The sequence below is a fragment of the Salinivibrio costicola subsp. alcaliphilus genome, from assembly GCF_001996185.1.
GTDB classification, from domain to species: domain Bacteria; phylum Pseudomonadota; class Gammaproteobacteria; order Enterobacterales; family Vibrionaceae; genus Salinivibrio; species Salinivibrio costicola.
In genome coordinates this window covers 1-43,356 of sequence record NZ_MUFR01000030.1, presented here as the reverse complement: position 1 = coordinate 43,356, position 43,356 = coordinate 1, and the positions used below count along the sequence as shown (strand labels likewise).

The 43,356-nt window shown below is 50.0% G+C and carries 40 protein-coding genes; 17 read left to right on the top strand and 23 right to left on the bottom strand.

The features are described from left to right. Positions 1-198: 198 nt before the first annotated feature. Positions 199-510, bottom strand: coding sequence for an addiction module antidote protein (locus BZJ21_RS11055; RefSeq protein ID WP_077669796.1), 312 nt, complete (start codon positions 508-510; stop codon positions 199-201). A gap of 59 nt (positions 511-569) precedes the next feature. After that, complete coding sequence (locus BZJ21_RS11050; protein ID WP_077669795.1) at positions 570-968, bottom strand: hypothetical protein; 399 nt, start codon at positions 966-968, stop codon at positions 570-572. 250 nt (positions 969-1,218) lie between these two features. Here BZJ21_RS11050 and BZJ21_RS11045 point away from each other — a divergent pair, with 250 nt between their 5' ends. The 4 genes from BZJ21_RS11045 to BZJ21_RS11030 all read left to right on the top strand — a co-directional run bounded on the left by BZJ21_RS11045 (position 1,219) and on the right by BZJ21_RS11030 (position 5,328). Continuing rightward, entirely contained in the window at positions 1,219-2,130 is a 912-nt protein-coding gene (locus tag BZJ21_RS11045) for a BKACE family enzyme (protein ID WP_077669794.1), read from the top strand. Further along, complete coding sequence (locus BZJ21_RS11040) at positions 2,127-3,083, top strand: L-carnitine dehydrogenase (protein WP_077669793.1); 957 nt, start codon at positions 2,127-2,129, stop codon at positions 3,081-3,083. Before BZJ21_RS11045 ends, BZJ21_RS11040 begins: the two co-directional genes overlap by 4 nt. After that, on the top strand, positions 3,083-3,544 hold the full coding sequence (locus BZJ21_RS11035) for a thioesterase family protein (RefSeq protein ID WP_077669792.1): 462 nt from the start codon (positions 3,083-3,085) through the stop codon (positions 3,542-3,544). The genes BZJ21_RS11040 and BZJ21_RS11035 overlap by 1 nt, the downstream gene beginning before the upstream one ends. Before the next feature lie 227 nt (positions 3,545-3,771). After that, on the top strand, positions 3,772-5,328 hold the full coding sequence (locus tag BZJ21_RS11030) for a BCCT family transporter (RefSeq protein ID WP_199877203.1): 1,557 nt from the start codon (positions 3,772-3,774) through the stop codon (positions 5,326-5,328). An 80-nt stretch (positions 5,329-5,408) separates the two neighbouring features. Here the strand turns inward: BZJ21_RS11030 and BZJ21_RS11025 are convergent, their stop codons facing one another. After that, complete coding sequence (locus BZJ21_RS11025; protein ID WP_201788218.1) at positions 5,409-6,356, bottom strand: GlxA family transcriptional regulator; 948 nt, start codon at positions 6,354-6,356, stop codon at positions 5,409-5,411. Positions 6,357-6,566: 210 nt separating this feature from the next. Between BZJ21_RS11025 and BZJ21_RS11020 the strand changes: the two genes are divergently transcribed. Both BZJ21_RS11020 and BZJ21_RS11015 read left to right on the top strand, forming a co-directional pair. Beyond that, entirely contained in the window at positions 6,567-7,343 is a 777-nt protein-coding gene (locus tag BZJ21_RS11020; protein WP_077669790.1) for an MBL fold metallo-hydrolase, read from the top strand. A gap of 94 nt (positions 7,344-7,437) precedes the next feature. Continuing rightward, positions 7,438-8,421: a GlxA family transcriptional regulator gene (locus BZJ21_RS11015; protein WP_021023979.1), complete on the top strand. Its 984-nt coding sequence runs from the start codon at positions 7,438-7,440 to the stop codon at positions 8,419-8,421. Between the two features lie 84 nt (positions 8,422-8,505). On the opposite strand, the gene metQ is transcribed toward BZJ21_RS11015, so the two are convergent. Genes metQ through metN form a run of 3 tightly spaced genes read right to left on the bottom strand, consistent with a single transcriptional unit; the run spans position 8,506 to position 11,086 of the window. Continuing rightward, positions 8,506-9,321, bottom strand: coding sequence for a methionine ABC transporter substrate-binding lipoprotein MetQ (metQ, locus tag BZJ21_RS11010; RefSeq protein WP_077669789.1), 816 nt, complete (start codon positions 9,319-9,321; stop codon positions 8,506-8,508). Between the two features lie 54 nt (positions 9,322-9,375). Next, positions 9,376-10,062, bottom strand: coding sequence for a methionine ABC transporter permease (locus tag BZJ21_RS11005; protein ID WP_021023981.1), 687 nt, complete (start codon positions 10,060-10,062; stop codon positions 9,376-9,378). Continuing rightward, entirely contained in the window at positions 10,052-11,086 is a 1,035-nt protein-coding gene (gene metN / locus BZJ21_RS11000; RefSeq protein WP_077575901.1) for a methionine ABC transporter ATP-binding protein MetN, read from the bottom strand. Before metN ends, BZJ21_RS11005 begins: the two co-directional genes overlap by 11 nt. 263 nt (positions 11,087-11,349) lie before the next feature. On the opposite strand from metN, the gene BZJ21_RS10995 reads away from it, so the two are divergent. Continuing rightward, complete coding sequence (locus BZJ21_RS10995) at positions 11,350-11,988, top strand: LysE family translocator (RefSeq protein WP_077575900.1); 639 nt, start codon at positions 11,350-11,352, stop codon at positions 11,986-11,988. Here the strand turns inward: BZJ21_RS10995 and BZJ21_RS10990 are convergent, their stop codons facing one another. The 3 genes from BZJ21_RS10990 to BZJ21_RS10980 form a co-directional block, all read right to left on the bottom strand. After that, positions 11,989-13,122: an amidohydrolase gene (locus tag BZJ21_RS10990; RefSeq protein WP_077669788.1), complete on the bottom strand. Its 1,134-nt coding sequence runs from the start codon at positions 13,120-13,122 to the stop codon at positions 11,989-11,991. Positions 13,123-13,245: 123 nt separating this feature from the next. After that, a complete protein-coding gene (pta, locus tag BZJ21_RS10985) occupies positions 13,246-15,393 on the bottom strand; it encodes a phosphate acetyltransferase (protein WP_077575898.1) in 2,148 nt (715 codons plus the stop codon). A gap of 105 nt (positions 15,394-15,498) precedes the next feature. Beyond that, positions 15,499-16,695: an acetate kinase gene (locus BZJ21_RS10980; protein WP_077669787.1), complete on the bottom strand. Its 1,197-nt coding sequence runs from the start codon at positions 16,693-16,695 to the stop codon at positions 15,499-15,501. A 357-nt stretch (positions 16,696-17,052) separates the two neighbouring features. Here BZJ21_RS10980 and yfbV point away from each other — a divergent pair, with 357 nt between their 5' ends. Beyond that, positions 17,053-17,502, top strand: a complete 450-nt coding sequence (yfbV, locus tag BZJ21_RS10975; protein ID WP_077460099.1) for a terminus macrodomain insulation protein YfbV — start codon at positions 17,053-17,055, stop codon at positions 17,500-17,502. Positions 17,503-17,586: 84 nt separating this feature from the next. Here yfbV and BZJ21_RS10970 read toward each other — a convergent pair whose 3' ends face one another. From BZJ21_RS10970 to BZJ21_RS10960, 3 genes are all read right to left on the bottom strand, one after another. Then, positions 17,587-18,600 carry a ChaN family lipoprotein gene (locus BZJ21_RS10970; RefSeq protein ID WP_236719553.1) on the bottom strand — a complete coding sequence of 338 codons (1,014 nt, stop codon included), beginning with the start codon at positions 18,598-18,600 and terminating at the stop codon, positions 17,587-17,589. Then, positions 18,600-19,442 (bottom strand): 23S rRNA (guanine(745)-N(1))-methyltransferase, encoded by an 843-nt coding sequence (gene rlmA, locus BZJ21_RS10965; protein ID WP_077669786.1) that lies wholly within the window; start codon positions 19,440-19,442, stop codon positions 18,600-18,602. Before rlmA ends, BZJ21_RS10970 begins: the two co-directional genes overlap by 1 nt. A 128-nt stretch (positions 19,443-19,570) precedes the next feature. Continuing rightward, complete coding sequence (locus BZJ21_RS10960) at positions 19,571-20,071, bottom strand: YfbU family protein (protein WP_021023992.1); 501 nt, start codon at positions 20,069-20,071, stop codon at positions 19,571-19,573. A 171-nt stretch (positions 20,072-20,242) separates the two neighbouring features. Here BZJ21_RS10960 and BZJ21_RS10955 point away from each other — a divergent pair, with 171 nt between their 5' ends. Further along, positions 20,243-20,908, top strand: a complete 666-nt coding sequence (locus tag BZJ21_RS10955; protein WP_021023993.1) for an energy-coupling factor ABC transporter permease — start codon at positions 20,243-20,245, stop codon at positions 20,906-20,908. A 149-nt stretch (positions 20,909-21,057) separates the two neighbouring features. Further along, complete coding sequence (locus BZJ21_RS10950) at positions 21,058-22,248, top strand: MFS transporter (RefSeq protein ID WP_236719552.1); 1,191 nt, start codon at positions 21,058-21,060, stop codon at positions 22,246-22,248. An 81-nt stretch (positions 22,249-22,329) separates the two neighbouring features. On the opposite strand, the gene focA is transcribed toward BZJ21_RS10950, so the two are convergent. Then, a complete protein-coding gene (focA, locus tag BZJ21_RS10945) occupies positions 22,330-23,784 on the bottom strand; it encodes a formate transporter FocA (RefSeq protein WP_077669785.1) in 1,455 nt (484 codons plus the stop codon). A gap of 197 nt (positions 23,785-23,981) precedes the next feature. On the opposite strand from focA, the gene BZJ21_RS10940 reads away from it, so the two are divergent. Then, entirely contained in the window at positions 23,982-24,887 is a 906-nt protein-coding gene (locus BZJ21_RS10940) for a LysR substrate-binding domain-containing protein (RefSeq protein ID WP_077460102.1), read from the top strand. A gap of 103 nt (positions 24,888-24,990) precedes the next feature. Here the strand turns inward: BZJ21_RS10940 and pflA are convergent, their stop codons facing one another. Then, a complete protein-coding gene (pflA, locus tag BZJ21_RS10935; RefSeq protein ID WP_021023997.1) occupies positions 24,991-25,731 on the bottom strand; it encodes a pyruvate formate lyase 1-activating protein in 741 nt (246 codons plus the stop codon). A 331-nt stretch (positions 25,732-26,062) separates the two neighbouring features. On the opposite strand from pflA, the gene BZJ21_RS10930 reads away from it, so the two are divergent. Next, on the top strand, positions 26,063-27,682 hold the full coding sequence (locus BZJ21_RS10930; RefSeq protein WP_077669784.1) for a methyl-accepting chemotaxis protein: 1,620 nt from the start codon (positions 26,063-26,065) through the stop codon (positions 27,680-27,682). Positions 27,683-27,753: 71 nt separating this feature from the next. Here the strand turns inward: BZJ21_RS10930 and pflB are convergent, their stop codons facing one another. Continuing rightward, positions 27,754-30,030: a formate C-acetyltransferase gene (gene pflB / locus BZJ21_RS10925; protein WP_077460104.1), complete on the bottom strand. Its 2,277-nt coding sequence runs from the start codon at positions 30,028-30,030 to the stop codon at positions 27,754-27,756. A 133-nt stretch (positions 30,031-30,163) separates the two neighbouring features. Next, on the bottom strand, positions 30,164-31,675 hold the full coding sequence (locus BZJ21_RS10920) for a DUF3360 family protein (RefSeq protein WP_077460105.1): 1,512 nt from the start codon (positions 31,673-31,675) through the stop codon (positions 30,164-30,166). A gap of 496 nt (positions 31,676-32,171) precedes the next feature. On the opposite strand from BZJ21_RS10920, the gene BZJ21_RS10915 reads away from it, so the two are divergent. From BZJ21_RS10915 to BZJ21_RS10895, 5 genes are all read left to right on the top strand, one after another. Further along, positions 32,172-33,332 (top strand): tetratricopeptide repeat protein, encoded by a 1,161-nt coding sequence (locus BZJ21_RS10915; RefSeq protein ID WP_131826344.1) that lies wholly within the window; start codon positions 32,172-32,174, stop codon positions 33,330-33,332. A gap of 413 nt (positions 33,333-33,745) precedes the next feature. Beyond that, positions 33,746-34,516 (top strand): ABC transporter ATP-binding protein, encoded by a 771-nt coding sequence (locus BZJ21_RS10910; protein ID WP_077460107.1) that lies wholly within the window; start codon positions 33,746-33,748, stop codon positions 34,514-34,516. 84 nt (positions 34,517-34,600) lie between these two features. Next, positions 34,601-35,377 (top strand): ABC transporter substrate-binding protein, encoded by a 777-nt coding sequence (locus tag BZJ21_RS10905; RefSeq protein WP_021024003.1) that lies wholly within the window; start codon positions 34,601-34,603, stop codon positions 35,375-35,377. 38 nt (positions 35,378-35,415) lie between these two features. Further along, positions 35,416-36,156 carry an ABC transporter permease gene (locus tag BZJ21_RS10900; protein ID WP_077460108.1) on the top strand — a complete coding sequence of 247 codons (741 nt, stop codon included), beginning with the start codon at positions 35,416-35,418 and terminating at the stop codon, positions 36,154-36,156. A 6-nt stretch (positions 36,157-36,162) separates the two neighbouring features. Beyond that, on the top strand, positions 36,163-36,840 hold the full coding sequence (locus tag BZJ21_RS10895; protein WP_021024004.1) for an ABC transporter permease: 678 nt from the start codon (positions 36,163-36,165) through the stop codon (positions 36,838-36,840). 119 nt (positions 36,841-36,959) lie between these two features. Here the strand turns inward: BZJ21_RS10895 and xthA are convergent, their stop codons facing one another. The 7 genes from xthA to BZJ21_RS10860 form a co-directional block, all read right to left on the bottom strand. After that, positions 36,960-37,763: an exodeoxyribonuclease III gene (xthA, locus tag BZJ21_RS10890; protein ID WP_021024005.1), complete on the bottom strand. Its 804-nt coding sequence runs from the start codon at positions 37,761-37,763 to the stop codon at positions 36,960-36,962. A gap of 131 nt (positions 37,764-37,894) precedes the next feature. Beyond that, entirely contained in the window at positions 37,895-38,095 is a 201-nt protein-coding gene (locus BZJ21_RS16120; RefSeq protein ID WP_077460110.1) for a hypothetical protein, read from the bottom strand. A 511-nt stretch (positions 38,096-38,606) separates the two neighbouring features. After that, entirely contained in the window at positions 38,607-39,971 is a 1,365-nt protein-coding gene (locus BZJ21_RS10880) for a TrkH family potassium uptake protein (protein ID WP_077660911.1), read from the bottom strand. A 1-nt stretch (position 39,972) separates the two neighbouring features. Continuing rightward, positions 39,973-40,626, bottom strand: coding sequence for a potassium channel family protein (locus tag BZJ21_RS10875; RefSeq protein ID WP_021024009.1), 654 nt, complete (start codon positions 40,624-40,626; stop codon positions 39,973-39,975). Positions 40,627-40,641: 15 nt separating this feature from the next. Further along, the gene (locus BZJ21_RS10870; RefSeq protein WP_077669782.1) at positions 40,642-42,102 is read right to left on the bottom strand and encodes a TrkH family potassium uptake protein; all 1,461 of its coding nucleotides are present in this window, start codon (positions 42,100-42,102) and stop codon (positions 40,642-40,644) included. Continuing rightward, positions 42,095-42,799 carry a response regulator transcription factor gene (locus BZJ21_RS10865; RefSeq protein ID WP_077669797.1) on the bottom strand — a complete coding sequence of 235 codons (705 nt, stop codon included), beginning with the start codon at positions 42,797-42,799 and terminating at the stop codon, positions 42,095-42,097. Before BZJ21_RS10865 ends, BZJ21_RS10870 begins: the two co-directional genes overlap by 8 nt. Before the next feature lie 2 nt (positions 42,800-42,801). After that, positions 42,802-43,254 (bottom strand): sensor histidine kinase, encoded by a 453-nt coding sequence (locus BZJ21_RS10860; protein WP_158075526.1) that lies wholly within the window; start codon positions 43,252-43,254, stop codon positions 42,802-42,804. Positions 43,255-43,356 lie beyond the last annotated feature (102 nt).

Genomic DNA, 43,356 nt, shown 5'->3' with positions numbered 1-43,356 from the left:
TTCATAACCGGTGTACGAGAGCATCAACGACGATTACTGAAATTGTTGGGCCAGTTATACGAAGCGGTTTATTCCTAAATTAGGTGCGGAAACTCGGTTACTCCACTCAAAGCCCGCATTGTTTAGTGCGGGCTTGAGCATTTCAGTGTGGTGAGCGGACTGGCTTACCAGCCTTTTACGACTGCGCCTCTATCGCTACTATGACTCCACTGACTCAGAATCACCAAGCCTCAACTCCACCCCTAACGCATCCACAATCGCTATCAGTGTCTTGAGGTTAGGATTGCCTTTTTGGCTGAGTGTGCGGTAGAGCGTTTCTCGTGAAAGACCGGTTTGCTTGGCGATATCTGCCATTCCTTTGGCGCGTGCGATCACACCCAGAGCATCGGCGATAAATGCGGGATCGCCCGTTTGCACCGCTTCGTCTAAGTAAGCTTGAAGTGCTTCTTGGTTGTCCAAGAACGCCGCTGGATCAAAAGTATGAAATGGAGGTTTGGGCGTTGTCGTCATAACGGGCTATCTCCATGCGAATGGATCAATTGGGTCACTGATGACAGTGTAGCTTGGCCCTAGATAATCTTCTGCTCGGAAATGCTTTGGCTACGTTCACGCCTTGCTTCTTTAAAAAGCAGAGTGAAAACTATCACGTTTATTACGAGGTCATAAGAAAATGTTGACATTAAGTCGCTTGGATTTTGCTCTGAGTATTTAAAATATGGGTATAAATAAGACACTAGGGTGATCAATACTGAGAAAACGGCGAGAAAAAGCAATTGCTTTCGAGTGAATAACGAAACCCCTTTGTAAATAGAAAACAAAGCAATTAACACAAAATAGCTAATGAACATACCCGCGGAGTTTATCCCCTTTTCAATGAAGTCACCAATATACTGATAGCCACTTGCAATTGATAGCGCAAAGATAACCACGTAAAAAGTGATGACTGAAAGGTACTTATCTGACTTCACAGTGTGTCCTCATTAACTTGATTGCCGCCAGAATACACGCTTAATGCCTGCCTATTAATAATGGTTTGACTTTTTTTTGAATGAGCTTCACGCAATGGTTAAGTAGTGAGCCCGCTATTCACGTCCACCAAACCCCTCGATACTCCCTACAATGTCTCTTTATGCGTCTTTTATGTCGCTTAGCGTCAAGTTGTGACGCTGTATTCCCGACACACTGTGGCCAGTTTAATCAAGCGACAAGAGGCCGAACATGAATCGCAGCGTCATTCTTACCTGCGCCGTCACCGGTGCGGGCGATACCACGGGCAAAAACCCCAATGTGCCAATCACGCCAAAACAGATTGCCGATAACTGTATTGAGGCGGCGCGTGCTGGTGCCAGTGTTGCTCATATTCACGTGCGTGATCCTGAAACGGGCGGCATTAGCCACAACATTGATCACTTCCGTGAGGTGATGGAGCGCGTTCGCGAATCAGACGTCGATATTGTCATGAACATCACCGGCGGTGGCGGCGGCGATTGGGTGCCAGATGCTCAAGACCCAAGCCGTGGTGGCCCGGGCTCCGATATGCAAACCCCAGCCGAGCGTCATGCGCCAGTGGGCGAGCTATTGCCTGAGCTGTGTACTTTAGATTGCGGCAGCCTAAATTTTGGCGACATGGTGTACATCAACACCGCTGACTGGCTACGTGAGCAAGCGCGTATGGTGCAGGCTGCGGGCGTGAAAGCCGAGCTGGAGTGCTTTGACTTAGGCCACGTGTGGTTTGCCCGCCAGCTACAAAAAGAAGGCTTGCTCGAGGGCGATCCGTTGTTTCAGCTTTGCTTAGGCATTCCTTGGGGCGCGGAAGCGGACACCGAAACCATGCTGGCAATGCGCAATAAGCTGCCTGAAAACGCCAACTGGGCGGCGTTTGGAATTGGTCGCCATCAGATGCCGATGGTGGCGCAAGCCATGTTGCTGGGTGGCCATGCCCGCGTGGGCTTGGAAGATAACCTTTACCTGGAAAAAGGGGTAATGGCGACCAACGGCGGCTTGGTAGAAAAGGCGAGCACCATCATTGAAAACCTTGGCGGTCGCATTATGACGCCCGCACAAACGCGCGCCGCGCTGAAACTGGTTGACCCTAAGACGGGCAAGCCGGTTGCAGGAGGTGACCAATGAGCAAGCAGTTAGCGGTTATCGGCACTGGCGTGATTGGTAATGGCTGGATTGCGCGTGCCTTGGCGCAAGGTTGGGACGTGGTCGCCTATGACCCGAACCCACAAGCGCCCACTCGCACCCGTGCCTTTGTGACCAATGCCTGGCCATCGTTAGAAAAACTGGGCCTTGCCGTCGGTGCGGACCCTGCTCGGTTAACCTTTGTTGATAGCCTTGAACAGGCGGTGAAAGAGGCCGACCTGATCCAAGAGAACGTGCCTGAGCGCATCGATATTAAGCGCGAGACCTTGGCGGCAATTGATGCGGCCGCGGCGCCAAACGCGATTATTGGCTCATCGACCTCTGGTTTTAAACCCACCGAGCTGCAGACGGATTGCCACAATCATCCAGGGCGGGTGATGGTGGCGCATCCATTCAATCCGGTGTATTTGTTGCCGCTGGTTGAATTAGTGGGCGGCGAAGCCACTCAATCGGATCATATTGACTGCGCCCATGCACTTTACCAAGCGCTGGCAATGCGTCCCTTGGTGGTTAAGCGTGAAATCGAGGGGCATATTGCAGACCGCTTGATGGAAGCGCTGTGGCGTGAAGCCTTGCACCTGGTGAACGATGGGGTGGCTACCACCGAAGAGATTGATGCGGCAGTGGTTTACGGCTGTGGCCTGCGCTGGTCACTGATGGGCACCTTCTTAACCTTCCACCTAGCCGGTGGCGAGCAGGGTATGCGCCATATGCTAGAGCAATTCGGTCCGGCGCTAAAACTGCCGTGGACCAAACTTGAAGCGCCTGAGCTGACCGATGAGCTGATTGATAAAGTGGTCGAAGGCTGTGAACACCAAGCCGCGGGTCGTCCCGTCTCTGAGCTAGACCGTCGCCGTGATGCGTTTTTGGTCGAGCTTTTAGACTTGGCGCAGAAGTATTGGCCAGAGGCTGAAGGCTTGGAAGGGCGCATCTAATGGCACTATTAAAGATAGACGTCGCGCCAGAATGGGTCGATTATAACGGGCACATGAACGACGCCGAGTACGCGCGCGTGTTCTCGCTGGGTGTCGATGGGCTCATGGCCACCATTGGCTTGGATGACGCCGGCCGCACCCAGCATGGCTATGCCATTTATACCCTAGAAACCCATTTGTGTTACCGACGTGAGGCGCATCAAGGGCAGACCTTGGTGGTCGACGTGACCGTGTTAGCGCGGGATCAAAAGCGCCTGCACGTGTTTATGCAAATGTGTGATACCCAAGGTGAGGTGCTGGCCACCAGCGAGCAGATGCTGATGGGCATCGATACGCAAACCGGTCGTCCCGCGCCTTTTCCAGATGTTGTGGCCAATCTCATCGAGACACTGCCTTGCGCGGTTGAGAGTGATTGGCCCGAGAGTGCCGGCCGTCGTATCGGGTTACCCAAGCGGTATTGAACGACGCTGCCATCGGGCGCTAAAGAGTTATCAAGTCCCGCTCAGTAGAGGCTGAGCGGTTAACGGGATCGCCGGCCCGACTTCCGGCTCAAGGAGGATTTATTATCGCTACGCCAACCCCACCACACTCATCCAAGCGTCGTGACAGCCACCAGGCTGAAACATCGACCGATTATACCGTCACCGAGCTTGCTCAGGATGGCTTCTTTCAGGGCATGCATCGTGGCATGACCATTTGCTCTGCACTGCTGGTGCTGGCTTTTGTGCTGTTTACCGGCTTTCAATCGGAGACGGCCAGCGTCCTGTTTGGTGCGACGCGCACCTGGATTGAAAGCACCTTTAGTGGCTATTACTTGATCACCGTGATGCTGTTATTGACCGTGTGCGGTTTTATCGTTTTCAGCAAGTACGGCAATGTGCGCCTCGGCCCTGACGACAGCCGTCCGGAGTTTAGCAACTTCTCTTGGTTCTCGATGCTGTTCTCTGCTGGCATCGGTATTGGCATCCTGTTTTTTGGGGTGGCCGAACCCATTTTTTACCTCGATAACACCGGCGGATTTGGTTATCCCAACAATCCCCACGCCGATATGGCAGGCGCGGCCGCCATTGGTTACGAGCGTGCCATCGATGCGCTGCGGGTCACCGTGTTCCACTGGGGGCTGCATGGTTGGGCTATCTACGTGATTGTCGGCATGTCGCTGGCGTATTTTGCCTACCGTAAGCAACTGCCACTGGCGCTGCGCTCGGCGCTTTATCCTTTCATTGGCGAGCGCATTTACGGCGCTTGGGGGCATCTTTTCGATATCCTCGGTGTACTGGGTTGCGTGTTCGGCGTCGCGACCTCGCTCGGTCTCGGCGTCAGTCAAATGGCGGTGGGGCTGGAGCGCCTGATCGGTATCACCTCCGGTTTGTCGACGCAGTTGATCTTGATTGCAGTGATTTCGGCGATCTCGATTGTGTCGGCGGTATCCGGGGTGCGCCGTGGGATCCGTATTATCTCCCAGATGAACATTTGGGTGTCGGTGCTGGTAGTCGGTATCTTTTTCATTGGCGGCCCCACACTTTGGCTGATCAGCGCGTTCGGCGAAACCTTGCTCGATTATGCAATTAACTTTATCCCGATGGGGCTGTGGTTTGCTGATGAGCCGGGCACGGTGGAGTGGCAGCAGGCCTGGACCATTTTCTATTGGGGCTGGTGGCTGGCTTGGGCGCCTTTTGTTGGGCTATTTATTGCGCGTATTTCCAAAGGGCGCACCCTGCGTGAGTTTGTGCTGGGCGTGTTATTTGTGCCCACCTTACTGATCTTTGTCTGGCTGGTTATCTTCGGTGGCAATGCCATCTACCAAGAGCTGTATGCCAGTGGTGGCGTCGGCAGTGCTGGGATTATCGATTTGGTGAACGCTTGGGAGCTTCCCGCCGCATTATTTGCCGCAGCGGATGGGATCGTAGGTTCTGGGATGTTCGGCTGGATACTCTCAGCCCTGATGGTGTTCTTGTTGATGAGCTGGTTTGTGACCTCGTCTGATTCAGGCACCTTAGTGCTGACGACGATTTTGTCACTGGGTGATGAAGAGCCACCGAAGCGTTTCCGGGTGCTTTGGGGCGTGGTGATTGGCTTAGTCGCTGCAACGCTGCTGATGGCCGGCGGCCTTAAAGCGCTACAAACAGCATTGATCGCCGCGGCCTTGCCACTGAGCGTGGTGATCCTGGTGATGACCGCCGGGGTGCTGATCTCACTGTTTGGTGAATCGCGCCGCTCGCTCGTCGCGGCTAAAAAAAGCTAGCCGCGAAACAAGCTGCTCATTCCGTTGCCGATTAAGGTGGTGGGGTGAGCGGCTTTTTTATCTATCTTATTTTTCTTCTTTTACTGGCTTTGGGTTTTGCGCATTTGACGCGGTGACACGCCGTAATGGGTGCGAAACGCGCGGGAAAAACTCGAGCTTGAGCTAAAGCCACAGGCCAATCCCACCGTTAACACATCGAGATCGGTTTCTTTAAGCAAGTAACGGGCACGATCTAGCCGCAATCCCAAATACCAGCTGCGCGGCGACTGATTAAGCTCGCTTTCAAAAAGGCGTTGTAGGTGACGAAGCGAGATACCACTGCGCTCAGCGACTTCTGCCAAGGACAAGGGCGATTCTATATGGCGCTCCATCACATCCACCGCTTCGACCAAACGTCGGCGATGGGTGCCCAAGCGGCGCGCTAACGTCATTCGCTGCTGATCGCGTCGAGTACGAATGCGCTCATGTACCAGCTGCTCGGAGACGTCGATGGCCAATTGGGTGCCGTGGCGACGCGCAATCACATCGAGCGCCATGTCCATCGCCGCTGCGCCCCCTGCGCAGGAGAAGCGCCGCGGTCCCAGTTCAAACAGCTCATCTGAGGTTCTCACCTCTGGGAAGCGCTCTTGAAACGAGGGCAAACTTTCCCAATGCAGGGTGACCCGCTCGCCCTTGAGCAGATCGGCAGCGGCCAACAAAAAGCAGCCGGTATCGAGTCCGCCCAGCACGCAGCCTGCCGCATCAAGACGGTGCAGCCAACGCATCAAAGGACGACTAAGGTAAGCTTCAGGATCAAAACCGCTACAGACCGCGAGTGAGGGAAGATCATGCACGGCGTCGATGGCTGTGTCGGCCAGCAGTGACATGCCGTTGGACGCCGTCACCGGCTTGCCGTCTTCACTGATCATTTGCCAATCAAACAGCGATTCGCCGCTGATCTGGTTGGCTATACGCAATGGCTCGACAGCAGAGAAAAAGGCCATCATCGAAAAGCGGGGGAGTAGCAGAAAACCGAGGCGTTCCGGCATTGGACCTGTGTATTCAAGACGCATGACCGCAAGCTAAACGTGAAGAGTGATGAACTATGATGACTGGCCGCCGCTATGGGGGTCAAGTTAAGGGGGAGCGTCTTTGTCCCGATACTATCCTTATATGTCCTTTTAGCCACTTTTGAGCGTGTGGTTTGGTGCTTATTATTTCGTCACTAACGCAAAGCATAGTGACACTGGAGCGCAATCATGAAAATCACACAAATTCGTAATGCAACACAAATAATTGAATATGCAGGTAAAAAATTCCTCATTGACCCGATGTTAGCCCCGAAGGGGACGTACCCCGGCTTTGAAGGCACAGCCAATTCGCACCTATCGAACCCCACCGTTGAATTACCTTTACCGATTGAAAGTATTATCGATGTGGACGCGGTGTTATTAACTCATACGCACCCAGATCACTGGGATGAGGCTGCCGTGAACATAATCCCCAAAGATAAAACGATTTTTGTGCAACATGAGCGGGATGAGGCCATTTTACGCTCTCAAGGGTTTACCAATGTGCAGATCTTTTCTGAAGAGGTGGATTATCAAGGTATTTCATTTATCCGCACGGTATGCCAACACGGCTCTGATGCTGCTTTTCAAAATGAACAAATGGCGGACATATTAGGTGAAGTGACGGGGGTTATCTTCTCGCACGCGACGGAGGAAAAGCTGTATTTGGTTGGTGATACGATCTGGATCCCAAGTGTTGAACAAACCATGATAAAACAACAGCCAGGTGTGGTTATTCTCAACACAGGTTGGGCACATGTCCTTGGTTTCGGCCCTATTATCATGGGTAAGGAAGATGTGCTCAAAACACATCAAGTGCTGCCTGAAGCTAAAATTGTCGCCACACATATGGGGGCTGTGAATCATGCGTTGGTAACAACGCAAGAAATGCGCGCTTATGCAAAAGCAAACATGATCCATGAATGTGTGTTTGTGCCAGAAGATGGTGAGACAGTGACCCTTTAGGGTGGGTCAATAAAGCATCATAAGATGCTGTGCTGGTGAGCAACACAGAGTAGTGCGTCTTCATTACTCTGTGTTTTAACGATGGAAATGGCCTATGTATCCCACAGACAGTAACAAACTCCCCTCGGTGGCTATTGTCGTTTTTAATCACTTTAGCCCATTTCATATTTCCGTCCCGAGTATTGTGTTTGGGCCTAGCACGTTGAATGAGGCTTTTTTTGACCTCAAGTTAGTCGCAGGAGAACCTGGTCCCATTCTTTCCGATATTGGTATGGAAATTCATACTGAGCATCAGCTGGATGCGCTAGCGCACAGCGACATCATCGTCATTCCCTATTGGCGAACCATTGATGAACGCCCCAATGAAGCACTGCTTGCTGCGCTTCAACGTGCTCATGCCCGAGGCGCATTCGTTGTTGGTTTATGTCTTGGCAGCTATGTGCTTGCCTATGCGGACTTGCTGGTAGGAAGGCGAGCGTCGACACATTGGGAACTAGAACAAGACTTTAGTCAACGGTTTCCGTGTGTTTTGCTGGATACGAATGCCTTGTATGTTGAGGATAATCGCGTGATCACTTCAGCAGGTACGGCTGCCGGGATTGACTGTTGTCTCTATATTTTCCGCAAGTTCTACAGCAGTACCATTGCAAACCGAGTGGCAAGAAGAATGGTCGTGCCGCCATATCGTGATGGTGGACAAGCTCAGTTTATCGACCAACCCATACCGGTGACGTCATCCGATTCTCGTATCAATGCGTTAATGGAGAATATCAGACGTAACCTCAGTCAAAAGCACTCATTGGATGTGCTCGCCGAGTCTGTGATGATGACCCGCCGCACGTTTACCAGAAAATTTAGCCGGGCGACAGGAATGTCATTCGGAGAGTGGTTGACCACCGAGCGACTAAATGTCGCTCAAGATTTGCTTGAATCTACGGACTTATCTATCGAGCAGGTTGTCGAAAAAACAGGCTTTAGCTCGGTGCTTATGTTCAGAGAAAAGTTTAAAGCGCGCTATGAAGTGACGCCTAATCAGTGGAGAAAAGCGTTTTATCGTCAATCCAATAATCAGACCTAAGTGTCAGTTGGGTTGTTCTCTGCATCAAAAAGCCCGCGCTTTTCAGCACGGGCTTTATTATTTCAGTATGTTACGCGTAGTGGCTTACCAGCCTTTCACCACCGCGCCGTCAAAGACTTCCATCGCGGCGTTGTAAACCGCGTCAGTTTGGTAGGCTTTTACAAAGGTTTTCACGTTCTCTGCGTCTACGTTGTCTTTGCGGGCTACAATCAGGTTCACGTAGGGTGAGTCCTTCCCTTCAACAAACAGGCCGTCTTTGCTTGGGGTTAGGCCGATGCCAGCGGCAAAGGTATTGTTGATGATGGCCAAGTCTACGTCTTCCAGTGAGCGAGGCAGTTGTGGGGTTTCTAGCTCGATGATTTCAACGTTTTTCGGGTTCTCAACGATATCGAGCTTGGTAGCGCTGATTCCAGCACCTTCTTTGAGCTTGATGATGCCTTGTTGCTCAAGCAATACCAGTGAACGGCCTAGGTTCGATGGGTTGTTTGGCACGGCAATTTTACCGCCTTCTGGGAGATCGGCCACGCTATCTAACTTATAAGAATAGGCCGCAATCGGGTACACAAAGGTGTTGCCAGCAATCGCAAACTCGTAGCCGCGATCTTTGATTTGCGCGTCTAAGTAAGGTTTGTGCTGAAAGGCATTCACATCAACCGATCCATCGTCGAGTGCCGCGTTGGGCGACACATAATCGGTAAAGGTGATCAGCTCAACGTCGAGGCCTAACTTCTTGGCTTCTTTTACTGCGTGCTCGGCCACTTGTGCTTCTTCGCCTGCCATCACGCCCACGGTGATGCTGTTGGCATTGCTAGCGGCTTGCTCTTTTTCTCCGCACCCGGTGAGTAGGAGTGTGGAGGCGAGGCCTAAGGTGGTTAAAAGTGTTTTAATGGTGGTCTTCATTGTCTGTCTCCCTTGATAAAATTGTCCGTCGTTTACGGTAAGTGTTGTGTCTTATTATCGGTGATCGGTTCGGCGTACCAAATAATCGCCTAAAGATTGTATGGCTTGTACCAGCACGACTAGCATGACAACGGTGATCAGCATAACCGTGGTATCAAAGCGCTGGTAGCCGTAGCGGATACCGACATCGCCTAGGCCGCCACCGCCCACGGCTCCAGCCATAGCAGAGTAGCTGACGAGGGTGACCAAGGTAATGGTTGCGCCATTAATAATGCCAGGTAGCGCTTCGGGTACGAGTACTTTATAGATAATTTGCAAGGGGGTAGCGCCCATGGCTTTGGCTGCTTCTTCTAATCCCGGTGGCAGCTCTAAAAGCGCCGCTTCGACCAGACGTGCAACGAAAGGGATGGCGCCCACTGTCAGCGGGACAATTGCTGCCGCTGTTCCAATCGAGGTGCCGACGAGCAGGCGGGTAAAGGGAATAATCGCAACCAACAAGATAATAAAGGGGATCGAGCGACCAATATTCACCACCGCGCCGAGCGCTTGATTAAACTTGGGTTGCGCTAGCAGCCCCCCTTTTTTGGTGACGTGTAGCATCACACCTAATGGGATCCCAATGGCAAAGCCTATCAGGCCGGAGGCAAAGACCATATACAGAGTTTGACCTGTGGCTTCGGCAAGCAAGTTAAGCAGGGCGTTGTTTTCGTTGACCCAATTTATAAGTTGATCAATCAACATAGCCAAGTACCTCCGTGTTGACATGGTGCTGGTTGAGATAGTGGATGGCGTCTTCGACCGCTTTTTTCGGGCCCATAATCTCTGCCAGTAATAAGCCGAATTTGACGCCGCCAGCGTAGTCGATATCAGAGCTTAAAATGCTGATGTCGATATCAAACAGCCTTGATATTTGACTGATCAATGGATCATCCACGGTAGCGCCGGTAAATTCTAGGCGCACCAAGGGGTAGCTGCCGTCAAAGTAGGTTTCTTTTAAGCGTTGGGCATAGTCATAAGGCACCGATAAATCCAAGGTTGAGCGGATAAATTGTTTCGCTAAGTCGGATTTCGGATGGGCGAAAATGTCGCCCACCGGGCCAGATTCGACCAATTCACCGTCACCAATAATGGCAACGTCGTGACAAATGCGCTTCACCACGTCCATTTCGTGGGTGATCAATAAAATGGTCAGGTTGAGCTTTTCATTAATGGTTTGTAGCAGTGACAAAATCGATTGTGTCGTAGCAGGATCCAGTGCGCTAGTGGCTTCATCACACAATAATACGTCTGGGCTTGGCGCCAGTGCGCGGGCAATCGCGACACGTTGTTTTTGTCCGCCACTGAGGCTAGCCGGATAGACATGACGCTTGTCGGCTAAACCGACTAAATCGAGTAACTCGGTGACTCGGGTTTCGATCGCGTCACTGCTCGCGCCGCTCAGTTCAAGCGGTAGGGCGATGTTGTCGAAGACCGATCGCGATGACAGTAGGTTAAAGTGTTGGAAAATCATCCCGATTTGACGGCGAGCTTGGGTCAGATCGCGATTGGATAACGCGGTGAGGTTAACGCCTCCTACCTTTACCGTGCCGCTGGTTGGGCGCTCGAGCAGGTTAACCATTCGGATCAGCGTACTTTTGCCGGCACCAGAGGCACCGATCACACCAAATACTTTTCCTTTCGGGATAAATAAGTTGATGTCGTTAAGGGCATGAATTCGGCGCTCCCCGAGTTCGAATACCTTGTTGAGTTTGGATATCTCAATCATCACATGTCCTTGGCGATAAATTTGATCACAGCCGACTGACTCAGCGGTCTATCCCGCGCTCTTGCTGTCGTTCTGGTTATTGATGCTATGAGTTAGGTAAAATGAAGTCAATGGATATTTTTACTTCCGGACGTCTAAATGGCAATAAGGCTAATCGGTTGGTTATAAATAAAACAGTCAACGAGATCTCAAGCATGCTTGATCTCATCGACTAAAGCGTGTTCACTAATAGCCTTTCTAACTCTTTGTTCTGATTAAGTGATATGCCAACTGCCTTGATTGATACCACGATGTTGACGCTATTTATTCCCACCTTCTTTTTTGTGTCAATCACACCGGGAATGTGTATGACACTATCCATGACCCTGGGGATGACTATCGGAGTTAAGCGTAGCCTACATATGATGTGGGGCGAGCTCATTGGCGTCGGCCTTGTGGCGATTGCGTCAGTGGTAGGGGTGGCGGCCGTGATGCTGAACTATCCTAGCGTGTTTCAGGTGTTTAAGTATGTGGGGGGCGCGTATCTGGCGTATCTCGGCGTACAAATGTGGCGATCGCGTGGCAAAATGGCGATCCCAAAGGAAGAGACGTCGGCGCCGAATGATATCTCTGCGTTATCGTTGGCGGCACAAGGTTTTGTCACTGCGATAGCCAACCCGAAAGGCTGGGCCTTTATGATCTCACTGTTGCCGCCGTTTATTAACCCTGCGATCTCATTGCCCAGTCAGCTGAGCGTGCTGGTGTTGATCATTCTTTGCACGGAATTCAGTTGTCTTATGCTGTATGCCAGCGGTGGGCGCACCTTACGTCAGTTTTTGCAGCAAAAGGGTAATGTGCAATTGCTGAACCGAATCGCCGGCACCTTGATGATCGGCGTCGGCTTTTGGCTGGCGTTGGGGTAATTAACGGCCGTGATGGTGTGTAATCACTCTGCAAAATAGTGCGTTGGCGGTCGCTAAAATCGCATCCGGGAAGTCATAGTCAGGGTTGTGCAACTGTGGGTGATGCTCGCCGCTGCCAATGCCAAATAATGCGCCGGGCCAACGGGCAAGAAATTCGGCGACATCTTCTGACCAACGCATGGGCTCCTTAAGCCAGTGAACCTCTAACCCCAGCGATTGCGCCGCGTTGACCACGACTTGGTTATGCGCTGTGCTGTTTTCGGCGGCAATAAACGGCTCGTGCCAACTTAGATCCACGGTTAATTTTGCTCGGTTGGCGATAGCGTTTACGTGATCGACTAACCGGGTTTGCATGGCATGAAACGTGGCGTTGTCGTCGCTGCGTAGGGTCGCCATTACGGTGGCCTCGCCGGGCGCAACGCCAAACGCGGGGTCGCCAAGTTGGGCGTGAACTAGCGTCACTAAGCTGAACGTGGAAGGATAAGCGTCAGGAAGCTGTGTGAGCATACGCATCACGTCACTCATGGCGTTTGCCGGACTGACCCCGCGCTCTGGGTAAGCGGCATGGGAGGTTTTGCCGTACAACCGAATCGCAACGCCGGTTGAGGCGCAGGCAAAGGTACTTGGGCGCACCACTATCTTATGTTGGGCAAAGCCTGGCAGATTATGAAAGGCATAGACATTGTCGATGTGGCGGGTTACTAAAAGCGGATCGGCACACAGACGTGCCGCGCCTTCGCCGGTTTCTTCAGCAGGCTGAAAAGCGAGGATCACAGTCCCCTGTTTAGGGGGTGTTTGGCATAGCTGAGCAGCGACGGCAAGCAAGGCGGCAGCATGGCCATCGTGACCGCAGGCATGCATGATGCCATCGTGACAGGATGCATAATCAAGTTGGGTGTGTTCGTGAATGGGTAACGCATCAAAATCGGCGCGTAACAAGGTGGTTGGCCCTGGCTCGCGACCTGCAATGTCTACCACAATACCATGACCGCCCACGTCGGTATGGGGGGTGAGACCAAAGTCGCGCAGTTGGGCGGCAATGGTGCGCGCACTTTGCGCTTCGTGATTGGACAGTTCAGGGTATTGGTGCAGGGCATGCCTAAACGCCAGGGGATCAAAATCAATCGCCATCATCGACTCCAAAACAAGGATGGAAAGGCTATGCTAGATCGCTTTGGGGCGTCACGTTGTGAAGTTAAACGCAAAAAAAAGCCAGCAACATGTGCTGGCTTTTGCTCTTTCTGGGCTGAGCGTGGGTTACGCTTGGCCGTTGTCTTCGGCTTGCTTAGCCTGAATCGCTGTCAGTGCCACGGTATAGACAATATCGTCTACCAAGGCGCCGCGAGACAGGTCGTTGACTGGCTTACGCATGCCTTGCAGCATTGGACCGATAGAGACCAACTCGGCAGAACGCTGTACCGCTTTGTATGTGGTATTACCTGTGTTCAAGTCTGGGAAGACGAACACGGTGGCTTTACCGGCAACAGGCGAATCTGGCGCTTTTGATTTCGCGACATTTTCCATGATAGCGGCGTCGTACTGCAGTGGGCCATCGATGATCAGATCAGGACGCTTCTCTTGGGCAAGACGGGTGGCTTCGCGGACTTTATCCACGTCTGCCCCTTTGCCTGAGCTACCGGTCGAGTAAGAGATCATCGCTACGCGCGGTTCAATACCGAATGCCGCGGCAGAATCGGCAGATTGGATCGCGATTTCAGCCAGTTGTTCAGCATTTGGATCCGGGTTAATCGCACAGTCACCGTATACCAGCACTTGCTCAGGCAGCAGCATAAAGAATACTGATGAGACCAAAGAAGCGTTCGGTGCGGTTTTGATGATTTGCAGCGGTGGACGGATGGTGTTGGCGGTGGTATGAACCGCGCCCGATACCAGGCCATCCACTTCGTTCGCTTCTAGCATCATGGTACCCAGTACCACGGTATCTTCGAGGTGCTCTTGGGCAATGACCTCGGTAATACCTTTGCTCTTACGCAGCTCGACCAAGCGTGCCACGTATTTATCGCGTGCTTTTACCGGGTCGATAATTTCTACGCCAGCGCCCAAGGTGACACCTTGCTGATCGGCAACGCGTTTTATTTCTTCTGGGTTACCCAAAAGCACACACTCGGCAATTTTACGCTCAGCACAGATAGCGGCGGCCTTGATGGTGCGTGGCTCGTCACCTTCGGGTAGCACAATGCGCTTAGCGGCTCGACGTGCAAATTCGGTCAGCTGATAACGGAACGCGGGTGGACTGAGGCGACGTTCGCGGTTCGACCCTGAGCTGAGTGATTCAATCCAGTTGCCATCAATGTGGCCAGCAACGTGGTCGTTCACAAACTCAACACGGGCTTTATCGTCAGCCGGCACTTCAAGGCTAAAGCTTTGCAGATTGAGCGACGTCTGCCAGGTGTTACCTGCAGTGGTAAATACTGGAAGACCGGTTTCAAACGCGCGGTCACACAGGGCTTTTAACTGATCAGGGATGGCATAACCACCGGTCAGCAACAAGGCACCGATTTCTACGCCGTTCATCGCAGCCAGACACGCGGCGACGATCACGTCAGGGCGGTCAGCCGAAGTCACGAGCAAGGAGCCTGGGCGGAAGTGTTCAACCATATTAGGGATTGAACGCGCACAGAAAGTAATGCTCTTGATGCGACGTGAGTGAATTTCGCCTTCGTTGATAATAGTGGCGTTCAAGTGCTTGGCCATATCGCTAGCACGGGTCGCGATCAGGTCGATTTTCCATGGCACACAACCCAGTACACGGATTGGGCTGGAGTTGAAAATCTGCATCACTTCAACGTTAGTTGGGCGTGCGCCGTCCGCTTCGTCAAAGATTTCTGACAGATCAGGGCGCGTACGACCTGCATCATCAACAGGCGCGTTAAGCTTGTTGATGATCACACCTGAAATGTTGCCGTTTTTGCTGCCACCAAAGTTGGTGCAGGCAAACTCGATACGCTCTTTAAGCTGGGCAGGGTTGTCAGTGCCTGGGGTGGTCACAAACACGATTTCTGCATCCAGTGTTTTGGCGATCTCGTAGTTGATCTGGTTCGCGAAGGGGTGGTTACGTGTGGTGACCAAGCCTTCGACGAGCGCAACTTCTGCGTTTTCAGTGGCACGAGTAAAGCGCGCGAGCACTTCTTCGAGCAGCACATCTTCTTGATCCGAGCGCAGCAGGTTTTCGGCTTGGTTCATTGACATCGATTCGGCGACTCTCATATCACTGTTGGCGTGAATGATTTCCGTCGTCAGATCGGTGACGTCAGTGTCGCTACCGTGATGTGGCTGAGCAATCGGTTTAAAAAATGAGACGCGGACGCCTTTACGCTCCATCGCTCGCATGACGCCAAGGCTGACACTTGTCAGGCCGACGCCGGAGCCGATTGGAATTAGCATAATAGTACGGGACACGTTGACTTCCTCTTACTATCTGGTTGGCGTGCCGGATGGTCCGGCACGAATACAAAAACGGCTGAGTGGAATCAGCCGTTGGAAATGGTCTTACAGGCCAGTTAGGCGCGCAGTGTCTTGCGCAATCACCAACTCTTCGTTGGTTGAAATCACCATCGCAGGCACGCGGCTTGCGTCGGTAGTGATCACGCCTTCGCCGCCAAAGCGGGCTTTCAGGTTGCGCTCTTTGTCGACCTCAACACCCAGCAGAGCTAGGCGCTCGAGTACCAATTCGCGGATTGGGCCTGAGTTCTCACCGATGCCGCCGGTGAAGACAATTGCGTCCAGGCGGCCGTCGAGGGTCGCGGTGTAGCTGGCTACATACTTGGCAAGACGGTGGCAGAACACGTTCATTGCACGTGTTGCTTCTTCTTTCTCGCCGTAGTTATCTTCAACAAAGCGGCAGTCAGAGGTCACTTCGGTCAAGCCTTGCAGGCCAGACTCTTTGGTGAGCATGGTGTTGATTTGCTCAACGCTATAACCGAGTGCATCGTGCAGGTGGAAGATAATCGCTGGGTCTAGGTCACCAGAGCGGGTGCCCATAACCAAGCCTTCCAATGGGGTCATGCCCATTGAAGTATCGACCGATTTGCCGTTTTTAATCGCACATACTGACGCACCGTTACCAAGGTGGCAGTTGATGATGTTCACTTCGTCGACAGGCTTGCCAAGTTGCTCAGCGGCCGCGTTGGCGATAAAGAAGTGAGAGGTACCATGCATGCCGTAGCGACGAATGCCGTGCTCTTTATAAAGATCATAAGGCAGCGCATACAGATAAGCTTCTTCTGGCATGGTTTGGTGATACGCGGTATCGAAAACAGCGACATTTTTCAGCGCAGGGAAGGCTTTTTTCGCCGCCTCAATGCCAACGATATGTGCTGGGTTGTGCAATGGCGCGAAGCTCGCTGCATCGTGGATCCCTTTGAGCACCTCGTCCGTAATCAATGCTGACTGGGTAAAATGCTCACCGCCATGAACAACGCGGTGACCGATAGCACCCAAGTTCTCGGCCAGTTCAGGCTTCGAGGCCAGAATTGTGTCTACAATGAAGGTGAGGGCTTCAGTGTGCGCGGCGCCGTTGCCCAGTTGGGCTTCATGCTTACCGTCCATTTTCCACTTAATGCGGGCTTCTGGAAGGTTAAGGCATTCGGCAAGACCGGTAAGATGCTCATCGCCTGATTGTGCGTCGACAATGGCGAACTTCAAAGAGGAGCTTCCGCAATTGAGTACGAGAACCAGCTTTGACATTTATGACTACCTATGTTTCGTGAGACAGAGTGTGTGGAATAAAAAGGATAGTGGACAAATTGAGACACTACCTTTTCAAAAAAGAATTATCTCATGTCTTGTCGCGGGGAAAGAATTATCGTTATCCGTCCTGGATAAGTGAACGCTCCATTGAGTACAACCGGATTGGGTTGCGAGACAATCGAATCCGAGCAACAATGATAAAAGTGCGCTAAGGATAGCGGGACTTGATCCAGATAACAAAAATTTTTTGAGCGATATGGGTTAAATTTTAAAGTTTTTAAACAATTTGTTTAGTTTTTATTGTAAAAGTTGAGTGACAGCCCCTTTCAGTCACACTGAACAAGTGAGGTAGGTATGACAACGAACAAATCAATCTGGCGCTGCCTGCAAGACGGTCAGAAATACATGCAAGAATGGCCGATGAAAAAGGAATTAGCGCCGGTTTTTCCTGAAAATCGTGTAATCACCATAACGCGGTTCGCGATCAAGGTCATGCCTGCTATTGCCGCAATCAGTGTGTTGCTTCAAATGGCAGCAAACAATGTACAAGGCATGCCGCAAGCGGTGATTGTGGCGCTATTTGCGCTGAGCTTGCCGCTTCAAGGGCTGTGGTGGCTGGGACGCCGCCGTGATACGCCGCTGCCGCCGGCTTTGGCGGGGTGGTATCGCGAACTGCATCAAAAGATCACCAGTGAGGGGCACGCGATGCAGCCGATAAAAAGCCAACCGCGATACAAAGAGCTAGCGCAAGCATTGAGCCGGGCGTTCAAAGTGGATCGCGCAGCATTAGAGCGTTGGTTTTAACCTAACCGAAATGCGCGGCTCACCCAGGCAACACACGCCGACCTCAGGGTCGGCGTTTTTATTGGTCGGTGATGGATGCGTGGCTTAACGACACTGCGGCGCGCCTTGCCCTTTCATTTGGCTGACTGCTTCGCGCATTTCATCCATCGACTGCCAGCGCTGGGGCAAAGGCATGACCTTTAAGCGAAGATCCTTAGCGTTGTCGGCAAGCTTGGCTTGATCACTCACCGCGGTGATCAGTGCAATGGTCAGGTCGGGATTTCGCGCTTTTAATTGTGCGGCCGTCCCTAAGCCTTCGGCAATATGAAAGCGGCCCGCGATGTGGACAATTTGGGTATCAGGGTGACGGGCGTGATAATCGACCATGCTTTCTGCCATGGTGGCATCCCAGGCGAGTTGCGCGGCAAATTGATCGTCGGTTTGGGTGGGAGTGCCATGATGCATGTTGGCTTTAAACTGACGTTTATACGGTGAGTCTTGGGTATCAATCGTCGCGGCAAACCACTGACGCTGCTGGTCCGGCAATTTATCTAAGTAAGCCAAACCTTGTCGACCAATACAGCTAACCATGCGTTTAGGGGCGTTAGCGGCAATCACGTCAAATTGACGCTGTTTAGCTAGCTCGATCAACGGGCGATAGCTGCCATTGTAGTTGTCCCATGCATTGGCTCGACGCTTAAGCGTGTCTTCGCCAATGTCGCCGGCAAGGTATTGATTCACCACTGGCTGGGCATCACGGCTGAATTGCTCCATGGAAAGCGCGACAGAATGACGTGAGGCAAGTTGGTTGAGCAACTCGGTTTGAAAACGGTGCACCCCAGGATGGCTATGCCATTCACCGATTAGAACAATATCCGCTTTTTCGACGTTGTCAGCCACTTGAGTCAAGCTAAGTGACTGCCCTTGGGCGGTGGTCACCTGATAGTCAAATAAGGTATTAATAGACGCCGATGTCGGTTGCGATGCCGTTGCGACACTGACGGGGCTTAGTACTAAGCTGGCCGCCAATAGCCATTGAGTGGCACGCAGTTGCAAAAAGCGCGGCTTCAAAAAGCGGTCAATCACGCCCTTTTTTGTCCATGGTGAGCAAGTGTGCATCACGCTTCTCCTTTGGCCGAGTCAATCTCTGTGTGATGACGATACACACGCAAGGTAAAGTCGGCTTCACAGTGAAAGCCGTTGGCATTGGCTAACGTTTCACGCCATTCATCGGAGGCGCGCCAGGCAAGCGGTGTCATCTGCAGCAGGGTGAGGGCTTGCTCGCCTGTTAATGTCATCGGGTAATGCAGTGAGCGCTCACTTTCAAGCTGGAAACCGGGCAGGGCCTCTGCTGGCGTTTCGTGTAACCGGACCTCATCATAGATACCCGCCTTAAGCTGAAATAGATGACGTGGACCTGGGGTGACGGTGACAACAACGCCACCGGGCTTGATAACACGATCAAGCTCGTCGCCATTGCAGGGCGCATAAATACGCACCACACCGTCAAGGCTGTTGTCGGCAAACGGTAAGCGTTGCGATGAGGCGACCGAAAACTGACATTGTGGATACCATTTCGCGGCATAGCGCACGGCGATTTTGGCGATATCCAGCCCATAAATAGACCACTGTTGTGCGGCTGTCTGATCGGCGATGGCGTGGGTGTAATACCCTTCACCACAGCCCACATCCAAGATCGTCTGGTGCTCGCTATTCAGTGCCTGGGTGAGGGCATCAATCATCGCTTGGCGCATGGGCGCATAATGGCCAGCGTTTAAAAATGCGCGGCGGGCTTGAGTCATGGCTTTGTTGTCGCCCGGATCTTTGGAGCGTTTAAATTGCACCGGTAATAGGTTGAGGTAGCCCTCTTTGGCGCGATCAAATTGATGATTGGCAGCGCAATAAGCACCACGTGGCTTGGCTTGCAGGGGCTGTTGGCATAGCGGGCATCGATAAATCATGGCAGAGTCTGTGTCTTGTCTTTGATGCGCTTAAGGGTACGGGCTTGTGTGACGTTCGACAAGTTTGCGCCGTGAGAAATCAAAAAGCCGCCCACAAGGACGGCTGCATTGTTACCTTTTCCCTTTCACTAGGCGGCGAGGATCTTTTCGATCTCGGTTAGGCTTAAGTGAAATTGACGCGGGCACTGACGCCAAACGTCGAGCATACGACGGTATTTGTCACGCATTGGCATTTGACTGTTAAAGCAGTGCTCTCCTTGATCGAACTGCGGATAAAGCCCCTCAGTATCGACTAAAAAGCGCACATAATGCACCAAAGCCCCTTCGGTTGCTGCGTCAAAGCCCCAGAACTGCACGCGACGTGGCGATAATGCCGCTTGGTTGGTATCGTCAAGGAGGTGATAAGAGGCCTGCATCGCATGGTGCATTTCCATGATATCAATCACTTCGCGGCATTGGGTTTCGCAGAGTGCTTCAAACTGGCTGATCACCTCGGCCATTTGCAACGCGTAGCCGCGCTCAATGATGGTTTGTAGGCGACGGTACTTTTCGCCATTAGAGGGATCGAGGTGGCACATTAACTGGTACTGGTTAGATAAAATTAAACGTTGTGCAGGGGTCATATCCATTGCGGTTGGCCTCTTAACTCTCGAAGTTACAATAGTCGTTCATCAAACGATGAGGGTATGGACAGAGATTAGCAGCTCTTTATCGCTGAAATCTTGATCTGAGCTATGTCCGTAGCACGTTTTTCACCCGCATAAGGGATTGGGTAAAAGATCGTTCATGAAGGGGACGTTATGTTTGAGTGGGCTGATGTCAGTGGTTGGCAATGGATAGGTTGGTTAGGCTGGGCAGGGGTATTATATGGAACCTATCCACGTGAGTTTTTTCCTAAACTGCGTCAGGAAGTGGGTTATCAGCATTTAGCGTTTTCATCGGCGGTGGTGCTGTTTGCGCTTTGGGCGTTGCAGGCGGGGATCAAAGAGGGGCTCGATATCCACTTTCTGGGCGTGACCACGTTAGCTTTATGCCATGGTTGGCGCATTGCCATTTGGATTACCACCGTGCCGCTGGCACTGATGGGGCTCTTTGGTTTTGTCCCCGTCGCAGATATGGGGATGACGGCGCTTACCACGGCGATACTGCCTATTGTGTTCAGTTATGCGATTTTCGCACTGAGCTACCAGTATTTAACCCGCCACCTTTTTATCTATATTTTTATTGCGGCGTTTATCGGTGCGGCGCTGACCATTGTGTTTCAGCTATCGGTGACCTCGCTCTGGTATTGGGCTGCCGATCGTCATAGCTGGCATGAGATTGTGCATAACTACCTGCAAATTGCACTATTGATGTGGTTCCCCGAGGCGCTGCTTAACGGCATGGCGGTGACGGTGATGGCGGTGTATCGCCCCCATTGGTTACGCACCTTTTATGACAGAGAGTATTTGTCGCCAGAGCGTTGATGGCACAGTGCTTGGGTATTTATGGATTCTATCCATTAAATTTTCTTATTGAGACCAATAAAAACGTTCGCTGTATTTATCTCAAATAATGGCACATATTAGCGGCCCCGGCCGTCCGTGCCACTTATCTGAGAATTGAACGAACTGTCATGAATAATCTATCCTCTGCACAAAATGGCAGCGGCATGGCCCTGTCTGTGTTTCCATGGGTGCCATTAGTGAGCTTAACGGCATTTGCGGTCGCGAGTGGCTATTTGATGAGCTTGATTCCATTGGCGTTAATGCCGCTTGGGATGCCGGCTGAACTGGCCGCTTGGCTGGCGAGTGCCTTTTATGCAGGATTATTGTTTGGTGCTTTGTGGAGTGCACGTATCGTCGCGCGGATGGGGCATCGACAGGCATTAGTGCTGTTTATGGGTGTGCTGCTGCTGTCTATTGCCGCGATGGCAACGATCAAAGCGCAGGGGATATGGTTAGTGTCACGATTTGTGGCCGGCATTGCGGTCGCAGGGGTGTTTGTCGCGATTGAATCATGGTTATTGATCGCCGATTCAGAGCGTCAACGGGCTAAGCGTTTAGGCTTTTATATGGCCGCTTTATATGGTGGTAATGCCTTGGGTCAGCTGGGCGTCGGTTATGTCGGTGTGACAGGTGCTCAGCCGTATTGGTTGATCGGTAGTTTGGTCACGGCGGCGATTATCGTGCCCTTATTTATGCGCCATGGTGAGCCGTCGCAAGCGATGATGGGCCCTATTGAGCACACAGGCACCTTAAGAGCCATTCGTAAAGCTGCCTATATCGCCTGCATTGTGTCGGGGCTCACCTTAGGCGCGATCTATGGTCTATTACCCCTTTATCTTGCTGAACGTGTTGACGATCATCAACAGATTGGAGCAATGATGGCGTTAGTCATTGTTGGCGGCATGGGCGTTCAGCCGTTATTAGGTGCCATCTCGACCAGAGTGAATCGAGTCCTGTTGATGTTCTATTTCTGTGTGGTGGGATTGCTTGCCGTAGCCATCATTATACTTGCTAACAGCAACGGGTGGCTTGGCGTCGGGCTCGTGATGCTTGGTGGCGCCGTGTTTGCCATTTATCCCATTGCGATTGCTTATGCGTGTGCCTCGCTGGCGCCGGGGAAAATTGTCGCGGCTACTGAGGCGCTTCTACTCGCGTACAGTGTTGGATCCGTCAGTGGTCCGGTATTGGCGCATCAAGCATTTTCTGGTGAGCAAGGGTTGATGATGTACTTGGCCAGTTGCTTGCTTAGTACGGCGGTATATATGTGGATCGCTTATCTGAGAGGGCGTCGGCAAATGCCTAACTTGAGTGCCGCCTGACAACGTCGGGGAGCTAACACGACACGCGGGAGCTAACACGACACGCCTCAGAACCGTTCTGAGGCGTGTTTTTAGTTTTGGTTAGGCGCTAACAAGTCCTTCTTTTGCATCGGCAGGGAGAATATCCATGGCGTTACCGTATAACGGCGCCAAAGCTCGAACCACATCTGAGCGGCTGATGACGCCAACCAAGATGTTGTCTTTCATGACAGGATAAACGTGCGGTCTAGACAGTGTTTGTGTTTTCGCGCGCTCTAGTGCGGATTGGGTGGTAAAGCGCGTGGCAATGCCCGCATCACTGACCGGATACAGCACTTGGTTGTCAATGCTCATGTACTGCGCCAGTTCAATCACGGATTGGTCTGCCTCAACGGTCTGCACCTCCGTGCGCATTAAATCTTCGACTTTGGTGTCCATGTCGGGTTGGTAATCGTTCCACCATAAATCAACAAAGACATCTTGCACCGAGAAAAAGCCAACCAATTCATTTTGTTTATCGACGACAGGCGCACCTTGCAACTGATAGCGGTTGAGTTGCTCTAATGCATCGGCCACAAACTGGTGGCTTTGCAAGGCACAGTGGGCAGGCTTCATGTTTTTTTCAATGGTTAAGGTTTCTTGGGTCATAGTGGGTCTCTCAGAATAATTCGCAGACGGTAGCGTCAATGAAGAAATTTGCGCTGTTTTATTTTCTCTCTCAGGGTTAATAATCAGCCAGTAGCCCATGCCGACAAGGCCAGCACCACCGACAATATTGCCGAGCGTGACGGGGATTAAATTGGCACTGATAAACTGGATCAGGTTAAGGTCATTGAAGGCAGCCGGTGAATTCCCTACTGCTTGCCAAAAACTGTCGGGCGCGAAAGTAGCAATGCTCATCCCCAGTGGCACCATGAACATATTGGCGACACTGTGCTCAAAGCCGGTGCTGACAAACATGGCCACGGGAAGAATCACCATCACTGCTTTGGTCAGTGGATTTTGCGACGTGAAGGTCATCCAAATCGCCAGACAAACTAGCAAGTTACACAACACCCCTAACGCAAAGGCTTGTATCCAACTGTGATGTAGCTTGTGTTGGGCCACGTGTAATGCGTTTAATCCCCATTGCCCATCGTCAAGTTGGTATAGCCCTGCCACCATCACGATAAACACCAACAGTAGGGCGCCGCACAAGTTGCCGAAATACACTCTTGCCCAGGTATAGAGCAGGCCGCGGGTGGAGATCTTGCCATTGGCACGCGCCAGCATAGACAACACTGTGCTGGTAAATAGCTCTGCACCGCCAAGCACCACCAATATTAAGCCCATGCTAAAGGCAAGCCCGCCCATCAACCGGGTCATTCCCCAGCCGGCGTTACTGCCCGTGGTTACCGTGAGGTAGAACACGAAAGCCAGTCCGATAAATAAGCCGGCCATCATGGCTAGCCCAATCGCCATCCGGGTCGATTTATGGGTTTTACTCTCTGCATAGGCTTCAGCGTTGGCAAGCAATGCAGCGGGGCCCTCCGTTTTAATTGGGGTAGGACTTACCATGCGTTGTCTCCTCTGTCGGCACTATTTGCCCGAGGGGAAAGACAGGTCAACATACAGGTTGTACTCCTTTTTAGACGTAATGTGAATAAAACCAGCCTATTCTTCTCTCTATCAGGAGTAAAATTGATATTTCTTAGGGTAAGAATCATAAAAATTGATAGGGTATTGCCATTAAAGCCAGACAGTAAGGAGCCTGGATGCGGTACTCATTGAAACAGTTGGCTGTGTTTGAAGCGATCGCCGCGACCGGCAGTGTAAGCCGAGCGGCCGACCAGTTAGCGTTGACGCAGTCGGCTACCAGTATGGCCCTGTCGCAGCTAGAAAAGTTGTTAGGGCGGCCATTATTCGAGCGGCAAGGCAAGCAAATGCAGCTCACCTACTGGGGAGCCTGGTTGCGACCCAAAGCACGCCAACTCTTGTTTGATGCGCAACAGATTGAGGCAGGGTTTGATGGACAGCACATTATCAGTGGCGATATTGCCTTAATTGCCAGTCAAACCGCAGCAGAACACCTTATTCCAGACCTTATCAGTATTATTGATAGTGATTTCCCCGAGCTGCGAATCGACTTTACCGTGAAAAACACCGAGAAAGTCATTGATAGTGTGCGCCGTTATCAGCACGACTTGGGGATCATTGAGGGGCGTTGCGATGATAGCCGCTTAAAGCAGCAGGTATGGTGCCATGACCACCTTGTGGTCGTGGCGGGCAAGCACCATCCTTATGCGCAGCGTGATCAGGTAAGCTTGGCGCAACTTGAACAAGCGCAGTGGGTATTGCGAGAGCCGGGTGCCGGGACACGACATAGTTTTGATAGTGCGATTCATGGTGTTATTGAAGATCTTGATGTGCGGCGAGAATATGAACAGGTGCCTGTGTTGCGTACTTTGGTGGCTAACTCCAATTACCTAAGCTGCTTGCCCTATTTAGATGTTGAAAAGTGGATTGAACGCGAGGAGCTGGTGGCGCTGAACGTGCCGGAGCTCAATATGCGTCGAACACTGTCTTTTATCTGGCGAGCGGATGGCGCAGATAACCCTTTGCGTGACTGTATTATTCGTGAAGCCATTAGGATGACCAAAGCCCGCCGGCGCGAGATGTAAGTCGCGAGACAGAGGTATAACGACGTGAAAAAAGTATAAAGACGCGAAAAAAAGCCGGCCACAAGGTGACCGGCTGATGGGTGGTGCGCAGAGGTGCGTCGGATTAATACATGACGTTATGACCATAACTGGCAATAATGTTTTTGACGTTATCCATCATTTCTTTTGATGGTGTGCCCACGTCTTTTAACTCATATTCGTAACCCAGCGCTTCCCATTTATGTTCACCAAGCTGGTGATAGGGGAGTAATTCCACCTTTTCGATATTGTCCATGCCTTTAATAAACTGACCTAGGCGGTGCGCGGAATCATCGTCATCCGTATAGCCGGGCACCACGACGTAACGAATCCAGGTTTTTTGTCCAATTTTGTGCAAGTAGTTGGCAAAATCGAGCGTGCGGCGATTCGATACGCCTACTAAGTCTTCATGAACCTCATCATTGAGCTGTTTTAGGTCCAGCATGACCAAATCGGTTGCATCAAGCACTTCATCAATCACGGGCGTGTGCTTACGGATATAGCCGTTGGTGTCTAAGCAGGTATGAATACCTTTGGCTTGCGCGGCCTGGAAAAAGTCTCGGACAAACTCTGGCTGTAACATAGCTTCGCCGCCCGATGCGGTGACCCCACCGCCTGATGCGGTGATGAAGTGGCGATAGGCCAATACATCTTTCATGATCTCATCGACAGTGACTTCTTTCCCGCCGTGAGTGTCCCAAGTATCGCGATTATGGCAATACTTACACCGCATCAAGCAGCCTTGCATAAAGACAATAAAACGTATCCCAGGGCCATCTACGGTCCCACAAGATTCAAAGGAATGGATGCGACCAATTGCCGACATAACTGTCTCCAGACTGCGAATTGCGATACTGTCATTTTATTACAAAAACCGGCCTCAACGTAAGGAAATTCCCCTCTTTTTCGCACTCTCTTTGTGAACGTTGCTGTGGTGTTACACCTCTGTCTTTGGGTTGATCACAGTTCCAGTTTTCTATGCCAGCACAATGAGAGCTAATCCAGATAATCTCCATGTTGTTTTTGTGTCTTCTGGCCTTTTTGTCCAAACTAACGTGCGACATGCAGAGTTACCCATATATGGCCTTTCAGGCTGCATGTGAGCTTAATAGAGCCGAGTATCAGGCTAGGATCAACAGTAAACGCTAGGGTATATAATGAAAAAAATCAGTGATCTGAGAGTGAAAAATAAGCTTGTTGCGCTCATGTTGATAGCCATTGCATTGCTGGTTGCGATCAGTATGTTCACTATCCAAAAAGAGCGTGATCAAGCTTATGCCGAGCGAACCGCTTCGCTAAGGGCCAATATAGAAGTGGCGCAAAGTGTGGTGAATTATTACCGCCAGCAGGCATCAAGAATCGGCGAAGAGGAAGCCAAAACGCAGGCGATCGCGCAACTGAACCAGCTTCGTTATGACGGCGATAACTATTTTTGGGTGCTCAAGCCTGATCTCACGATTGTTAACCACCCGATAAAGCCCAAGTTGAATGGCACCAGTGCGAGCAGTTTGACCGATGGCGACGGCAAGCACCATTGGCGAGAAATGGTAACAGTGAGCAAAGGGTCACAAGGCGGTATGTTGGATTATACTTGGCGCTCACCGGAAGGTGAGATGAAGCCCAAAATCTCTTATGTGAAACGCGTAAATGGTTGGAACTGGATTATTGGCTCGGGCACTCATGTGAGCGATATTGAAGCGCAGTTTATCCAGTCAGCGTGGCAAATTGGTGGGTTAACGCTTATCGCGGGGGTGATCCTGTTAGTTTGTGGTGCGTTTGTCAGTCGCGACATCGTTGTGCCGTTAGATGAATTGGTCGAAAAGTTTGATCGGATTGCAGGTGGGGACTTACGCATTGAGTGCGGCTATACCCGTCATGATGAAATCGGTAAATTGGCGCGGCGTATGGATACAGCTATGGAGAGTGTTCGTGAAGCCATGCGTGTTGCCCATGATGAGGCGAAGCAGTCTTCTACTATGGCGTCGTCGATTGCATCAGCGAGTGAGCAGAGTGCACAAAGTATTCAATCTCAGCGCGCGCAACTCGAGCAACTGGCAACGGCGATGAACGAAATGACAGCAACTGTCGCTGATGTCGCGGATCACGCAGAACAAACTGCGCAAGCCACCAATGATATTTCCTCGATGGCGGAAGATAGCAATCATAAATTGGATAGCACGGTAGCCAGTATCCGTGAAGTTGCCGAACGTATCGCTGGGGCAGATAAATTGGTCAATCAGGTCAAGCAAGGCGTGATGGAGATCAGTGATGTCGCGACGGTTATTCAAGGGATCTCTGAGCAGACCAATCTATTGGCCCTAAACGCGGCGATTGAGGCGGCACGTGCCGGTGAGCAAGGTCGTGGCTTTGCGGTGGTGGCCGATGAAGTACGCTCGCTGGCGCAAGGTACGCAAAAATCAACCACGCAAATCCAAGGGACGATAGAAGCGCTGACCAATAACGCGATTGAAGCGGCAGAGGCGATGAAATCAAGCCATACGTCCAGTGAAGCGAGTGTAGAAACCGCGCTTGAAACTCAGCAGCAGCTTAAAGATATGGTGAGTGCGCTACATGGCTCTAACGATCGCGTGGTACAGATTGCGGCGGCGGCCGAAGAGCAGGGGACGGTGTCTGAAGAAATGAACCAAAACGTCAGCAACATTCATAACTCAGCGAACGAAGTCAGTGGGGCGGCTTCTCACCTGGCAGAGCAAAGCCAGCTGTTGGCAGATTCTGCACGAGAGTTGGATAGACAACTGGATCATTTTGAAGTGTAACCCAAATAAAAACCGCCAGCATTTGCCGGCGGTTTTTTATTAGCGTATCGCGTACGCTTTATCGCTACATCTTACAGTGAAGACGTGAAGGTACGTGTAATGACGTCTTGTTGCTGCTCTTTAGTCAGCGAGTTAAAACGTACCGCGTAACCAGAAACACGGATAGTCAGCTGAGGATAGTTCTCAGGGTTTTCCATCGCGTCTAGTAGCATTTCACGGTTCATCACGTTCACGTTCAGGTGCTGGCCGCCTTCTTGACCGCTTTCATGGTGGAAGTAACCATCCATTAAGCCCGCCAAGTTCGCGCGTTGGGTGTTTTCGTCTTTACCCAAAGCATTTGGCACAATAGAGAAGGTATAAGAAATACCGTCTTTAGCGTGAGCAAATGGCAGTTTACCGACAGAGGTCAGTGACGCAACCGCACCTTTCTCATCACGGCCGTGCATTGGGTTCGCACCTGGACCAAATGGCATACCCGCTTTACGACCATCTGGCGTATTACCGGTTTTCTTACCGTATACTACGTTTGAGGTGATCGTTAGGATAGACTGAGTCGGAACCGCATCACGGTAAGTTCTCAGTGAGCGGATTTTGTTCATGAAGCGTTCAACCAGGTCACAGGCAATCGCATCAACACGCTCATCGTTGTTACCAAACGCTGGGTATTCACCTTCGATATCAAAGTCGATAGCAATACCGTCTTCGTCACGAACTGGCTTCACTTTTGCGTACTTGATTGCGGCCAATGAGTCAGCAGCAACGGATAGACCCGCAATGCCACAGGCCATGGTGCGATAAACATCACGATCGTGGAAGGCCATCAATGCCGCTTCATAGCTGTACTTGTCATGCATGAAGTGGATGCTGTTCAGCGCAGTCACGTACTGTTTCGCTAACCAATCCATCAGGTGATCCATGCGGTCCATGACTTTGTCATAGTCCAGCACTTCGTCAGTCATCGCTGGGTGCTCTGGCGCAACTTGGATTTTCAGCTTCTCGTCAATACCACCGTTGATGGTATAAAGGAGCGTTTTAGCCAAGTTGGCACGGGCGCCAAAGAACTGCATTTGTTTACCAACGATCATCGGTGATACGCAACAAGCGATCGCGTAGTCGTCAGATTCAAAGTCAGTGCGCATCAGATCGTCGTTCTCGTACTGGATAGACGAGGTATCGATAGACACTTTGGCACAGAACTTTTTGAAGCCTTCAGGCAGTTGCTCAGACCAAAGCACTGTGATGTTTGGCTCTGGGCTTGGGCCCATGGTGTACAGGCTGTTAAGGAAACGGAAGCTGGTACGAGAAACCAGAGTACGTCCGTCTAGGCCCATACCGGCAACAGATTCGGTGGCCCAAATTGGGTCGCCAGAGAAGAGATCATCATACTCAGGCGTACGCAGGAAGCGTACCATACGCAGTTTCATGACGAAGTGGTCAATCAGCTCTTGCGCTTGTTCTTCTGTGAGTTTACCGGCTTCAACATCACGCTGTAGGTAGATATCAAGGAAGGTAGACGTACGACCGAGCGACATGGCCGCGCCGTTTTGTGTTTTAACCGCACCCAGGTAACCGAAATAGGTCCACTGAATCGCTTCTTTTGCGTTTTCTGCTGGGCGAGAAATATCACAGCCGTAAGACGCTGCCATTTTTTTCAATTGGCCCAACGCGCGGTGTTGCTCTGCAATTTCTTCACGCAGTTGCATGGTCATTTGCAGATCTTCGCCGCTTTCAAATTTCTCTTGTAGAGAATCGAATTGCGCTTTTTTGTCCGCCATCAGGAAGTCGATGCCGTATAAAGCAACGCGACGGTAGTCACCGATGATACGGCCACGGCCATAAGCATCAGGTAGACCTGTCAAAATGCCTGACTTACGACACTTGAGGATGTCAGGGGTGTAAATATCGAAAACCCCTTGGTTGTGAGTCTTACGATGTTCGGTGAAGGTTTTCTTTACTTGTGGATCCAGTTCGCGGCCGTATGCGTCACACGAACTTTGAACCATACGAATACCGCCATTAGGCAGCATAGCGCGTTTTAGCGGTGCGTCGGTCTGTAGACCAACAATCTGCTCCAGATCTTTCTCAATGTAGCCGGCATCATGAGAGGTCAGGGTAGAAACCACCGACGTATCAAAATCAACCGGGGCATGCGTCGCGTTTTCTTGCTTGATGCCTTCCATCACGCGCGCCCACAGTTGGCGAGTCGCGTCAGTTGGCTCAGACACTAGGAATGATTCGTCACCCTCATAAGGGGTATAGTTTTTTTGGATGAAGTCGCGAACGTCAACGGCTTTGCTCCAGTTACCTTCAACAAATCCTTCCCATGCATTGGAATTGTGCTCAGACATGTTGCACCTACCTGTTCTCTTTTCAAAAAGACATGTGTTGGGACCAAGGCCAGTCATAGTGTTGTGTCAGTATGGCTGACGCTGTGACCCATCGATTTATCCGGATGCCCCGCCCGAAAGCGGGGCCGTGTTATTACAATAAAGGTGGAATGCCGGGAATCATTCCGACTGCCAACATAGCAGCCACACAAATGATCACTGTGGCGGTTGGAATCACCAGACGATCGATGGTCGATAGCGTACCAGGACGCTCTTTATCACCGATAAGACCGTTGTTGTCCAAGAGCATAGTGACTGCCCAACCAAAGACTGGGTTAACAGCCATGGAGGCGAAAATACAAATACCGGCTGATTGGCTAGACTTCGCGTCTTTAACCATTTGCATCCCTGCTTCAAGAAGCGGCAGGAACACACCTGATAATAGTGCAATGGTCATCACCGGTGGCCAGGTTGCTACATCCATTGGATAACCAATCAACGCAACCGCAATACATAACAGACCGAGGACAATGGCCCCGCCAGGAATCGGGCGACGAGCAATCGCTGCAGGAATCATATAAGTGCCCCATGAGGATGTGATATTACCCCCACCGACTGATGCCCCAACGATTTGGCGGATAGAACACCCTGTCATGGTGTCATCCACGTCCATCAATACCTTTTCGGCCTTTTTCGGGTAATTAAGTTCCTGGAAAATACGGTGACCAAGAAAGTCTGGCGACCACATCGCTACCGCGAGCAGAGCAAATGGTAGTGACGCAAGAAAGTGCGATAGGGTTGGTAAGCCCATTTGCCAACCTTGCTCGGTTGATCCCCACCAGTAAACCGGGTTTAGGTTTGGCACACCCGGTTGTGTCACAAACTCTAGTGATGAGCCGGCACCTAATGCGGTAGCAATCAATCCACCGGTAACGGCACAGACAGGAATCGCTAACCAGCGTTTACCAATGCGAGCTAAAAAGGCATAAATCACAATGGATACGGCCAGAATGACAATGGATATATAGCCCATATCAATGGCAGCACCCCAGGCTAGCAGGCTCTCAATTTGACCTTTTGCCCCGCCAAAGCCCAAGAAAATCAGCAAGCCACCCGCTACCCCTTGGCTGGTTAGGTTCACTAATTTAGACCCGCCTTTGACATAACTGAGTATCAAGCCAAAGGCACCGATTAGGATCCCCAAGGCGAGAGGATGTGCGCCGGCGAGCGCGATGGTCCCGACAAGCGGGATCATTGGCCCATGGTTACCGGCCAGGTTAGCGCGTGGATTGATAAATCCGCATAAAAGGACACAAAAAAGGAGTGCGGGGATAAGCATTTCAACCCGCGCGACCTCAACAGCAAACGCTTTACCTAAAGTCACATGATCCCACGCGGCGGTTAGCCCCTCAGCCCATGACATCATCACTGCAGAATACATAGCGATAATGCCGATGGTACCGGCCAGCGCGGGAACAAGATCCTCAATTTCAAAACGGAAGTCACGGCCAGGCAGGTTCAAGCCCCAACGGCGCGGACGCATAATTTGTAGTTCGTGATTCAGGTAGTCAGCCCGGGAGGCAAATGAAGAAGCCGGCTTGTGCTTCTTTTGATATTCGCTCTTTTCATCGTGACTCACACTGCGGTCTTGAGCATGTGTTGCCATAATTTCCTCGTCTACAGAAAGCAAAAGCTTTCGAAACAGCGACTTAGCCAGTCTTGGTTTATTTTTAACGCTGGCCTTGTGGCCGTGTTCTGTTTCGTTATCAGCATGCTAACAACAGGGTGATTCCCGAATGTTGACTTAGATCATTACCGTGTAATTTTTTTACGTGCTACGCCGGTGTTTACCGAGATTCTAGACCCATTATCGCGTTCACAATCCGACTAAAGTCGCTATTTTGTAATTTAATTACCAATAAGGGCGGTAAATATGTGCCACAAAACAGCAAGATAACGGCGTTATTGTGTGGCGTTTCGTCGGGTTTGTTGTGAGCGCATGTTAACAAATAAAGACAGCAAACGTTTGTTCGCTGTAGTGAATAAAAAAGATAGGTTATAGTCGAGGTGTTGTCTTCTAAAAATGGATTTTCATGTTGCGATGCTTATGTTTGTTTCCCGTTGAGTCTCGAATGCTTGTTTCTGTTAGTCGTCGACTTGCAATGATGCTTCTGTTTTTACTGTCATTCGCGACGGCGCAGGCGGCAGAAATAGCGGACGTAAGTGCCTCTATCGAGCGTGGAAATTATCAGCAAGCTCTGAAGTTGTCAGCGGCGTTACTGGCGCAGCAAGGCGATCAAAAGCTTGTGTCACCTCAGCGCGCCGAACTCTGGCGCTTACAGGGCATCAGCTATCTCTATCTTAATCAGCGTGCCGAAGCTTATCGTGCCTATCAAAACGCGTTAGCTTTGAACTCACTGTCAGAAGCCAGCGAAGCGGATGCACTTGCTGCCGTGATCCGTTTGGCCTATCGGGTCAAGCAATATGATGAGGTGTTAAATTATGCGCGCCAACTCAGTGAGCACCATCATTTATCCCCCTCTTCAGGCCGTCTTGCGATGCAGGCTGCTTATTCTTTGTCGCGATTTGATGTGGCGATTGATTATGCCAACCAGCTTCAAGAACTCGACGCACTTGATGCCTTTGTATTGCAAACAAAGGCGCTGAGTGAAATGGCGTTGTCGCGTTATGGTGCCGCGGCGGCGACGTTTGATCAGTTCGTGAATGCGGCTGATGTGGCGCCCAAGTGGCTCGAGCAAGCCGCGCGTGCGCATGTTAAAGCGGGGACGCATCGCACTGCTCGGCAATATTTAGCAAGGGCCAGGGCGGATATTGCGCTATACCGAGCGATTGCTGTTTCTCGACTTGATTCCAACGAGGCTGAGCAGGCGTTATTGTACTGGCAGCAGGGGCTACAGCAGCTTGACCGTGTAGCAACGCGTGATGAGCAGTTATTTATGGTGCAATGTCTGATCAAAAATAACCAGCGTGTAGCGGCTCTGAATCGAATTAGTGAAGTGAATTTAACCCAGCCGGATAAACAGACGTTGAAGTTGCAGGTAATGCTGGCTTATCAATTAGGCCATTGGAAAGAGGTCATTGATACGGCGCAAGTGGCACTGTCTTATGGGTTGAAAGACGATAAGATGCTTTGGCAGTGGCTGGCCATTAGTGCGATTAAAGCGGGCGACTACACGCTTGCTGACTATGCGCTTGACCAATGGCAAAGCAAGGATCCGTCTGAGCTTGTCGATCGCTGGCGAGACACGCTTGAACTGCTTAAAGCAAAACGTGCAACACGGCGTGACAGTCGCACCTCGTAATCCGATCTAGCAGATGTCTATTATTGAGTACAATACTGTCTTCTAATAGAAAAGAAACGCCTTTTTGTTCACAGTTTTGTCACCTGTGTTTTGTCGCAAAAATAAAATCAATTGCATCTTTATCCTCTTTTATCCTCCTTTTTATTTTGTCTTTATCAATAAAAACAATCTTTTTTCTTGCGTTTGCCTCTACACTTATTGTGGTTGAGGACTCAGGCATCGCGGGTAGTCGCCCAGATACTGAGTGTTCATTTTTTCAGCATTAAATATTGTATTTGACTTTTTATGCAGTAATAGTGACTATAATAAAACAGATTTAAAGGTTAACAAAATGTTGCTCCTTAAGAGAAGGGGTGATATTTTCAATTGATAAACTCAATACAATAATTATCACGGATGATAGGAGTTAGCGCATGACGGATGCAGTAGCGCTACAGGTTAAGTCACTTAAAAAAAGCTTTGGGCAGCATCAAGTGCTCAAAGGCATTTCACTCGATGCCCACCGCGGCGACGTCATCTCGATTATCGGGTCTTCCGGGTCTGGTAAAAGTACCTTTTTGCGCTGTATTAACTTACTTGAAACCCCTACTGGCGGTGAAATTTGGGTCAATGGTGAATTGATCAAAATGAAAAATAACCGTGCAGGCGATCCGGTGCCCGTCAGCGATAAACAAGTACAGCGCATTCGCTCTCGTCTGGCGATGGTGTTTCAGGGGTTCAATCTATGGTCGCACATGACCGTGCTGCAAAATGTGATTGAAGCGCCAGTGCATGTGCTCGGCGTGCCCAAAGCAAAAGCGATTGAAGATGCTGAAGCCTTTCTCCATCGGGTTGGCTTATACGAGCGCCGTGACTACTATCCCGGCCACTTGTCAGGCGGCCAGCAGCAGCGTGCTGCCATTGCACGAGCGCTTGCCGTCGAGCCAGAAGTACTCCTGTTTGATGAGCCAACCTCCGCGCTTGACCCCGAGTTAGTGGGGGAAGTGTTGGGCGTGATGCGTTCACTGGCCGAGGAAGGGCGCACCATGTTGGTGGTAACCCATGAAATGAGTTTTGCGCGTGATGTCTCTAATCATGTGATGTTCTTGCATCAAGGATTAGTGGAAGAGCAGGGCAACCCGAAAGAACTGTTTGATGCACCTGACTCTGAGCGTCTGCAGCAATTTATATCGTCAATATACTGATTAATTAAATATAATTATCAATAGCATAACCATGCAATAGGGCCTTTGCCCACACAACATCGTTAAACGACAGGAGAAAGGAAGATGAAAAAATGGCTAGTTGCCGCCGCCGTGATGGCCGCAGTTGGGTCAACCTCCGTTGCAGCCAAGGATTGGAAGGTCGTACGTTTTGGTATTGAAGGCGCCTACCCTCCTTTTAGCTGGACCACAAACGAAGGTGATCTCAAAGGTTTTGATGTCGATATGGCCAATGCGCTGTGTGAGGAAATGCAGGCCAAGTGTAAGATCGTCGCGCAAGATTGGGATGGGATCATTCCGTCACTGCTGGCGCGTAAATACGATGCCATTATCGCGGCGATGTCGATCACAGAAGAGCGTAAAAGAAAGGTAGATTTTACCAATAAATACGCGTTAATCCCGAACAAGTTTGTGGCCGAAAAGGGCACGGATCTCACCTTCACCAAAGAAGGACTCGACGGGGTGAAAATTGGTGTACAGCGTGCAACCACACACGACAAATATCTTACCGACAACTATGGCGACGCGGTTGATATCGTCCGTTACGGTACGTTTGATGAGGCCTATCTTGATCTAAAAGCGGGTCGTATTGAATCTATTTTGGGTGATGCTTCCGCTTTGCAGCAAGGGCTTCTCGATAAAGAGGGTGGCGATGAATTTGAATTTATCGGTCCTTCTTTGACTGACCCTGAGTGGTTTGGCGAGGGCTTTGGGATTGCGACACGCAAACAAGACAAAGCGCTGACTGAGAAACTTAATCAAGCAATTGATTCATTACGTGAAAAAGGCGTGTATGACGAGATTGCTGCCAAATACTTCGACTACGACGTTTACGGCGAGTAAAAGGCAGGCGGGCAGCATGAAAGTGCTGCCCGAATCATATGATTGATTTGAAAGGTTACGAGTGGTCCCTGCTTGAAGGCGCATGGGTGACCCTTCAGGTTGCGCTATTATCACTGGGCTTGGCCATGTTACTCGGGATGCTCGGGGCGCTTGCCAAATTATCTAAATTGGGTTGGTTGCGTGGCATTGCGACCGTTTATACCACGGTGATTCGTGGGATCCCTGATTTGGTACTGATGATGCTGATTTTTTACGGCGGTCAAATGCTGCTCAATAACAGCTTATATGGCATGAATGAATGGCTCAATGAGTACATGGCAGGACAAAATCCCGATCATGACTGGACTGCCTATTTACCCGACTATATCGACGTTAGCCCGTTTATCGCCGGGATCCTAACCATTGGTTTTATTTTTGGTGCTTACATGGCTGAAACCTTTCGGGGGGCCATCATGGCGGTCGACGCCGGCGAGATGGAAGCCGCGCGCGCCTATGGTATGAGCAGTAGTTTGGCGTTTCGCCGCATCTTGTTGCCACAAATGATCCGCCATGCGCTGCCAGGATTTGGTAACAACTGGTTGGTACTGTTAAAAACCACCGCGCTGGTGTCCATTATTGGCTTGGATGACATGGTGCGTAAAGGCGCGTTGGCAGCCGGCTCGACCCAAATGCCATTTACGTTTTACTTTACCGTCGCGCTTATTTTCTTGCTCTTTACCAGCATCTCGACCACCGGGCTGCGTTGGATGGAGCGTCGCTTTAGTATTCATACGCGGTAGGTGACTATGGATTTTTCACTTGTACTCGAAACCTGGCCGATTTATCTCGATGGCCTTTGGACGACCGTATGGCTGGTGGCCTCCGCGTTAGTGATTGGTTTGCTGGTGGCCGTGCCTGTCGCCGTGGCGCGCAATGCACAGTTTCCGCTTTGGCGTTACCCTGCGTGGGCGTTTATTTACTTTTTTCGGGGGACGCCGCTACTGATCCAACTGTATTTGATTTACTACGGCCTAAGCCAAGTGGTAAACGTTGAAGATTCGTTGTGGCAACATGCATGGTTTTGTGCGCTCGTCGCGTTCGTCCTCAACACTGCAGCGTATACCGCTGAAATTATTCGTGGCGCGATCAATGGCTTGCCCAAAGGAGAAGTGGAAGCGGCGATTGCCTATGGCATGAGCCCGTATAAAGCCTTTTCGCGGATCATTCTGCCCAGTGCGATGCGCCGTGCTTTACCGGCATACAGTAACGAAGTGGTATTTATGCTTCACGGCTCGGCCGTCGCCGGCATTATCACCATTGTTGATCTCACTGGGGCGGCTCGGATTGTGAATTCGCGTTATTATGCGCCCTTTGAATCTTTTTTGACCGCGGGTGTGTTCTATATGGCGCTGACATTTAGCATCCTATGGATGTTCCGCTTAGCAGAGCGTCGCTTTTTACGTCATATGCGGCCCTTGAGCTAGCTGTTATAGGCATATCGCAAAATGACAAACGCCGCAGCATAGCCATGCTGCGGCGTAATAATATTAAGCGGCGTCTTAAGCGATATTGTTAAGCGCGCTTGCGCGGCCAATTCGAGGGCTTATTTAAAGGTGGCCCAAATTGGCGCGTGATCGGAGGGTTTTTCAATGCCGCGCAGCTCGTAATCAATCCCCGCATCAATACAGCGGCTGGCAAGATCTTGGGTGGCTAACACCACATCAATGCGTAAGCCACGGTTATCATCAAAACCGCGCGAACGGTAGTCAAACCACGAGAACTGATCATTCACCGCTGGATGTAGGGTGCGGAAGGTATCCACGAAGCCCCAATTTATCAACGTCTCTAACCACTCACGCTCTTCAGGTAAGAAAGAGCACTTACCGGTGCGTAGCCATCGCTTGGCATTGTGATCGCCAATACCAATATCGTCGTCTTTAGGGCTGATGTTGATATCGCCCATGACCACCAGGTGTTCGCTGGGATCACGACCCTCTAAATAGGTCATCAAATCTTGGTAGAATTTACGTTTGGCAGGAAATTTGGTTTCGTGGCTACGGTTTTCCCCTTGGGGAAAGTAACCATTGAGAACGGTGACAGGTTGGCCATTTTCGCCTTCAAACGTGGCCATAATCATACGGCGTTGGGCGTCTTCATCATCGGTTGGAAACCCTTTTTGTACGCTGATTGGCGACTTTTTGCATAGCATCGCCACACCATAGTGCGCTTTTTGGCCATGAAAGTGTACTTCATAGCCCATGGCTTCGACATCGGCGAGTGGAAAGGCATCATCATGCACCTTGGTTTCTTGCAACCCGATCACGTCAGGCTGGTGTTTTTCAATTAAGGCTTGCAGTTGATGTAAACGCGCTCGAATACCGTTGATATTAAAAGAGATGATTTTCACGTGTGAGGCTGCCTTTGTTGTCTTATTGATAGTAAGACACTTTACCAGCTTCGTTCAATGAACGGAAAGGCGGCCTCAATGCAATGCTCGGCGTATGGTGACGAGGATGCGTGGTACGTAATGGGGGGAGATTAGCTTGCGATCGAAAAGGCGCCTAAGCACTCACCTTGACTAAAAATCGCGCCTTCTTGGGTGCAGGGGTCAAAACGCAGGGTAGGTTGAGACAAAACAGGAAGACGATGAAGCAAATGCTTGAGGATAATATCCCCGTTAAACTGATGGATCACGACCTGCCAGTTGGCAAGATTAGGAAGAGCAAAATTAACTATCAATGGCGTTCCTTACTGATTTAAATGTGGTTGATGGTGTTTGTGGTTGTGTTTGCGCACGGCGCAAATGATACCAGTGACGCAGTCTGCCGTTTGTTGCAGCCATATTGGATCTCCATATATTTAACAGATCGTGGTGCTTTACAGTTTGTGCTGCTTAATAAGTCAGCACGTTGTCAGTCAAGCTATTACCACAAGTAAAGTGATACCAGCGCATCGGTTTTTGCAAATAAACAGCGTTCACAAATAAACAGCGTGGTAGCAAATAAAGTGTTCAAGTTAACGGGTTATCAATGTAGGAAAAAAGCGAAAGTGGAATACTGCAGAGAGTCTATGCGGGAAATAGCGTGGTCTGTCTCGACTTTGACTTGATGTCTTTTGATGCTCCGTATCTAGAGCTTTGGCCACACTACAGCATTTTTTTACGATGTAAAGGGTTTTAACCAATAATTTCTTGGTATTGACGACTATCAACGCGGCACATCAGCACCGCGTTAATGATTCTAGCGCTCGCTTATCCTATCGCCAGCTTTGTCTCGGCATAGCGTAGCTTTTTCTTTCTTGGGCTGGCTAAAAAGTAAGCCAAAGTTAGCGGACCCAGTCGGCCAGCAAACATCATAAAAATGATAATAAACTCACCCACATCAGATAATGACCCAGTGAGTCCTCGTGAAAGGCCTACCGTTCCTAATGCGGACACGGCTTCAAACACCACATCCGTCATTTCTGCGCTTTCACTCAACAACAAGCAAAAAATAGCGAACCAAGTCATCCCTATCGAGATAAGAGACAGAGCTAACGCTTTACTGACGGTGTCTCTGGCTATTTCACGTTTATAGACGTAAATCGCTTCATCACGACGTAAAAATGCATATGTTGCCAAAACAAGTACCATAAAGGTGACGACTTTTATGCCACTAGCGGTACTTAGCGATCCTCCTCCAATAAACATTAGCACCAAGATAATGGCGGTGGTTGCATCCTCGAGCTGATCAATAGCCAATGTATTAAAGCCAGCAGTACGCGGTGTTACTGCTTGAAACCACGAAGCAAGCCATTTTCCAGATTCACTCAAGGGAGCCAGTGTATTGGGGTTGTCGTATTCAATGAGGTAAATGGCAATTAACGCTACACCATTAATTAAACATGTCCCTATGATCATCATTTTGCTGTACACCGTGAGCTTTGACCAACGCCGATGACGCCGCAAGTCGATCCATACGGTAAAGCCTAAGCCCCCGATAATAAAGAGCGCAGTAATGGTCAGATTGACTGTAATATCATCGACATATGGCATTAGGCTATCGGCGCTGAGGGCAAACCCTGCATTATTAAATGCACTAATGGTGTAAAAAAAGCCGTGGAATAAGCTGTCACTCCAACCTAGCTCGCCCTGCCAGCGCAGTGTGAGTATTGCCATCCCAATCACTTCAACCAGTAGCGCGAAAACAAGTACCGACTTAGCTGTTGACGTTAACGTTGAGGCATCTGTCTGATTGAACGCTTCACGCGCGACGGTTCGTTGTAAAAAACCTATCCGTCCGCCCAACGCAATTAACGTCACAATGGCAAAGGTCATTAAACCCAGCCCACCACACTGGATAAGCAGTGCAATCACCGTTTGCCCAAACATAGTGAACTGGGTACCTGTATCAACAACAACAAGCCCAGTGACTGTCACTGCTGAGGTTGCTGTAAATAGGCTTTGAATCCAAGAGATAGGCGCAGTCGTTGCGAAAGGCAATTTTAAAAGACATGTTCCTAATAGAATCAACAATGCAAAGCTACCACTTAGAATCAGCGGTGGTGCACCTAACAGTTTCTTACCCGCTTTCGGTTTACGCTCTACGGGGCTAACAGAGGGATGCCATAACACCATGTCACACTAACCTCGGGGCAATATATTTCAGTTCGGCTCGGGTTCCACACAAAAGTAATTGATCGCCTTTACGCAATTCAAAGCCTGTATCTAACCCCGTGATTACCTCTTGACCGCGCTTAACCAGCAATGGCGTGATGCTGGTCCGCGCATCGCCAAGTGCATGTGCAATTGTCCTATCATGAAGTTTGGGTTTTATTTCAATTTCTACAACGTACAAGCCATGACCAATGGCAAGATAATTATTAACCATTGGATAGTTTAAAGACTGGGCAACACGTATGCCCATTTCTTCTTCAGGATGAATAATACGAGACACGCCCAATTTAGAGACAATCGTATGGTGCGCTTTGGTACTGGCTTTAACCCAAATCTCTTTGACACCTAGGTTCTTTAACGCAAGCGTACACAAGAGACTGGATTGCATATCTTCTCCAATCGCGACAAGCACAGCATCACTATTTGCTAAATCAAGTTCGCGTAGTGCATTTTCGTCTGTGGAGTCACAAATAACCGCTTGGGTCAAATCTTCCACATATTGCTCAACCATTTTAGAATCTTTATCGACACCGGTAACGGTATGACCAAGGTGAATAAGCTCGAGGCTCGCTGCGATACCAAAACGACCTAACCCAATGACAGTAAAATGTGCCATAGCATGATAACCTTATTATATTTTCCAAAAATGGGGTAATAACATAGCTAGAACCGTAAAGTACTCTAGCCGACCAAGAATCATTGCCAAATTAAGCAACCATATCCCAATATCACTTACAGGCTGGAAATTGCTACCTACATCACCAAAACCAGGGCCTAATACATTAATACAAGCGACAACAGCAGTGAACGATGTCCAAAAATCAAGCCCAGTCATCATCATTAAAATCGTAAACACAACCGTGGTTAATACTACCAATGACATAAACGCCATAATGGCATTGGTAACATCAGACGACACGGCCTTATTTTGGTATCGAATTGGGATCACTGCACGCGGATGTGAAAGCTGTTGGATTTCACGACGTATCACTTTAAATGTGATGATATCTCGAATGATTTTATTACCACCTGCTGTTGAGCCAGAGCAGCCGCCAAGATAAGCACAGAAAACTAAAAACAATGCAGTTGCGGCCGGCCACGCACCTAAATCAGCAGCACCGTAACCAGTACTGGTAATAAAAGACACGACATGGAAAAGTGCAAAGCTTACCGAGGATGCCAATGATGGGTAAGTTTCGGTTTTATAGAGATAGAGGCCTAACACACTCCCCAAAAAAAGAACAATGAGTACGAATATTCTGGCTTCTTCGTCTTGAATGTATAACTTCACGCCTTTTGCACCGCGCTGAAAAACACGAAAATGCAAACCAAAGTTGATAGCCCCTAACAGCATAAAAACATTCGCAATCATTAAAATGCTATGGCTTTCAAAGTACCACATGCTAGCATCATGCGTTGAAAAGCCACCGGTAGAGACGGTTGTAAAGCTGTGGCCTATGGCGTCAAAGAGAGACATGCCTGAGACGTAATAAGAAAGAGCGCATAATGCCGTAATAGATAAATAGACTCCCCATAGATAATGGGCGGTTTTTGTTATCCGAGGAGAAAGCTTGTCGTCTTTTATTGGGCCAGGTGTTTCTGCTTTAAGGAGACGCATTCCGCCGACATTGAGCATCGGCAAGACCGCCACAACAAAAATAACAACACCGAGCCCACCCATCCATTGTAGAAATTGACGATACATTAAAAAAGAAGGCGGCATTGCGTCTAGGCCTGATAAAATCGTAGCACCTGTTGTGGTTAATGCACTGATAGATTCAAACACCGCATCAGTAAAGTTAACGCCGGTCACTGAATAAATGGGTAATGCACCGAGAATACCAGTGACAACCCAAGTCAAGGTTGCGAAAATAAGTGCTTCTCTAAATGCTACATTATCTAGTGTTTCTCTTCTGAAGAAGAATGAGATCAAAAACGACACAAACAATATTGCGGTGGCTGGGCCAAAAAAAAGTTTAGATATATGATCGTTAAATAAAAAAAGCGACAACAGGCCAAAGACAAACTGGACAATGCCCATCCATAGAATGGGCATCGATAATAAACGAACGGTGCTTTTAGGGTTAATCATGGTCATCCTCGTTAACACAAAGGCGATAACCAATGCCAGGTTCCGTTTTTATTATGTTGTGTTGACTTGCGTCCTCACATATCTTTTTTCTTATCTGACTGACTAAAACACGCAGATAATGGTTGTCTTGCCTGTGTGTCTCACCCCAAATTGAGATGAGAAGGTCATCTTGTTTTACTAAACAGCCGTTTCCTTCCATCAGTATTTTCATGAAATGAAACTCTTTCTTCGTTAACGAGACTAAACGAGAGTGATACCAAAATTGATGGCTTGACAAAGATAGACTTAACTCACCACACTGAATGAGGTCCTCGGTTTTCTTTGAAGGCGCGATTAAATCTCTAACGAGCACTTTTATTCTTACAATGAGCTCTTTCACGCCAAATGGCTTGCTTATATAATCATTTGCACCGGCTTCGAGTAACGTAATTTTCTCTTCTTCCTGATCGCGTGCGGTGAGAATAATAACCGGTGTTGTATGTCCTTTTTCTCGAATGTGATTGAGTAAAGAAATACCTTCGCCGTCGGGTAAGCCTAAATCCAGCACAATCACATCGGGGGACTGATGCTGAATAACACTTAATGCACTCTCTAATGAATATGCACCGAGATAATCAAACCCTTCTGCATTCAGTGATATTCGTACAAATGTATGGATTTGTTTTTCATCATCAACCAATAATACGCGGTATGCCATCATTACTCTCCACCATCCACAGGCAAACGAATTCTCATTAAACAGCCTATTTCTGAGTGTGCTAACTCAATCCTGCCCTGATGTGCACGTATAACTCCATTAGCAACCGCCAGCCCCAGCCCTGATCCACTGTCGCTTTTTTTATCCTCGTGCGTTGTATAAAAAAGATCAAATATCTTATGTGCATGTTTTAGGGGGATCCCTTCACCCTGATCTTTTATATCGATGTATATATTGTTTGATTGACTATATACATGGATAGTCACAATGGTGTTTGCCGGAGAATATCTTAAGGCGTTATCAATAATATTAAACAGGGCCTGTTCTATTAGTGCACGGCTAACCGGCACAGTAGGAGATTCAGTGCTGGTGATTTTTACTCGTTCAGGCTCATGACACCGAGAGACAGAAACATTGATAACATCGATGATGTTTTCAGCGTTTTTATTGATCACTAAGCTATACCCAATTAACTTGAAGATGCATGATTGAACATCTGAAAGTTATCGTTAATACGAGACGTCAAAGACCCTGCGATCTCAGGAAGAGTCACAGTA

Bases quoted from the DNA above. Each gene is read 5' to 3' on its own strand.
- BZJ21_RS10905 (WP_021024003.1), top strand. From the start codon at position 34,601: ATGAAAAAATGGCTAGTTGCCGCCGCCGTGATGGCCGCAGTTGGGTCA.
- BZJ21_RS10960 (WP_021023992.1), bottom strand. From the start codon at position 20,071: ATGGATATGACCCCTGCACAACGTTTAATTTTATCTAACCAGTACCAG.
- BZJ21_RS10995 (WP_077575900.1), top strand. From the start codon at position 11,350: ATGCCAACTGCCTTGATTGATACCACGATGTTGACGCTATTTATTCCC.
- BZJ21_RS11035 (WP_077669792.1), top strand. From the start codon at position 3,083: ATGGCACTATTAAAGATAGACGTCGCGCCAGAATGGGTCGATTATAAC.
- metQ (WP_077669789.1), bottom strand. From the start codon at position 9,321: ATGAAGACCACCATTAAAACACTTTTAACCACCTTAGGCCTCGCCTCC.
- BZJ21_RS10990 (WP_077669788.1), bottom strand. From the start codon at position 13,122: ATGATGGCGATTGATTTTGATCCCCTGGCGTTTAGGCATGCCCTGCAC.
- BZJ21_RS11045 (WP_077669794.1), top strand. From the start codon at position 1,219: ATGAATCGCAGCGTCATTCTTACCTGCGCCGTCACCGGTGCGGGCGAT.
- BZJ21_RS10895 (WP_021024004.1), top strand. From the start codon at position 36,163: ATGGATTTTTCACTTGTACTCGAAACCTGGCCGATTTATCTCGATGGC.
- pta (WP_077575898.1), bottom strand. From the start codon at position 15,393: ATGCTAATTCCAATCGGCTCCGGCGTCGGCCTGACAAGTGTCAGCCTT.
- BZJ21_RS10915 (WP_131826344.1), top strand. From the start codon at position 32,172: ATGATGCTTCTGTTTTTACTGTCATTCGCGACGGCGCAGGCGGCAGAA.
- BZJ21_RS10930 (WP_077669784.1), top strand. From the start codon at position 26,063: ATGAAAAAAATCAGTGATCTGAGAGTGAAAAATAAGCTTGTTGCGCTC.
- BZJ21_RS10980 (WP_077669787.1), bottom strand. From the start codon at position 16,695: ATGTCAAAGCTGGTTCTCGTACTCAATTGCGGAAGCTCCTCTTTGAAG.
- BZJ21_RS11005 (WP_021023981.1), bottom strand. From the start codon at position 10,062: ATGTTGATTGATCAACTTATAAATTGGGTCAACGAAAACAACGCCCTG.
- focA (WP_077669785.1), bottom strand. From the start codon at position 23,784: ATGGTAAGTCCTACCCCAATTAAAACGGAGGGCCCCGCTGCATTGCTT.
- BZJ21_RS11030 (WP_199877203.1), top strand. From the start codon at position 3,772: ATGACCATTTGCTCTGCACTGCTGGTGCTGGCTTTTGTGCTGTTTACC.
- metN (WP_077575901.1), bottom strand. From the start codon at position 11,086: ATGATTGAGATATCCAAACTCAACAAGGTATTCGAACTCGGGGAGCGC.
- BZJ21_RS10920 (WP_077460105.1), bottom strand. From the start codon at position 31,675: ATGGCAACACATGCTCAAGACCGCAGTGTGAGTCACGATGAAAAGAGC.
- BZJ21_RS11055 (WP_077669796.1), bottom strand. From the start codon at position 510: ATGACGACAACGCCCAAACCTCCATTTCATACTTTTGATCCAGCGGCG.
- BZJ21_RS10900 (WP_077460108.1), top strand. From the start codon at position 35,416: ATGATTGATTTGAAAGGTTACGAGTGGTCCCTGCTTGAAGGCGCATGG.
- pflB (WP_077460104.1), bottom strand. From the start codon at position 30,030: ATGTCTGAGCACAATTCCAATGCATGGGAAGGATTTGTTGAAGGTAAC.
- BZJ21_RS10910 (WP_077460107.1), top strand. From the start codon at position 33,746: ATGACGGATGCAGTAGCGCTACAGGTTAAGTCACTTAAAAAAAGCTTT.
- BZJ21_RS10950 (WP_236719552.1), top strand. From the start codon at position 21,058: ATGAATAATCTATCCTCTGCACAAAATGGCAGCGGCATGGCCCTGTCT.
- BZJ21_RS10870 (WP_077669782.1), bottom strand. From the start codon at position 42,102: ATGATTAACCCTAAAAGCACCGTTCGTTTATTATCGATGCCCATTCTA.
- BZJ21_RS11040 (WP_077669793.1), top strand. From the start codon at position 2,127: ATGAGCAAGCAGTTAGCGGTTATCGGCACTGGCGTGATTGGTAATGGC.
- BZJ21_RS10970 (WP_236719553.1), bottom strand. From the start codon at position 18,600: ATGCACACTTGCTCACCATGGACAAAAAAGGGCGTGATTGACCGCTTT.
- yfbV (WP_077460099.1), top strand. From the start codon at position 17,053: ATGACAACGAACAAATCAATCTGGCGCTGCCTGCAAGACGGTCAGAAA.
- BZJ21_RS10875 (WP_021024009.1), bottom strand. From the start codon at position 40,626: ATGGCACATTTTACTGTCATTGGGTTAGGTCGTTTTGGTATCGCAGCG.
- rlmA (WP_077669786.1), bottom strand. From the start codon at position 19,442: ATGATTTATCGATGCCCGCTATGCCAACAGCCCCTGCAAGCCAAGCCA.
- BZJ21_RS11025 (WP_201788218.1), bottom strand. From the start codon at position 6,356: ATGCCGGAACGCCTCGGTTTTCTGCTACTCCCCCGCTTTTCGATGATG.
- BZJ21_RS11020 (WP_077669790.1), top strand. From the start codon at position 6,567: ATGAAAATCACACAAATTCGTAATGCAACACAAATAATTGAATATGCA.
- BZJ21_RS10940 (WP_077460102.1), top strand. From the start codon at position 23,982: ATGCGGTACTCATTGAAACAGTTGGCTGTGTTTGAAGCGATCGCCGCG.
- BZJ21_RS10955 (WP_021023993.1), top strand. From the start codon at position 20,243: ATGTTTGAGTGGGCTGATGTCAGTGGTTGGCAATGGATAGGTTGGTTA.
- BZJ21_RS10880 (WP_077660911.1), bottom strand. From the start codon at position 39,971: ATGGTGTTATGGCATCCCTCTGTTAGCCCCGTAGAGCGTAAACCGAAA.
- pflA (WP_021023997.1), bottom strand. From the start codon at position 25,731: ATGTCGGCAATTGGTCGCATCCATTCCTTTGAATCTTGTGGGACCGTA.
- BZJ21_RS10865 (WP_077669797.1), bottom strand. From the start codon at position 42,799: ATGGCATACCGCGTATTATTGGTTGATGATGAAAAACAAATCCATACA.
- BZJ21_RS11015 (WP_021023979.1), top strand. From the start codon at position 7,438: ATGTATCCCACAGACAGTAACAAACTCCCCTCGGTGGCTATTGTCGTT.